This window comes from Rhodococcus sp. NPDC060176 (genome assembly GCF_042728675.1).
Taxonomy (GTDB): Bacteria; Actinomycetota; Actinomycetes; order Mycobacteriales; family Mycobacteriaceae; genus Rhodococcus_F.
Map to the genome: position 1 here is coordinate 1 of NZ_JBHWYS010000009.1, position 57,671 is coordinate 57,671.

Genomic DNA, 57,671 nt, shown 5'->3' on the forward strand with positions numbered 1-57,671 from the left:
ACTCACCCTCGCAGGTGGGAGTCGGTGTCCGTGTCGCTCTGACCTGGACAAAGTTACGCGAAGATCAACACAACACCAAATCGCCAGGTCAGAGCACTGCTGGGGGTTAACAACCGACAATTTCCGCGAATTTTCTCCGACCGCGATGATTTTCTGTTGCCGTTGCAGTCTGTATGAGCAGGAACCAACAGGAACCGAAGCGATCAGTAACCAGTCCACCGAATTCAAGGAGCACCCCATGTCTCGTCTTCTCTTCGTCAACATGCCGGTCAAGGACGTCGCTGCCACGCGGGCATTCTTCAGCGGCCTCGGCTTCGAGTTCAACGACATGTTCAGTGACGAGAACACCGTCTCGATGATCGTCAGCGATTCCGCCACGGTCATGTTCCTGAACGAACCGCGTTTCGGGGACTTCATCGCCGACGACATCTGTGACACGTCGAAAGCTCGCGAGGCCCTGATGTGTGTGTCGGCCGACAGCAGGGAGGAAGTCGACACCTTCGTCGACGCGGCTATTGCTGCCGGTGGTAGCAAGTGGATGGAGCCCCAGGATCACGGCTTCATGTACGGACGCGCATTCCGCGACCTCGACAACCACGTCTGGGAGGTGATGTGGATGGACCCGGCCGCGACGGTTCCCCAGCAGTAACGCACAGCGACAGCAGTAACGAGCAGCTGCGCGGGTCCTCCAAACCGGAGGGCTCGCGCATCTCCTTGCCCCTACAGTTCTGCGGGCAATCCGAACCGTGCGAACAGGCTCAGATCGAAGAAACACGTCACGTGCGAGATCCCTGACTCGGTGACATCGAGAACGTGCAGCTGAAACGCTCGGTGAACGCCGTCGGGCTCGCGCATATAGAGGCCGAACGCCGGCTGTCCGTTGGCAGCGGTCGGAAGTAGACGCATCGCCCCTGGTCCGTCGGCCGGGCATTTGGTTCCGATGAGCTGCCCGATTGCCTCGGGACCCTGGTACCAACCCTCGAACGGCGGCATCTCCCAGATGGCCTCGCGCGTGAACAACTCAACGATGGCCTCGACGTCGTAGCTCTCGAAGCTGTGCACGTAGTCGCGAAGCAATTTCCGGGCAGCCTCGGTAGTCGGTTCCACGAGGTCGTCCTCAGTGGGCGCGATGTGATTGATCTGTGCGCGAGCCCGCTGCAGCAGGCTGTTCACCGCAGTGGTTGTGGTGTCCAGGGCCTCCGCAACTTCCGATGCCTTCCACTGCAGAACGTCACGCAAAACCAGAACCGCACGTTGGCGCGCGGACAAGTGTTGCAAAGCGGCGACAAGCGCGAGCCTCACCGAGTCGCGATTGACGACCATGACGGCCGGATCATTGACGTCGCCCAACGCAGAATCGGCGATCGGTTCCAACCAGGCGATCTCGTTGCGCTCGATCAAATCGTCGGCCGGGTCCGAACTAGGTGCGCCGAGACCGGTCGGGAGGGGACGCCTCGATCTCCCCTCCAGCGCGGTCAGGCACGTATTCGTCGCGATGCGGTAGAGCCAGGTCCTGAGCGACGACTGGCCTTTGTAACCGTCGAACCCGCGCCAAGCCCGGATGAACGTCTCCTGGACCTGGTCTTCGGCGTCGTGAATCGACCCCATCATGCGATAGCAGTGCGCCAGCAACTCGCGGCGGTACGGATCGGCAAGGGTGAGGAAATCACTGTCCAACGCCTGATCGACTGTCATTTGTTCAGACTAGTGGCCGAGCGCCCGAAACACAGGCGTCGGCGAGAATTCGATCAGGCAGGCGCCTGCACCGCGGTCAACCGGGACTTCTTCCGCAGCACGAATCCCAGCGACTCGTAGAGTCTGATCGCATTCGTATTCGATTGCACTGCATGGAGAAACGGCAGCTCGTCGCGCTCGCGAATCCCGGCGGCGACGGCTCGGATCAGGGTCGTGCCCAGTCCTCGACCTCGAAAATCGCTGTCAGTGCACACCGCGCTGATTTCCGTCCATCCCGGAGGGTGCAGCCGCTCCCCCGCCATGGCTACAAGTCTTCCGTCGACGCGAATGCCGTAGTAGCTCCCCATCTCGACGGTGCGAGCGAGAAAAGGCCCGGGTTTGGTGCGCGCGATCAACGCGAGAATTTCGGGAACATCGCTCGTTCCGAGAAGTTCGACCGACGGATCAACAGAGACTTCGAGTGCGGAGCCGTCCATCTGCACCGAGCCGAACTGATCCACAACGCGCCACCCTACCGGCGGATGATGGTCGAATCCTCGCAAACCTACTGTGCCGCCCGGACCTACGAGTGTGCGCAGGTTCTCCCAGTCTTCGGCGTCCAATTCGGGCGGATGACCGACAAACGGCGCGACCGACGGGTCGTATCGTGCAACCCTCCCTGCCCAGTGAGCGAAATGTGCATGTTGTCCGCGAAGACCTTGTCGCACAGGGTCGTCCAGTGGATGGATGTCGACATCCGTGTGAACTGTCTCGACAAACGACGCCAGGGTCGCCTCCGTGGTCATCGAACCTCTTCCTGCCCTAGTCTGCTTGTGATGGACGCGGACGAAACTCCCCGCCGACCTCGATGACAACGCTAGGAATACTTGCTGTCGCAGTCGCCGGATAGAATCAAGATGATTCTGACCTCGGCCCGTATTTCCGGCGTCAACCAGGGCTCGATCGCAGATCCGCACCAGGACATTCGTCCCGACGCCTCACCAACCGGAAGGCTATTCGGCATGAGCAACTCCGACCCGATCAGATCTGCATTCGATCAGTTGCCCCTGAAAGAGATGGACGCTGCGACGCTGGTCTTCGCCATCGAGAGCGCCGTCGACGAACTGGCGATCCCGGGTGAAACCCTGCGGCTCGCCATGGAGGTCGCGACCCTCGCGCACCTCGATCAGTTCAGAAAGAACGGGATAAAGTCCGACGAGGATCCCTACATCGTTCATCCCCTACGAAATGTATTGCGCCTGCTTCGGTACGGGTGCTCCGATGTCGAGATCCTGAGCGCAACCGCGCTTCACGACACGGTCGAGGACCGACCACACGCCGTCATCGCGCTCCTCGGTGGTCAGACTGCAGACGATATGTCCCCTTCCGATGCGCAAGAACGTGCGTCAACACTCATCGCCTCGCGCTTCGGCCACAGAATCTCCGAACTTGTTGAGGCAGTGACCAATCCGATCGAATACCCGCACGACAACACCACCGCCGGATACCAGGATCACGTCATCCGCGCGATCGCGGATCCCGCAGTGTTCCTCGTGAAGTTCAGCGACTTCGTCGACAACGCGGGAAGCGTGAAGTACCTGAACGAGACCGACAGACTGAGACTGGTCACGAAATACGAACCACTTGTCGAGCACTTCAAGCGGACTTCACTTGCCCTCGGCGACGCATTGCAACTCCCTTCCGGAGGACTCGATGCGATCGCAAAGCACATCGCAACCATCGAAAGCGATTTCTCGAAAACGGTCCGACAGGACATAAAAAATACTCGCCAGTAGTACCGATCAGTAATAATCGAGCAATCGGGAGAATTCTCCGAATATGCGATTTTGTTACCAGTGAGTATTCACTTTCTTGCCGATTTCATTACCATCGTGATCCCTGTCACAAGAGCGAATCCTGTTGCACTGCAATGGTTTAACACCATATATGTAACCGTGGTTCACGTTGACTAATATTCTTCAATTCGCCCAGGTGACATGAGCGTCGACATACTGCATCCTTAGATAAACCAGGGATTCCCTGGAAGCAGACACAATATGTTGCTGATTCGTGATTGGAGCGGTTCTGAGTCCACGCCTGCAGGGTGGCGCACAAGGCACACGTGGTGCATCAGCGCACACGGTGCTTCGGCGCAAGGGACTCGACGAACCGGAAGGGCAATCACCTGCCGACGCGCAACCGGGGGAAACACAGCGCATCGCGGCGTAGTTCACGAACCGGACAATCCGGGTATGTGGGACACGGTCGGCTCATATCGCAACGTACGTGACGAAGAATCTCATCAAGGGACGGTGGCAGTGACAATGTTCAAACGAATCGCAGTGGTCAATCGAGGTGAGGCCGCGGTCCGCCTGATCAGGGCTGTACGCGAACTGAACGCCGAACACGACCACGGCATTCGCGTCATTGCACTGCACACGGAGGCCGAGCGTCGGGCCATGTTCGTCCGCCAGGCCGACGAAGGTGTCACTCTCCGCAGCACCGGCACGGGCAGCCCGTACCTCGACTACGCCGAACTCGAGCGAGCACTTCTCGCAGCCAAGGCCGACGCCGTCTGGGTCGGCTGGGGCTTCGTGGCCGAGGACCCCACGTTCGCCGAGATCGTCGCGAAGCTGGGCATCACGTTCATCGGTCCGAGCGCCGACGCGATGCGCCTGCTCGGCGACAAGGTTGCCGCCAAGATCCTCGCCGAAAAGGTCGGCGTACCGGTCGCCCCGTGGAGCGGCGGGCCGGTCGAGACTCGCGCCGACGCACGCCGTCACGCGCAGGCGATCGGCTACCCGCTGATCATCAAGGCTCGCAGCGGCGGCGGCGGACGCGGCATCCGCAAGGTGTGGGCCGAGGACGAGCTCGAAGTTGCGCTCGAGCGCACCCAGGGTGAGGCCGAGCGCTCGTTCGGCGACCCCGTCGTCTTCCTCGAACGCCTTGTCACCGATGCGCGCCACGTCGAGGTACAGATCATCGCCGACAACCACGGCAACGTCTGGGCTCCGGGCGTTCGTGACTGCTCGATTCAGCGTCGCAACCAGAAGGTCATCGAAGAATCCGCTTCCCCCGTCCTCACCGAAGAACAGTCGGACCACCTCAAGGAGGTCTCGGCCGAACTCGTCAAGGCAGCCGGATACCACGGCGCCGGCACGGTCGAATACCTCTACCAGCCCGAGAACAAGCTCTTCACCTTCCTCGAGGTCAACACGCGCCTTCAGGTCGAGCATCCGATCACCGAGGTCACGACCGGCATCGACCTCGTCAAACTGCAGATTCTCGTGGCCAGCGGTGAAGAGTTGGTCGGCGACTGCCCGCCCGCGTTCGGTCATGCCGTCGAGGCTCGCCTCAACGCCGAAGACGCCGACAACGATTTCGCTCCCGCGCCCGGCACCGTTCAGCTGCTGAAGTTCCCCCTCGGCTCGGGCATCCGCGTCGACACCGGGATCGCGGCCGGCGACGTCATTCCGCCTGACTACGACTCGATGGTCGCGAAGGTCATCGCGTGGGGCCGCAACCGCTCGGAGGCACTCGCGCGTCTACGCACCGCCCTCCGTGAAACCACCGTCGTACTCGACGGCGGCACCACAACCAAGTCGTTCCTCCTCGATCTCCTGGATCGCGACGAGGTCATCTCGGCATCCGCAGATACCGGCTGGCTCGACCGCACGGGCGCCCTCACCGGCGCCACACGCCGCGCCGACGTCGCACTGATCGCCACCGCCATCGATGCCTACGACGCCGAAGAGTCCCTCGAGCGTGCGGCCTTCCTCGCCTCGGCACGTGGCGGTCGCCCCCGCGCGAATCACGCGATCGGACGTAGTGTCGAGCTCAACTACCAAGGTCAGGCATACAAACTGACCGTCGGGCGCATCGGCCCGCACCGCTACCGCGTCGACGGAGACGCAGGCGACATCGAGGTCGACGTCGATCGTCTCGGTGACTTCGAGTCACGTCTGGTGATCGGTGATCGCCGCTTCCACGTCGTTTCCGTTGTGAGCCCGGCTCGTTATCTCGTCGAGGTCGACGGCATCAGCCACCAGATCAGCCAGGACGACGCCGGAGTGGTCCGCGCGCCGGCTCCTGCCGTCGTGGTGGCCGTACCGGTCGCGGTCGGCGACGACGTCGAAGCCGGCTCCACTCTGGTCGTGCTCGAATCCATGAAGATGGAGACCGCAGTTCGCGCTCCCTACGCGGGCAAGGTGCGAGAAGTTCTCGCCACCGTCAACTCGCAGGTCGATGCCGGCGCGCCGCTCCTGCGCGTCGACCAGGTCAGTGAGGAAGCTGTCGCGGAAAAGGCTCCGCGCGTCGAATTCGACCTTCCTGCTGCGACTTCCGGTACCGACGCCCGCGACGACGCGCTGGCACAGCTCGAAGCGCTGACCGCGATGCTCAGTGGCTACGACGTCAGCGGCAAGCACGCCAACGCTGTTCTGGCCGAGTACGACGCACTTCGCAGCGCACTCGAATCCGAGGACCGCGAACTGGTACAGGCCGAACTCGCCGTGCTGACCACGTTCGCCGACATCTGCGAACTCTCGCGCAACAAGCCCACCTCGGGTGAGTCGGCGAAGGACGAATCCGTCCACAGCCCCCGCGAGCACTTCCACACCTTCCTGCACTCGCTCGACGCCGAGCGTGAAGGTTTGCCCGCGTCGTTCCGCACGAGACTCGAACGCGCACTTCGCCACTACGACGTCACCGACCTGGAAGATCGCCAGGCAGTCGAGGAAGCGGTCTACCGACTCTTCCTGGCTCTGCAGCGCATGGAAGCCCAGATCCCGGTCATTGCAGCACTTCTCGAAGGCTGGCTGGTCGGTGACAAGGCTCCCGGTTGCTCGGCTCAGGAGCTGAACGAGGTTCTCGATCGACTAATCGTCGCGACGCAGGTCCGCTACCCCGTCATCGGCGACGTCGCCCGCAACCTTCGCTTCCGGTTCTTCGACGAGCCGCGAATCCGTAAGGTCCGCGAAGACGTCTACGACGGAGTACGCGGCAACCTCGCCTACCTCGAAGAGCAGCCGGACGCTGCTGATTTCAACGAGCGGATCGCCAACCTCGTCGCCACCCCTGAACCGCTCCTGGACCTGCTGGGTCGAAAGATCGGCCTCGGCAACCGCGACGGCGGACCGCTGCTCGAGGTCATCACACGTCGCTACTACAAGATTCACTCCTTCGAGGACGTCCGCGTTTTCGAGCACGTCGACCGCCGTTTCGTAACCGGCAACTTCGATCTGAAGGGCGACGGTCTGCACCTGGTCTCGACGGTGGCCGAATTCGATGCTCTCGGAACCGCTCTCGACGATGTCGCCACGATCGCGCAGGATGCTCCGTCGGGTCGCGGCCTGGTGGTCGACATCTACCTCGACTGGCCGAATCAGCCCGCTGACGGCGACACGCTCGTCGAGACGCTGCGTACCGAACTCTCGCGCAACGAGACGATCACCCGTTCACGGCGCGCCACGGTGATCATCTGCAACCCCAACGGGGATCCGGTCCGATGGGTCACCTTCCGTCCGGTCGACGGTGAACTGGTCGAGGACCACATCATTCGCGACATGCACCCGCTCACGGGTCAGCGTCTGGACATGTGGCGCCTGAAGAACTTCAACGGAAAGCGTCTCCCGGCTCCGGAGAACACCTACCTGTTCCACCTCTCCGCCAAGGAGAACCCGAAGGACGAGCGTCTGATCGCTCTGGCCGAAATCCGCGACGTGACACCGCAACTCGACGACGAAGGTCAGATGGTTGCGCTGCCGGCCATCGAGCGCACTCTTGCCGCCTGCCTCGACGGCATCCGCCGTGCGCAGTCCCAGCGCGGGGACAAGCGTCGACTCGCGGCCAACCGCGTCGTGCTCTACGTGTGGCCGGTCGCCGACGTTCCCAGCGAACGCTTCTCGGTGATCGCTCAGAACGCAGCCCGACTGACCGTCGGTGCCGGGATCGAAGAGATCACGCTCATCACCCGCTTGAAGGACCGGAAGGGTGGCGCACCCAAGGAAGTTGCGCTGCGCTTCTCCTACCGCGCGGGTGCCGGTGTGGTCATCAACAAGACCACTCCCCCCACCGAACCTCTGCTCCCCCTCGACGCCTATGCGCAGAAGGTTCAGAGTTCGCGGGCACGTGGCACGGTGTACCCGTACGAGCTGATTCCGCTCCTGACCGGTACCAAGGGCACCTTCGTCGAGCACGACTTCGACGAAGCGGGCATCCTGTCCCCCGTCGAGCGTCCGTACGGACTCAACAAGGCCGGAATCGTCGTCGGCCTCGTGAACACTCCGACGCCGCGTTATCCCGAGGGAATGACCCGCGTAGCGCTTTTCGGTGATCCGACCAAGGCGCTCGGCACTGTCGCCGAGGCCGAGTGCTCACGCGTGGTAGCCGCCATCGACCTGGCCGAGAAGTTGAACGCTCCGGTCGAGTGGTTCGCACTGTCCTCGGGTGCCACCATCTCGATGGAGAGCGGCACCGAGAACATGGACTGGGTCTCGCGTGGTCTGCGCCGGATCATCACGTTCACCCAGAACGGCGGCGAGATCAACATCGTCGTCACGGGAATCAACGTCGGCGCTCAACCCTACTGGAACGCCGAAGCCACCATGTTGATGCACACCAAGGGCATTCTGGTGATGACCCCGGACAGCGCAATGGTGCTGACCGGCAAGCAGTCTCTCGACTACTCCGGCGGTGTGTCGGCCGAAGACAACTTCGGTATCGGTGGTTACGACCGCGTCATGGGCCCCAACGGCCAGGCCCAGTACTGGGCCCCCGACCTCACCGCGGCGTGCGAGATCCTGTTCCGTCACTACGCACACTCGTACCTCGCTCCCGGCGAACGGTTCCCGAGGCGCGCGGCGACCACGGACCCCGTCGATCGCGACGTGCGTAGCTTCCCGCACACCCACCCGTCGAGCGACTTCGAGACGGTCGGCGACATCTTCTCCTCGGCGAAGAACCCGGATCGCAAGAAGCCCTTCGACATTCGCACCGTCATGCGTTCGGTGGTCGACCAGGACCACTCGGTACTCGAGCGTTGGGCCGACATGGCCGGCGCCGACACCTCGGTCGTTCTGGACGCGCACCTCGCCGGACATCCGGTCACGGTGGTGGGCATCGAGTCCCGCGCGATCCCGCGTAAGGGTCGATTCCCCGCCGACGGACCCGACACCTGGACATCGGGAACGCTGTTCCCGAACTCGTCGAAGAAGACGGCCCGCGCGATCAACGCTGCGAGCGGCAACCGTCCGATCGTGGTGCTGGCCAACCTGTCCGGCTTCGACGGTTCGCCGGAGTCGCTGCGCAACATCCAGCTCGAGTACGGCGCCGAAATCGGCCGCGCCATCGTCAACTTCGACGGACCGATCGTGTTCTGCGTCGTTTCCCGCTACCACGGCGGCGCGTTCGTCGTGTTCTCCGGCGCGCTCAACGACAACATGGAAGTTCTTGCTGTCGAAGGTTCCTTCGCCTCGGTACTCGGCGGCGCCCCGGCCGCCGCAGTGGTCTTCACCCGCGAGGTGAACACCCGCACCAACAACGATCCGAAGGTGCAGCAACTCGAAGCAGACTTGGCAGCAGCCAAGGACGACACGGAGAAAGCACATCTGCGCGTCGAACTGAACGCTCAGCGCATCGCCGTCCGCTCCGACAAGCTCGGCGAAGTGGCATCCGAATTCGAAGCGATCCACAACATCCAGCGGGCCCGAGAGGTCGGCTCGGTGGATGAGATCGTCCCTGCCGCAGAACTGCGTCCGCAGATCATCGCAGCAGTCGAACGCGGCATGAAGCGCGCACTCGCGCAATAGGTTTCTCCGCACGTCGAGCGGTCCCGCGAAATGCGGGGCCGCTCGATCTGTCTTTAGGCAGCGCTGGCTTCAGACGCCCTCGAGCGCCTCTCCGATCTCTTCGAGGACGTGATTGTGCTGCTCTGTCGCGAGCAGATGCCCCGCCGCGATGGTCACCGCCACGGGCCACTCGATAATTTCGAAGGCCACCATCAGTCCCATCACCGCAAAGTAGGCGATCTGTTCAGGGCGCGACACCGGAATGGCGCCGACGATCGGCAACTCCAACTCGAAGCTTCGAGCCGAACGGACGGATTCCACCACTGCACGGTGATCCACGGTGTTCGGCTGGTCGACGGCGTTCTGGGACATGTCACGATTCCTCAGGATTCATCTCGGGTCGCCCGGGAGTTCGGCGACGTGTCACTTCCAGCAGCGACGCTGACAAGCGTGTCCGATTCACTGGTTTCCGCTTCTTTGATCTCAACGTTGTCGCGAGCGCTGACTCCACCGGTCCGGGAGGTGTACGCGGTGCTCGTCCGCGTCGGGGTCTTGCGAATCGTCGACTGACCTTCCTTGTTCTCCTCCGGTTCTGCGATCCGTTCCAACACCCGCGGAGCCAACGCCGCGAGAAGCGTCGCTGCCGACGCACACCCCACCGCCTGGCCCCACGCGATAGGGCCGAGCGGCGTACAACCGAGGAATTGGCTGACCACGGGCGTACTGACAAGCGTCACCAGCGCCGCAGCGGATCCGGCAACGGTTGCGACCACCAACGGACTGCGCGATTCGAGCAGCGTCTGCCCCAGTTGGGTGCCCACCAGGGCAACCAACGCCACCGTCGACGCTCGCCGCCGCCTGCCACTCGTCCGGGCCAACAGCCACGCTGCCAGCGCGCCGATTGCCGTGGCACCGCCGCGCACAGCGATCGTCTGCCACAACGCGTGAGTGTCCATGTGTCCAGACTTCTCGGATCCGTTTTCCGACGGGGTACTCACCGCAAGCGCGGCAGCAGGCAGCGCGTCCGTCATCAGATTGACCAGCAGCAACTGCCTTGCATTGAGCGGTGATTCGCCGGACAACGCAGAACCGATCAGCGCGAATGCCACTTCGCCCGCGTTGCCCCCGAGTAGCACCCCCACCGCTGATCTGACCCGCCGCCACAATTGACTGCCCTCGTCCAATGCGTCGGTCAATCCGCCGACTCGGCCGTCGAGGAGCACGATGTCCGCGGCGCCGCGCGCCGGATCACTGTCGGTCGACGCCACGCCGATCCCCACGCTGGAGACTCGGATCGCCGCGGCGTCGTTCGCGCCGTCACCGACCATGGCGCACACCCGCCCGTCCGTCTCCAACGCTTGCACGATCTCGACCTTCTGTTCGGGGGTCACTCGTGCGAAGACGCTGCTACAGCGGACGGCGTCCCGTCGTTCGGCGCGAGAGAAGTTCTCCCAGTCCGGACCTGTGACAACGTCCTCGCGTGCGACGTCCATCCCCAGTTCGGTGGCGACTGCAGCAGCTGTTGTCGGATGATCGCCGGTCAGCACGCGCACTTGCTGCCCCTTGCCTTGAAGTGCTCGAACAAGTTGCGTGGCTTCGGGTCTCAACGTGTCCGAGAGCCCGAGAAGGCCGACCGCCTCGAGTCCCTCGGAACAACACCGTTCGAGAAACTCCGAGTCCCTCCCAGCACGTCGCGCGTCGTGTTCCGACAGCTCTCGCTGTGCGACGGCAACCACCCGTAGTCCGCGTCCGGCCATGCTTTGAACATGCCTCGCCGACACAGCATTCGGATCTCGCCCTGCTTCCGTCACGAATTCCGGTGAACCCTTGAGCGCAATCCGTCTTCCCAGCAAGGCCGCGGAGTACGGCCGCCCAGATCTGAACGGAACAAGGTTGAGGGCGTCGGCATCACCGAAAACCGAAGCCTCGTCCAGTGCTTGCTGGGCTGCATCGACGACGGCGGCATCCGTCGAATGAAACACGCGATCGTCGCGACTTCCCAAGGCACTGCGCGCCGCAACTTCCAAAATCTCGCTTTCGTTCCAACCGTCGACGCGTTCGACCGTGGCCACCCGTAGCTTGTTCTCACTGAGGGTTCCGGTCTTGTCGAAACAGACCACGTCGACACGGCCGAGCGCCTCGATCGAACGGGGAGCACGAACCAGAACGCCTGCTGCAGTGAGCCTTCGGGCCGCAGCCTGTTGAGCCAGAGTCGCGACCAGCGGCAGCCCCTCCGGGACGGCGGCAACCGCCACTGCCACACCACCGGTGACAGCGTGGCGCAGACCGGTACCACGAACCAGACCCGCGACTGTCACCATCGCCCCACCGCCGATACTGGCCGGCAGGGTCGCCCTGGTGAGTTCGCGCAGTCTGTTGGTCAGGCCCACCGCAGGTCCGGATCGGGACACACCGACATCGGCGCGCCTGGTCACTGTTCGGGCTCCGGTGGCTGTGACCACGCCTCGACCGGAACCGGCAAGCACAGTTGTCCCCGCATAGGCCATGCACGTTCGCTCGGCCAGTGGCATCCCAGGGGTCGGGTCGGTCTGCTTGTCGACGGGCAGGGACTCCCCCGTCAACGACGACTCGTCGACTTCCAACGATTCGGCGCTCAACAGGCGACAATCGGCGGGCACGATGTCTCCGGACTCGAGCGCCACGACGTCACCGAGTTCGAGCGCGTCTGCCGTTACCTCGACCTCACCAGCGTTGGTCACTCGCCGAGCGACCGGTTCCTGAGTCCGCAACAAGCGCTGCACCGCCCGTTCCGAATGCAGACGTTGAAAAGCGGACATCGCGGCATTGCCGACCAAGACCGAGCCGACGAGGATCGCATCTACCGGTGAACCGAGGACGGCGCTGGCAGCCGAGCCGGTCGCCAACACAGGCGTCAGTGGGTCCGCCAATTCTGTTCGCAACGCCGACAATCCGTCCCGCACCAAGGTAAACCGCGCAGGCAGGCGCACACGAGCGCCGACACGCTGCGGTGCATGTCGGACGGATTCGGACAGTTCGTCAAGTACAGCATCACCGTCCATCTCGTGCCAGGTATCGCTGGGCGTACCGACTGGGACGGGAGTCCGAATCACCGATCGGGACAAGGTGTATCCGGTCCACAGGCCCGCAGCGGACCCAGCCGTGACCGGTCCCGGCCCAACGCCTCGAACTCCTGGAAGCATGACTAACCCACCCAATGCCGAAGAGCCAGAAGAGAGTTCGACTCCACGCCTGGTCGCTGTTCGGGCAGCCGGGAGCGCATGGACAACCCGCCACGCCCCAGCCAAGTCGGTGTGGATGTCTGCACTCACGTGCTCGCCGCTCGGTGGTGAAATCCCGATGCGTAGAACTGTCTGTCCCGATATCGCCCTGCTCGACACGATCGCAACTGTCCGACCATCGGCGGCCAACGCCGAGAGCGCTTCGCGTAGGCCGGCTTCGGGAGTCGCCTGCGCCGGATAGAGCTCGTCGAATCCACTTCGCAGTGATCCGAGCCCGTCGTCGTCGATCGTGACGGCTGCGACCCCGGCCGCACGTATTTCACCTATCAGTGTTTCCGCCAGCCCTTTTCGCACGGGTCGCACGACCACTTCGGCGCCGCCGATGCGGTGCCTTCCCACTCCGACAGTTCCGTCAGACAGAGCCTTCCTGGCTTGTGACCACACCGCGAGGCGGTCCGACTCCGACACTCCTCGTAGGTCGGAAACCCGGAGCGCATCTTCGAACAGAACGGTGGGATCGACGAGGACGGTATCGACCCGATCGAGCATGCGTAGAGCCGCCGGGTCCGAAACGGCGACGCGGTGCGTCCGCCACAGACCGTATGACAAACCAGCAGCGAACGATTCGCGCGACATCCGCAGCGGTCGCGGTGCCGAAACCTTGATGCTCGTCGCGACGGTGTCACCGCCGGCGAACACGGACGCCAGTGCAGCCCCGGCAACCAACTGAACCCCAGCGATCCTGTCGGCGTAACGCTCCCCCGGACCACTCGGCTCACGCCACACGGAAAAACCGCGCCCACCAGTGTCGAGCGACCACACACGCCGCGAGTTTCGCGCTGCAATCGCTTCGCTCAGCAGCATCGTCCTCAGCCCGAAGTCCACGCCCAGCGACGCAGGCGCATAGGTCAGAACGTCCGCGAACGACGTCGCCGACTCCAAAGCGAAGTCGGTCAACGAACGGCCAACTGCCTGTTCGATTCGCCGACGCACCCGGGGTTGATAATTGATCGCCGACGCCGCCGCCGAGACATAGGCGGAACCCGGCACTCGAGGGGCGCGAAGTATCGAACCCGCTGCTGCAGGAATCATCCCGACGCCCGCCAACGCAAGCGTGCCGGTCCGCAGCACCACATCACTGACTGAGGTTCGCGAAATCGCGGATCCGCCGACCAACGCGAGGCCCGACAACGCCAGGCGCGGTGGCAGAGTTGCCAACGCCACCACACGCCGGGCCATCGCGGTGAACATCAGGAAGTGGATCGAGTATGCGAAGAACTGTGGGTTCGATCCTGCGACCGACTGGCCACCTTGTGGGAGTTTCCGCCTGACACCTTCTTCGCCGCCTCCATCTTCGCCGCCTCCATTTTTGTCGAGGGGCCAACCGCCTTGACCTCGCGATGAGACCGACCGCTCTTGCGATCCCATTCGTGAAGCACCAGGGCCGTGCCGCCGACTGCCAACAGCACCGGCCATTCCACCAACCCTGCCGCTCCGACGGCGGCCATCGTCAGAACCGCGGTCGGCGTCGAGGAACTACCCGAACGAATTCCGTCTCGGACGCCCTCCGCCGTTCCGCGTATCCCGCCTGCCACTCCGCCGATCACACCACCACCAACGGCTCCAGCCACTGTCGTCGTTGCGTCTGCCACACCACGGACGACGCGGGTGGCTTCGTCCACAATCATCATCGGACGCTCCTATCAGCAGTCCATCGAAGAATTCAGTATTTGAGGCCATACCCAACACCGACGGCGGCAATCACGATCCGATACATTTTTCGGCGAACCTGGCGAGGGCGCGCCATCGTCAGGGTCGTGAGAGGGTACGGTGCGGGATGCAGCGACCACCTTCATCGACGGGAGTTCCACACAGTGGCGATCATCGGAAATTCGGACATCGACATCTTCCGACTTAGCTTGGGCGGCAACCCTTTCGGTTGGACCGCAGACGAGAAGACGTCCTTCCAGATCCTCGACTCGTTCGCCGAAGCCGGTGCAAACTTCATCGACACCTCCGACTCGTACACGGCGTCGGCTCCCGGAAATTCCGGTGGGGAATCCGAAACGATCATCGGGAAATGGATCACCGATCGGGGACTGCAGAACGACATCGTCGTCGCCACCAAGGTGGGTAGCCATCCCGATTTCAAAGGGCTGAAGGCAGACAACATCGCAGCCGCTGCAGAGGCGTCGCTGCGCCGTCTGCAGACGGACTGCATCGATCTGTACTACGCGCATTTCGACGACCCGCAGACTCCACTCGAAGAAACGCTCGAAGCCTTCAATGCCTTGGTCGTCGCGGGCAAAGTTCGCTACCTCGGAATCTCCAACTACAGCCCCGACCGCATCCGGGAGTGGTTGCGGATCACCGAAGAGAACGGTTACGCCGCGCCGATCGCGCTGCAACCGCATTACAACCTGGTGCACCGTAAGTCGTACGAACCTGAACTCGCCGAGATCGCCACCGACAACAACATCAGCGTCTTCCCCTACTTCGCTCTCGCCTCCGGCTTCCTGACCGGAAAGTACAAGACCCGCGCAGACATCGAAGGCAGCTCCCGCGAACGACTGACCGCTGGATACTTCAGCGACGCCGGACTCGACGTCGTCGCAGAACTGGCGACAATCGCACAGGCACACGACAGCGAGATCTCGACAGTCGCCCTGGCCTGGCTGCTGACTCGACCGGGCATCACCGCACCGATCGCGAGCGTCAGCCGGCCGGAGCAGCTCCCCGCGCTACTGGACGCCCCGAACCTCGTGCTGTCGTCGAATGAACTGGACACGCTCGAACGGGTGTCGGCGGCAGTCGGCGCCTAGATCAGGCAGTTTTGAGATGGGCACCGAGAGCAGTGTTATTGATCGTCCAGAACGACCAGCCGTCATGGCTCTCGGTGTCGCCTGAAATGTGACCGGTGACGGCATTGGCGGCCGCGGTCGGATCGGGGAATCGGCGGCCTTCCATCGGTCCGCGCATGATCTCGACCACCTCGGTGGTTTCGTCGAAGCGTCCGACCCAGCGGTATCCGTGGCAATCAGCCGTCATCTCGAGGCGATTGTCGACAACTTCGATCTCCTCGACTCCGCTGGCGCGCCGCTTCTTCGCCGCGACCGGCGAAGCCTTGCGCTTGGCTGCGACCGGTGTCTCGACGTGAATGCTCGGATCCTTGACGGCAGCGAGGCCCAGAGCGTCCCAACGATCATGGCCGTGCACGACGCGTCCGCGCGGGATCGCATGATGACCGGTGCGATTGCGTCCGGGGCTGTCCATGATCCACAGGTCGACCTCGGCACGGATGTCGTCTGCGACCTCGTTGGAGGGCAGCATGAAGAACTCGTGCGGATCTGCTGCCAGGTCCACGAACACCCAGAACTCGGAGCGCGTGTCGTCACTCTCGAGCGACTCGTCTTGACGCCTGGCCTGCCAGTCGCCTTCGAGCTTCGAACGCACTCGGACGATACGACTGGTGCCGTCTGCACCCGTCACCTCGACGGGATTACGACGCGAGTGCGTGAGCCGGACGGCTTTGCCCCCACGCTGCGTAGCTTCGGAAATGAACGCATTGATGCCGCGGCTTGCGGTGTCTTCCATGATCGACCTGTCTTGAAGCGGATACGCCCGCATCACCGGATCGGCACGGGGTCGAGCAAGGAGCGAATTCTCGGCCTGTTCTTCGATCGTACGGCCGGTCAGTACCTCCGACCTTACAGCTCCGACGTCGGCCTGACTACGGCGCCCGACGCTCGTTCCCAGAGGTCAGCAGTGCAATGTCCCCGTAAAGAGCAGCGCGGTGAGCGAACATCAGCTCTTCCACACCGTCGAATTGATCCCCGACGTAGTGCGTGTTTGCGGCCGAAAGTTCACGTGAACCGGAGCGCGCAAGTAGGTCGTCGATCCGGCTGTCGAGGCTCGCTGCATGCGCAACCGCGCGCTGCGAACTCAACTGATCCTCGGCCCGTGCGACCAGGTCACCGATCCGCGCGAGCGCCGCGACGCGTTCGACCAACTGGTCCCAGACCGCGCCGAGCGCTTCCTTGCGCGAAGCGATCCCGGCTCGGGTTCCCTCGTCGCGTGCCAACGCAGCCGCGTCGTCCAACTCCGCGAGAATCGAACGCAGCGCTACGGTATCGACCGCGATCTGGGTGATCTCGTCGGCCAGGTCGAGTTGATTGCGTTGAATGACAAAGTGGTCGGAATGCCATGCGCTGGAGCTTTCGATCCGGTCGAACAGATTTCCGGCGAGGTAAAGCAGAGCGTCGTACTCCCCTGCACGCCCTTCGGGCTCGGAATCGACCAGTCCGTCGAGGACCTCCGCGATCCGCCTACCCGCGTCGGCGATGACACCGGTTCCCTGGACCTTCCCCAGCTGGGCGGCGAGTTTGTCGAGCGCAGCGTTTCCGCCACTTGCCACGACCCCCAACCCCACCGGCAGCTTGGCTGGAACCGGGGTGCGGGTGAGCCCGGCAAAAAGTGCCTCACGTTGCTCGACGTCGAGATGAAGGCCGTCGCGGCGGTCCTTGCGAATGGCACGGACGCTGCTCGCGAAGTGGCGATTGGAATGCACTATCGCCGAACGCATCGACTGCACGCGCTTGTCGAGCGTCTGCACCCGCCGTTCGAGGACTACCTGAACAGGACCGATGCGGGTCGCGAGCAGTCTGCGTCTGGTGCGGGCCAGTTCGTCGGTGAGGTAGCGCAACTCCGAGAAGCCGCCGATCTCCGGGAACGAGCGCCCGACACTGCGCCGGTTCGCCAGGATCGATCGCGTCGACTCGTCCGCATAGCCACCGGCAATCAGCAGTGCGACGTCGTCGGACAACTCCGGCCGGTTCGACTCGACGGTCCCCGCCGCACACCACTCCCTCACTCGGGTGGAGATGAGCGTTCGCCGTTCGGTCACCGACGCCACGACAAAGACGTCGTCAGTTCCGTCTGTCATCTCACGCCTCCTGGTGGTCGCCGGTTACCACTGTTCCAGAATCTGCCCGAACGCGCGTCGACCCTCCGTTACGCGACCAACACCATCTCGAACCGTGTCAGGAACTCGTCGACATCCGAGGCCGATATCGGGAGCGGTGGCCGAATCTTCAGAACGTTGCCGTGTCTGCCTGTCGCCGAGATCAACACACCGTGTGCACGCAACCCGTTGACAATGTCGAGCGCACCGGACGGATCTGGTTCGCCCGAATCCGCATCGACCACGTCTACCCCGACGAACAACCCGGCTCCACGGATCGCACCCACGCGCGGGTCGCGGTGTGCAGACGTCCGCAACCCATCGGTCAGACGAGCCCCCATCACTGCTGCATTCTCGATCAGCTCTTCTCCCCGAATCACGTCGAGCACCGCCTGCGCCGCAGCAATCGACACGGCATTCCCACCGAACGTGTTGAAGTACCGAAGCTCGCCCGCCGTCAGCTCGACCAAATTGTCACCAAGCACCACCCCGGCGAGAGGTACGCCACCGGCCATCGGTTTTCCGAGAGTAACGATATCTGCGACGACCCCATGCCTCGCGAACCCCCACATACCGGACCCCAGCCGACCAAAGCCCGGCTGCACCTCGTCCGCGATGAACAGACCACCCGCTTGGTGCACCTGATCGACAGCCGTTGAAAGGAACGAGTCGGTCAATACTCCGTCGGAAGCAAATATCGTGTCGACTAGTAGTGCGGCTACACCGATGCCGTCGCGGTTCAGTCCGTCGATGCACTCTCTGACACGGTCAGCGAACCAGGATTCTCGGTCGATGTCCGCTACGACACGAGGATCAGGCAAAGGCACGACACGGACCCATGGTTCATCGCCCGAATCAGCGGAACCCATCGACGGCGAGCACGCGGCAATGTTGATCGTGCCTCCGTGATAAGCATTTTCGGTGACGATGACACCGGTATTACCCGTGGCTTCCCTCGCGATGCGCAGGGCAAGATCGTTTGCCTCCGATCCCGTACAGGTGAACATCACAGTGGAGAGCTGACTCGGAAACGTGGACACCAGATCTTCGGCGTACCGGACAATTTCCTCGTTCAAATATCTTGTGTGAGTGTTGAGTTCGGCGATCTGTCTACGCACGGCGTCGACGACCTTGGGGTGCGAGTGTCCCACGCTCGCGACATTGTTGTACATGTCGAGGTACGACGTGCCGTCACGATCGTAGAGCCGAAGTCCCTGTGCTCGAACGATTTCCACCGGATTTCGATACATCAGCGGCGATGCCGGGCCGAGAACATCCGCTCTACGCCTGATGAGATCTCGCGTCCGCGCGTCGAGTCCTGCAGCGTTTTCGGGCACGTAACCGTTTGCGTCGAGTGGCGAGACACGTGATGTTCTCGCATCGTGAAAGTGAGCCGTCATCAATTCCTCCGAAGTGGGTGTACGAAATAGGCTGGCCAACCGCACCGTTCACACCGAGTCGAGCCACAAGGCCCATCTCGGATCGGACATCTTCGCGCGGGCACGCATCAGTTTCCACACTCCGTACTTGTGATAGTCGAAATCCCAACCCGAATTGAGTCGATTGTTGATGCATCCCCACAGGCCCCATTTGACATCTGCCAACGCCCCGAACAAGTGAACACGCGACACGACGGACCACTCGCTGCTTCCGTAAAAGGCGTCTATCAGTTCCAACGTCCGGCGCTCGTCGAAGAACATTTCGGTGACGAAAATCGCCAGCTCATACGCTCTGTCGTTGTTGGCTGCGAATTCGTAGTCGACAAGTTTGAGCGGACGCCCTTCCGAATACAGGAAGTTTCCCGGCATCGGATCGTTATGGCACGGAACCAGATCCAGACCGGAAGCCAACAAGGCAGACTTTGCGGTGTGATACTCACGCTCGATCAGGGCGAAGTCCCGAGGAAGCATCACGCCGTGTTCGCGCGCTTGATCGAGATGCTCGTCGATCATGTCGAAAATCGTCTTCGTCAGGGACATCAGCGGGGCCGAGTGCAGTGTCCGATACAGGTCGACGATCTGCAACGCGATCTCCGGACGCTTGAGATCTCCGTTGGTGCAGCCGCGATACCCTTCCATGTACTCGATCACCTCGATTCCCGTCCGATGATCGAACAGGATCATCTCCGGAGCTATTCCCAGCGAACCCGCCAGCATCGCGGCCTCGTTCGCCGCAACGCGATCGACAAACGACTCGCTTCCGGCACCGGGAATCTTCAAGAAGTACCGGCGGTCGACGCCCTCGACGGCGATTCGCCAATTACTGTTCTGCAGGCCACCGTGCACCGGCGCGTATCGGATCTCGCGTCCGCGCCAGTCGGCGATCGAAGCCAAGGCCTCTTCGACGCCCCTCTCGAAATCCGTTCGAGCAGTGCCACACACACGCTCGTCGGCCATGCAGTGCGTAAGGTCAGGTTGCTGAGTATTCTCGGTCATGGTCATCCTTGCCTCACAGGTTTCGGACTCGGTCGTCGAAATGCGGATCGCGCAAACCGATTCGCGCACGTAGGAATTGCCAGTCTGCGAACTTCGAGTACTCCAATGTTCCCGGTCGAATCACATCGACAAAGGAGCCGATGAGACCCCACTTCAGCGAGTCCGCAATCCCGTATATGCGGCTACGATCGAACAGGCTTGAATCCCATGCTCCCCAGTACATTTCGAAGACGGGGCGCGCATCGAGATCGGAAGGAGCCAACTCCGCGAGCAATACGCCGAGATCCTGCAGCGGATCCATCATCGCCGCGCAATCCCAATCGACCAATCTCAACGATGCGTCTTCTTCCACGACCATCACATTCGACACATTGCCGTCGCCGTGGCACGGAACAACGTCGAATCCACTGCTCGCTATTCGTGATCGGGCAGGATCCAAGGCCCGAAGCATCCAGTCGAGGTCAACTGGCAGTGACGAACCGGCGTGCTGCGCGATGAGCAAGGCAGCATCGAGATCGTCGAAGACCGTTGATGTTCGCGTGAACGGAGGCAGCGCGTGGACTGCCCGTCGCAGATGCACCAGACGTTCGATCGCCTCGACGTCATCGAAGAGATCAAGAGTCGCCGTCGATGCCATCTGCCCTAGATCGTCCATCACCAGCACTCCTGTTGCGGCATTCGAGTGGCGGACTCGAGGACCGATACCCGCTAGTCCCGCTGCGACCGCAGCGCGGAATGACGCTCCGACATCGACGTATTCGAGCGAATGCTGCTGCATCACTTTGACGAAGACCCGGTCACTGCCAACCGAATTCGGCGTTGCGTCATCGACGATCCAATGATCGGAGTCCGCGCCCCACCAACTCGGGCTGGCCATGACCGGCGATCCAGCGTCCAGTCTTACTTCGGTGCCGAGAAACAGCCCACCTGCCGACAATTCTTGCTGAACAAGCTGTTTGGTGTCAGTCATCGGACACCTCCGGATACACGTAGCGTGACGTCAGGCCACGTCATGTCGAAAGGCCGCCTGTCCTCGAGCCACTTGGTCATCGCGAGAACATCAATGTCCGCAAAACGTGATCCGACGATCTGCACCCCGACTGGGCAACCGTCGACCATTCCGAAACACACCGTCGACGCCGGCTGCCCGGTCTGGTTGAACCACGCTGTGAAACTGCAATGCGCCAAGGGCCGTTCGGGGTCGAGACCGACCATGTCTGCGTCAAACCCCACCACCGGAATGACCGGGCTTATCACGAAGTCGTACGGCTCGAGATGCCGTTGGAGCCGTGCCTGTGCCGTGTTCACCGCGTCCAGATCGCGTGAATAGTCGGTAGCGCTCGCGAGCGACGCCGGTTCAGCCCACTCGGACACTGCAGCAATCACTTCCGCTCTCCGTTCCTCAGGTATCGACTCCCACTCCGCCCGGGCGCGAACCTGGAACAATCGATCCAGTGGTGCATAGGGATCGGAATCGAACGGCGGGGTCACCCTCGTCACCTTTGCCCCCGCCGCCGCGAGTACCTGCGCCGCAGCATCCACCACGGCAACGACCGCGGGTTCTGCTTCGTATCCGTAGCCCATTCCTGTCATCACGCCGATTCTCAGACCTCTCACCTCTGTCTCCCAGCGGGATTCGTCGATGGACTGCGCTGGGAGTGACCAGGCGTCACGGCTGTCAGGGCGCGCGATGGCCCGGTACATGTCGACCACCTCGTCCACCGTCCTGGCCATCGGACCCGGTGAGCGCATCATCGAAGACGGTAAGTGCGGAATCCTCCCCTGCGTTGGTTTGAGTGCGACCAACCCACAGTGTCCAGCCGGCAATCGCACCGAGCCGGCGATGTCCGTGCCCACCGCGGCATATCCGATGCCCGCCGCAAGGCTCGCACCTGCTCCGGCACTGGAGCCACCGGTGTTACGTGAGAGATCCCAGGGATTGCGCACGATGCCGTACAGCGAACTGACTCCGGCGGCCATCATGCCGAAGTCCGGCATCGTCGTTTTGCCCACGATGACGGCGCCTGCCTCCTTCAATCGCGCCGCGGGCGGTGAATCACTCTCGGCATCAGGAACATCCGAGTGCGCTGCGCTCCCGTGGCGCCACGGCATACCGACTGCATTGACGCTGTCCTTGATGGTGACCGGGACGCCGTCGAGACTGCTCAACGGGGTGCCGGCAGCCCATCGTGCCGCCGATTCTGCGGCCGCTGATCGGGCGCCGTCCACGTCGACCATCGCCATCGCATTGATCGACGGATTGACAGCGTCGATCAACGCGAGAGTTGCACTCAATGAATCCACGGGCGTGAACTCACCGGTTCGGTACCCCTCAACGAGCGACGACATGTTCTGCGGAAGTACCTTGTCCATCACGATTGCTCCTGTTCCGACGACAATCCTTCTACTACAAGCCGTTCGAGCACACCCGTCAACATGTTCAGTCCAGCCAACAGATCTTCGGGTTCGGTGTATTCGTTCTCCGCGTGCGAGATGCCGCCGACGCTCGGCACGAATAACATCACCGTCGGCACCAGGTCTTTGAGATTGATCGAATCGTGTCCTGCTCTGGTGAGCATTCTCCGAGCGCTCAGACCCAATCCGCCGGCAACCGATTCGGACAACTCGATACCGGCGAGATGGTAGGAGGTGCTGGGGCGCAGCGAACCCGATTCGATGTCGACGGAGACTTCGCCCAGCGCTTCGATATCGGCTTTCGCCTGCAGGAACAGCTCATGAGCCTTGTCGAGAGCCGCTTCCTCACTTGACCGGATGTCCACTGACATGACTACGTCGGACGCCACCACAACAGGTGAGTTCGGTTGGACGGTCAATCTACCGATCGACGTGAGAACAGCTCCCGCAGGGAACGCCGACGCCACCTCACGAACCGCGACGATCATCTGTGCTGCGCCGAGGAGCGCATCCCTACGGTCTTCGATCGACGTCGCGCCGGTGTGTGCCTGTTCGCCGCGAACTCGGACGAGATACTTGCGCACTGCCCAGTTGGCGGTGACCACGCCGATCGAGATCCCCTCCTCTTCCAGGACTCGCCCCTGCTCGATGTGGATCTCTGCGTATGCACTGCACTCCGGCGGCTCGTCCGAACCCAGGTAGCCGATATCCCTGAGTGCGCCGCGGACCGTCCGACCGTCCGAATCGACGGTGTCGAGGACCTCATCAGCCGCGAATTTCCCGGTGAAAACCCCACTGCCCATCAAGCTGGGGCTGAATCTGCATCCCTCCTCGTTGAACCAGTCGACGACGGTGAGGTTGAAGGACGGTGTGATACTTCCGGCAGCGACTCGTTCGGCGACAACGGCGGCAGCATGCGCCCCGGAAAGAACGCCGAAGGCTCCGTCGAAGCGACCTGCCTTCGGCTGACTGTCGAGGTGTGAGCCGACGAAGACGTGCGGAGCGCCTTCGATCCATTCGAGGGAGCCGAAAAGGTTGCCCACTGCGTCGACGCGGCAATGGAAACCATTCTCCGTCAACCAGATACGAAACCAGTCTCTGGTCTGCCCGTCCGCCGCGCTTCCGGCTTGACGTTCCACTCCACCTCCCTCGGTGGCGCCGAATCTCGACATCGCGTCGAAGTCTGCGAGGAAATCAGACATTCGTTACCCTCACCGAGGAATCCTCCACCTTGGAGACATGATTCGGAACAACCGAACGAGCGGCGATCTCGAACATCTCTTCCACCCGAGTTCGCTCGGCCGCCGAGATACCGGTCAGAGCGGAGACGACCAGGAACACGATGAGATTGACGGCCATTCCGACTACACCGCCGGTCAGTGAGCCAAGTCCGGCGATGTCATCCGGGTAGATGAAGGTCAACACCAACGCAATCCCGAAACCCGACAGCATGCCCGAAACTGCCCCGTACTTGTTGCCACCCCGCCAGAAGATTCCGAAGAAGAGCGGAACGGCCAACTGGACTACGCCCTGGTAGGAGATTTGTGCAAGGAGCTGCAACCGAGTCATGTCGTACGTTACATAGGCCACCACTCCGGCCAATGCCATGAACCCCACCATGCTGACTTTTGCGACCACGGTAAGCGCCGAATCCGAAAGTTTGCGCTTGTCGGAGTTGACGAGATCGTTCGCAATTTGCAGACCACACACCTGGACACTTCCGTCGATGTGGCCCATCGACGCCGCGAACACCATTGTCACACCCAGACCGAGTAGCCAGGTTCCCCCGTACGACTCCATGATCGTGAACCATGCAGCCTGCGGGTTTGCGATGACCTCCGGCATCTGGGATGCGGCGATACCCAACAACATCAACAGCGTGTAGAACACACTCGAGATCAACACGGTACGTATAGTCCCCGCTTTTACTGCACGGACTCCCGACGCGGTGTAGATCCGTTGGAAACTCATCGGCCAGCACAACGATCCGACTACGCCGGTGAAGATCAGGCTGAAGAGGTAGAACGGACCGTAAGCGTCGCCGTCGCCGGGCACCCGCAGGAATTCGATCGGGACCTGCGCCAGCGCACTCATGCTGATCGGGCCGCCGGCGACGCCGGACAACAAGACCAGACATACAAGTGCTGCAATCACGTACGCGACGATCCCTTGGAACGCATCGGTCATGATCAACCCACGCATGCCCATCTTCACTGTCCAGTACTGACGGATCAGGATCAGCGCCAACCCGACAAGCAAGCAGGTGGTCACCGACCATCGACCCTCACTCGCGTATTGAAATACCTCCCCCAGTGCCTGCATTCCGAGAACCACCCACGGGAAGACCGAGACGATTCCGATGAGACTGGCGATCATCTTCACCGAACGTGAATTAAACCGCAAGCCAAGAAGATCCGGCTGTGATCGAAGGTTGTATCGGGCACCCCATCGCCACGCCCTTGTAGCCATGAAGTACATCATCGCGACACCGAGACTGGAGTAGGCGAGGCCGTAGAATCCGAAAACTCCTGCACCCGCAGCCATCCCGAAGAAAGCGATGAATACCGCGCCCGGCCACCAGGAGTTCACGTAGCACATGGCCACGTACCACGGGCCGTAGCTACGGCCGCCGACCGAGTATTCCTCGAACGTCGGCTTCGTCTTCTGCTGAGTCGCATAGAGAATGAAGAGCACTCCGGCGTAGAACAACGCCAGCATTCCGAGCATGATTGCCATGTCATTCTCCATTCGGACCGGCCGGCGTCAGCGCCAGCTCTTCGTCGAGTTCACCGCGAAGGTCTTCGACCCGGTACAAGCCCCACAGGCCCAACCCGAGAACCAACGCGTCGAGAATCCAGTACATGATGCTGAACGGGATTCCGAACACCAGCGTCGAAACCCCACTGCCCCAGAGATAAAGGGGCGGGAAAAGTGCAAACAGCAGCGCAATACCGTAAACGGACCCGAAGAACACCATGATCTTTCGGTGACTGAGCCCGCGGATGAAATCCTTCATCGGACCTTCCCTCAGTTGACGAGCTGGCGAATGGAGTCGTGCAGATGACCGTTCGATGCAATTCCGTTGCCACAGTCGAAGTTCCGACGACCGTCGAGACTCGAGAAGCGACCACCCGCCTCTTCGATGATCACCGGCATCGGCGCGAGGTCGTAGGCCTTGGTCGTATAATCGACGATCGCATCGGCGTGCCCGCAGGCGACCATCGCATAGCCGTACGCGTCACCCCAGGTGCGGAGAATGACGCCCCGCGAGTTGAGATCGCGGATCGTATCCGGCTTCCAGTCCTCGAGCCACGTGGCCATCAGATACGCGCCGTCGAGATCCGTCCGGTCGGAGACAGCGGCGGGCTCGTCGTTTCTCCAGCATCCACCGCCCTTTTCTGCTGACACGAGCACACCGGCGCTGGGCAGATTGATCGCCCCGAATGTGATTTCACCCGCCTCTTCGTATGCGAGGAGGTTCGCATAGAGCGGCACCGAGTGGACAAACGACTTCGTTCCGTCGATCGGGTCGATGATCCACCGATTTCCGCTCGAACCCACGACGTCGTCGAACTCCTCGCCCATGATGCCGTCATCGGGGAAGTTCTCGGACAAAGCATCGCGAATCATCTGTTCGATCTCTTGATCAGCCTGGGTGACTGGCGATCCATCCGACTTCGTGTCGACCCGAAGCGTCGACTTGTCGAACCAGTGCCTGGCAAGATCTCCTGCTTCTCGAGTAATCGCCAACGCAATCTCGGCACGGGTCGAAAGCATTCGATTCACTGCTGGTGCCCTCCATTCCCTGAATAGGAGTCCGAAACCGACGACTTCGGACTCCCCAGAGATTCGGGCTAGACCATTTCTGGTTCTCTCACCAATTGTTAACGGCGTGTTACAGATCACACTTCGTGTTGTGGTGGATCGGGTGCCTCACTAGTTTTGGGGTTCAACGAACTGCCGTATTGCGAGGTCACGCCATATGTCGATGATGGAGCAGACTCGATCTGCGCTGTTACGGCTCGCTCAGGAACTCGAAGGACGCTCCGTGGGCAAATTCCCGCCCGAGCGCGAACTGGCAGCACGACTGGGGACATCTCGCACGACAGTGCGCAGCGCACTCGACGCGCTGGAACGTGAAGGATTGGTACATCGGGTCAAAGGCCGAGCAGGCGGCGCCTTTCTCACCAGCGTCCACGCAGACGCCCCCACTCCGGAGAACGCACGATCCCTGTGTGCCAGCCGACGACTGTCCCGAAATCTGAATACAGTCATGGGCGTACCGCAAATGCTCCAGGAACAAGGATTCCAGGATGGCACGAGAGTGCTGTCAGCACGTCTGGAGCGGCCCAGCCCGCGAGCCGCCCAGATACTCGGAGTTTCCCCGGACCGCGATGTGATTTCCTTGTTGCGCTTACGATTTGCCGACGGTGACACGTTGTCGCTGGAACGGATGTATCTGGGCGACCCCGGATGCCGCGATCTGCTCCGAACACACATGGATTCCGTCTACGAAGCCCTGCGTTGCAAATTCGGAATCGACATCTCGGCCACCGACGAATCCATCGAACTGGCAGAAGTCAGCTCCTCGGTGTCGACGCTTCTCGGACAACCGATGCCGGCCCCGGTGCTCAAGCTGGAACGAATCGGCTACGACCAGCATGAGCGTCCCGTCGAGTACTCGGTAGACCTGTTCCGTGCCGACCGAACACGACTGAGCGTGAGCACGCGGCCGGGACACCGTGTGTGAGCCCAGGCCGACCCTGCCCCCAAAGTCGACGCACCCCTGCCATACCGTAGGCGAGTGACCTCCCTGCGATCAGACGCGCACGCAGGTCACTCGCGCGCATCGAAGACTGATCCAGCGGTTCAACCGCTGCTTCCCGACCTCGCGATCGAACAACTTCAGTCCTTGTTGCAGGTTCGTTCCTGGACTCTCACGGAATGGTTCGCAATGGCCGACCAACGCGGATTCCTCGCGCCCGCTGCCAGCGTTCCGCTCTTCATGGAAGCCGCGCTGAAGCATCCCGAGCACCGCGAAGCGCTACTACGCCTCGCCGGTCGACGCGGGCAGTATCTGGCGGAGCAGAATCCGGATTGGGCCCAGCTACGACGAATCGGATCACGCCGGGACGAGCTGTGGCTCTCGCCCGATCCGGACGACCGTACGGCCTGGTTCGATTACATACGTACGGTCGACCCGGAACTAGCGAGCGAAGAGCTCGAGATCGCTTGGGACGACGAGGCCACTTCAAGCCGCCTGCATTTTCTCGACCATCTCGACGTCGGGCTGGGTGAACACGACTACGCACTCCTCGAGCGCGCACTCGACGATTCAGCCGTGCGGGTCCGTGAGCGCGCAATTCAACTCCTGCGGCAACTCCCCCGATCTCCGTTTGCCTCTCGCATGGTCACTCGCGCTCAGTCGTGGGTGCGGCTCGAGACGAAGCCGTTGCGACCCCGCCTGGCCGTCCGATTGCCGGGATCGCTCGACGACCTCGCATTTCGAGACGGCATCGAAGACGTCCACTACAAGAACAAAGGCATCCGGCGCTGGTGGTTGCGGCAAGTCGTGACCGCTACTCCACTGGCGCTGTGGGAATCGATGGCCGGGTCGGCACGCGGCGCCCTCACCATCCCCATCGAGAAGCAGTGGCGCGACGTGATGATCGAATCATGGACTGCGGCAACCGTTCTCCAGAAGAATACAGCCTGGGCGTCGGCATTTCTGGAGCGCGACGGGCGCACGACGGACCGGAGAATCGTCGCCATCGCCGACCCGCGCGAGCGCGTCGAGTACATCGTCGCCGGACACGCGGACGAGTACCTTCTGGGAGTCGACGGCAGCGCGCTACTCGACGGCATCGACCGCCCCTGGCCACTGGCCGTCGCCGAAAAATTGTTGAATGCCTTGGAAAACGAAGCGTTGGAGCACGCTGCGACGGGCGAGGACTTGGGCATCCACTCGCGTCACAGTCACTTCTCCACCCTGCGAAGTGTGCAGGCGCGCTTCCCTTTCGACGCGATTCCGCTTCTGCACGACGCGGCGTCCCGAACGGGCGACCCCGGGTGGCAACAAGCATTCACCGACAGCGCCGTCAACATCGAGCAGCGCCGTCTCCGTTTGGATGTATTGCGCAATCACCGCTGAACGACGAAAGGGCCGCATCCTTGGAACGGAATGCGGCCCCTCTGTCGTTCGTGAAAGATCAGACCACGCTGACCATCTCGTGATCAGCCACACCGGCAGCCAACACCCGAAGGTGGTCTTCGGTACTACCGAGCGTGTGCTCGATGGCGACGAGTCGGCTCACGTAATGACCCACCGGATATTCGGCGGTCATACCGATACCACCGTGCATCTGGATTGCTTCTTGACCGATGAGCCGAGCCGAACGCCCGATCTGCAACTTCACCCGCGAAGCGATCACGGGATCGACGACGCCGTCGGCAAGGGACATCGTCGCGTAGAGACTCATACTGCGCGCCAACTCGAGCGAGACGTACAGGTCGGCAGCGCGGTGCGTCAGCGTCTGGAACTTCGCGAGCGGAACACCGAATTGCTTACGCGTCTTGAGGTATTCGGTGGTCAGTCGCAGCGCCTCTTCCATCGCTCCGACAGCCTCGGCACACAGAGCAGCCTGCTCACGGATCTGCGCTGATTGAATCAGAGCGGAAGCGTCGCCGCCCTCACCGAGCGCTTCGGCCGGAGTGTCCGTGAACTCGATCTGCGCACCGCGCAAACCGTCGTGAGTGGCGTAGGACTTGCGCACCAAACCGGAGGCATCGCTCTTGACGAGGAACAGTCCGACGCCACCGCCGGGGAGCGCAGCGCTCACGACGAGGATGTCCGCCGTCGCGCCGTGCCCGACGGGATTCTTGATCCCTGTCACGACCCAACCGCCGTCGACCTGCGCCGCGGCTGTCGCACGTTCGGTTGCCGGCCAACGGATTCCGGGTTCCTGATCGGCGAACGCCAGGAACGTGACGCCCTCGGCAACACCGGGAAGAATCGACGACCGCTGCTCTTGGCTGCCGCCTTCGGAGATCAGCCCGCCCGGCGTCACGACCGCGTCGAGTACCGGCTCGGGTGCCAAGCGTCGACCGATCTCGGTCATGACCGCGCCGATTTCCACCGGGCCGGCGTCCATGCCGCCGTCGTCCTCGGAGAACGTCAGGCCGAGCAAGCCGACCTCGGCCAACTGCTTCCAAACCTGCGGGCTCCACCCGGGATCGGAGTCGATGATCGCATTGCGCTTCTCGGCGTCGTAGCTGCGCGCGAGGAGATCCTTGGTGGTGTCGCGGAGAAGTTTTTGCTCGTCGTTGAGTTCGAAGTCCATGCCACGCCTCACAATCCGAGGATCGAGGAAGCGATGATGCTGCGCTGCACTTCGCTCGATCCGCTGTAGATGGATACCTTGCGGTAGTTCAAGTACGTCGGGGCAGTGTGCTGCGCCCAGCTCGCGGAGGCGATGTCGCTGCCCGCGTCGTACGGCAGTGAATCGGGGCCGGCCACGTCCATCAGCAGTTCGACACTCGCCTGCTGCAATTCGGAACCGCGAAGCTTCAGCAGCGACGAGGCCGGATTCGGCTGGCCGTCAGCGGAACTGGCGACCACCCGGAGCTGAGTGAGCTCGAGGGCAAGCAATTCGTTTTCGAGTTCGGCGAGGCGGGCAGCGAAGAGCGGATCTTCGAGCAGTGTTCCGTTACCGACCTTGACCTCGGCAGCGCGAGCCTTGGCCTGCGCGAGACGAACCTTCGAGAAACCGACGCGTGTGACACCAGTGCGCTCGTTGCCGAGCAGGAACTTGGCGTAACCCCAGCCCTGGTTCTCTTCACCGACCAGGTTCTCCCCCGGGACGCGGACGTCCTCGAAGAACACTTCGTTGACCTCGTAGCCGCCGTCGATCAGCTTGATCGGGCGGACCGTGACGCCAGGCGTCTTCAGGTCGACGAGGATGAACGAGATGCCCGCCTGGCGCTTGGGCGCATCGGGGTTGGTACGCACGAGGCAGAAGATCCAGTCGGCGTACTGTCCCAGCGTCGTCCACGTCTTCTGGCCGTTGATGACCCAGTCGTCTCCGTCGCGGACCGCGCGAGTCTTGAGCGAAGCGAGATCGGAACCGGCCTCGGGTTCGGAAAATCCCTGGCACCACCAGATGTCGAGGTTCGCGGTCGCCGGAAGGAACTTCTCCTTCTGCTCTTGCGAGCCGAAGGCCGCGATGACCGGACCGACCATGTTGGCGTTGAACGCCAACGGTTCGGGGACAGACGCGAGCTGGAGTTCGTCGAGCCAGATGTTGTGCTGGACCGGGGTCCAGTCCTTACCGCCCCACTCGACCGGCCAGTGCGGCACCGCCAGACCGTGAGCGTTGAGGATCTGCTGCGCCTCGACCATACGGTCGCGCCCCAACTCCTCGCCGTGGGCGTACGCCTCCCTGATGTCCGCGGGGATTTGCGTACGGAAGAACGTCCGCATCTCGTCGCGGAACGCTAGTTCCTCGTCGGTCAATGCCAGGTTCATCGGAATTCCTTCGCACTCGAAACCGGATTCATGTTCGGTTCGACCGTACCCCGACGACACTGGAGGCGGAACAGGTACCGCGAAAGACGGCCCCCGAACTGCGCTCCTACACGGTTTTGAGGACCAACAGGTAACCCCCACCCGCGGCGTCGATGCTCGTTTCGACGTTCAACGCGGGAGCCAGACGCGACAACCGATCGATCAGCCAGTCGGAGGCTTCCTGGGCGTCGTCCTTGCCGGGGCAGCGAGCGACGGCGACGCGGCCACCCTTGCGCTCGAGCTGCTCCACGACCCCGATGATCGGAGCCGGATCGACGACGAACAGCCGATCCGGCCATTCCACAACAGGTTTGACCGCACCCTTTTTGGTGTTGCATGCGCGATGTGCCAAACGTTCGACGCCACCTTTGGTCTTGCCACCCTTTTTTGCGGTGTTGATGCTGTCGATGCTCGGGCCACGCGGATCGTTGACGGACATGTCGGGGTCGACCGGTTCGTCGCACAGCCAGCAGCGCCAGGATTCACGTTCGCCGACTTCTTGAAGGGTGCTCATGCGGCAACGGTACCGTGCGCACTTTCGGCTGTTACCGCTACCAAAAGTGCGCACGGGGCCGAAGGCCCTACATGTCCGCAATCGCCTCCAGCGGCTTTGTCTTGGCCGCTCGGTTGGCCGGCCACAGCGCCGCCAAGACACCCACCACACCCGAGCCGATCAGCATTCCGACCACCTGACCCCACGGGATCGTGATCTTGTCGAGGCCCTGATCCGCGAGAGTGCTCACGAAGGCCCAACCGAACGCGATGCCGAGAACAACTCCGACCGCCGCGCCGTACACCGCAATGAGCACCGATTCGAGGTAGATCGTGCGTCGCATCTGTCCTCGCTGCATGCCGACGGCTCGCAGCATTCCGATTTCTCGTCGCCGCTCGACCACCGAGAGTGCCAACGTGTTGATGATGCCGAGGATCGCGATCACGACCGCGAGCGCCAGGAGACCGTAGAGGATCGCCAACAACGTGTTGATCTGCTGACCCTGAGTTCCCTTGAACTCCTCACGATCCTGCACCTGGACGACAACGTACTTCTCCGTCGCCGTTTCGAGTTCGGATCGCAGCGTCGTCAGATCCGCCCCCGGCTTCGCCTTCACCAGAACCACGAAGTCCGGCAGGCTCTCCGCCGGCATCAGCTTCCGGTACGCCTCGTCCGAGACGATCCACGAACCGATCAGCTGGTTGTCCTCGAACACTCCCGCGACTACGGTCTGGTACTCGACGCCGCCGGGACCGGTCAGCGTCTGAGTCGAGCCGACAGTCCACCCCTTGTCGTCCGCAGTCGACTTCGAGACGAGCATGTTGTTGCCGGTCAGATCGACCGTGCCCTCGAGGATCTTGTACTCGAGCACGCCTTCGATCGGGCCGTCGAACGAAGCGCCCTGCTCGTCCTCACCGTCGACCTTCGCGCGCACTCCGTGCAAGGACGTCGCGCTCTGCACGTCGGGCACCTGCCGGACGGCGTCGGCCGCACCGCGCGGCACACCGATCGCGTTGGGACCGGTCAGGATGTAGTCGGCCGAGACACCCACGTCCACAAGAGCATTGATGCTCGCCTTGGCCGAAGATCCGAACACTCCGATGACGGTCACCAACATCAGGCCGAGAGTCAGTGCGAATGCCGTTGCGGCCGTGCGACGGGGATTGCGCACCGCGTTGGTACGAGCCAGCCGCCCGATGGCACCGAACGGCTTGGCGAACACGGCACCGAGCGCACCGACGATCGGCCGCGACAGCGCCGGAGCACCGAGAAGAACCGCGATGATCAACGAGAACGCGCCGAGTCCGACTATCAGAGCGGCGCCGCCGCCGGTACCGCGAGAGCCGAACACGAGCAGTGCCACACCGATCACGCCGAGGATCGCGCCGATCAGCGTCCGCACCCGCAGCGAGTCGCCAGTGGAGGCGAACTCCTCACGCATGGCCGCTACGGGCGGGATCTTCGACGCACGCCGAGCGGGAGCGTAGGCGCTGAGCGTCGTGACGACGACGCCCACCACCAACGCGACGATGATCGTGCGCGCGCCCACCTGGAGCGGGCCTTCCGGCAGACCGACGTCGAATGTGTTGAGCAGACTGCGCAATCCGTAGGCGAGACCGATACCACCGAGCAGACCGATGATGCTGCCGATGAGCCCGACCACCAACGCCTCGGTGACCACCGACCGACCGACCTGCGCTCGGCTCGCACCGATCGCACGCAGCAGCGCCAGCTCACGAAGACGCTGCGCCACGATCATCGAGAAGGTGTTGTAGATGATGAACGTGCCGACGAGCAGAGCGATCGCACCGAACGCCAGCAGGAAGTAGTTGATGAAGCTCAGCGCCGAGTCGACCTCGGCCTTGGTCTCCTCGCGAACCTGGTCACCGGTCTGCACCTTGAGATCGGGGAAAACCTGCTCGACGCGTTGCTGCAGTTCCGTCTGCGAGACCCCGTTGCCCGCGACGTCGATGTACTCGACATGCCGGCCGTCGGTGAAAAGTCCACGAGCCTGTTCGTCGGTGAAGAGCGCGCCGATGAATCCACCGGTGTCACTACCGGCCCCTTCGTAGATGCCGGACAACGTCACGTCCACGATTCCGCGGGCCGGTGCCAGAACCTTGGCAGTGTCCCCCACCTTCAGACCGGCTCGCTCGGCGGCGCTGGTGTTCAGCGCGACCTGACCGGTCTGCGTCGGAGGCGCGCCCTCGACGAAGGTGTCGGGTTCGGCAATCGCCTGGCCCGGAGGTAGGTAGGACTGCCCGATACTGGGCGCGCCGCCGGTCTGAACGGCACCACCGTCTGCGTTGATCAGGACGATCTGTCCGCTGACCGCCGGCGCGATCGCCCGGACGCCGTCGACCGCCGCAAGTTTGTCGACGTCCTCCACCGGAACGCCGCTGGTGTTGCGGTCTTCCATCGATACCCGAACGTCGACGCCCTGGGCAGTGTTCTCGAAGATCGAATCGAAAGTCTTCTGGAGGGTGTCGGTGAAAACGAAGGACCCCGCGACAAAAGCCGTGCCGAGCACGACGGACAGAACCGTCAGCGCAAGTCGCACCTTGTGTGCCGCCAAATTGCGCAGGGAGACCTTGCGCATCGGCGAGTTGCTTACCGAAGCCATGTGCTCAAGCCCCGGCTTCCGCGTTCACGACCGCCTGCGGAGCGTCGAGGCGCTTCATACGATCGAGGACCGAATCTGCCGTCGGCTCGCGCAATTCGTCGACGATCTTGCCGTCCGCGAGGAACACGACCCGATCGGCGTACGCCGCTGCCCGCGGATCGTGCGTCACGATCACCACGGTTTGGTTGAACTCGTCGACCGCTGCGCGCAGGATCGAGAGCACCTCCCCGGAGGACTTCGAATCGAGGTTTCCGGTCGGCTCGTCGCCGAAGATGATCTCCGGCTGACCCGCCAGCGCACGCGCGCACGCCACACGCTGCTGCTGACCACCCGACAACTCTCCCGGCCGGTGATCGAGCCGATCCCCGAGCCCCAGCTTGGTCAGGACGCTGTTCAGCCAGGTCTGATCCGCTTTGCGTCCGGCGATGTCGAGGGGCAACGTGATGTTCTCGAGCGCCGTCAGCGTCGGCACCAGGTTGAACGCCTGAAAGACGAATCCGATGCGATCGCGTCGTAGTTGCGTCATCTGTTTGTCGGAGAGCGTCGTGAGTTCCGTGTCGCCGATGAGGACAGAACCCGAACTGGCGGAATCCAGACCGGCGAGGCAATGCATCAGCGTCGACTTGCCGGAACCGGACGGCCCCATGATCGCCGTGAACTCACCGCGGGCAAAATCTGCGGACACCGAACTGAGGGCGTGCACCTGGGTATCTCCGGTGCCGTAGGTCTTGGACAGGCCGACTGCGCGGGCCGCGACATCCTGGGCGTGCGAACTCATGATCGCCTTTCCTGTTCACTTCGGTGCTACTTTGCGGGCGTGACGGGCGCCCGTGAAAACACGGACGCCCGCAATGGTTGGTTCCATCCTGTCGGGTGTGGGGCCCGCCCGCCATCGGGGACCACCCTGATATCCACGACCGAGCCGATCAGGGTCTGAGAATTCACGGCCCTCCAAGGGCGTGCATTGGCGAGAAACAGCGGTATGAATGGCGGGCGCGCACTAACCTTGTGACACCAATCACACGAGAGAGGCGGCCGAATGTCCGACGCCACCGCTGGAATCATTTTCGATCGGCTAGAGCACTGGGCGACGGTCAAGCCTGATCAAGCAGCGATGACCTTCCAAGGGACCGAGTACACGTGGGCCCAGTGGCGGGACCGCATCCTGCGTATCGCCGCCGCCCTCGCCGAATCAGGCATCGGTGCCGGCGACACTGTCGCTTTCGTCGACAAGAATCATCTGTCCTGTCTCGAAGTCACGTACGCCGCCTCACTGCTCGGGGCCGCGAATGTCATTCCCAACTGGCGACTTTCGGGCGAAGAGCTGGATTACGTTCTCGCGGACTGTGGCGCACGCATCCTGTTCGTCGGCAGCGACCTCCTGCCCCAGATCGTCGCCATGCGCGATCGATTGACGGCCGTCGAGTCGATCTTCGCCGTCGGCGGTGAACACGACGAGTTCGAACCCTGGATCGACGAGGTCACCCCGCTCAGTTCCCGACCCGAGGTGAGCCCCGATGTCACCGCTCTGGTTCTTTACAGTTCCGGAACGACCGGTCGACCCAAAGGTGTCCAACTCACGCATCGAAACCTGTTCGCGCACAGCAACAATGTTCTCGAAATCCTGCCGGCTCACGAGGATCATCGATTCCTGATCGCGATGCCGATGTTCCACGTCGGCGGAACCTGCTACGCCATCATGGCAATTCACACCGGTGGTCGCTGTCACTTCACCAGAGAAGCCGACGGGCCGTCGATCTTCGCCGGTCTCGCCGCCGGTGCGAACATCGCTTTCCTCGTCCCACCGGTCATTGCCGGGGTCCTGGCCGCCGGCGAGCAGGCAGTCGCCGCCTTCAAAGCACTCAAACGCATCACCTACGGCGCCGCCCCCATGCCCCTCCCATTGTTGCGAGCGGCACTCGCAGCCTGGCCGGACACCGAATTCGTCCAGGTCTACGGCATGACCGAAATGGCAGGTGTCGTTACCGCGTTGATGCCGGACGTTCACCGCGACGAGTCGCAGGTCGAGCGCATGGCATCAGCAGGTACAGCGATCCCCGGCGTCGAGATGCGCGTGGTGGACCCCGTCACGCTCGAGGACGTGCCCACCGGTACGACCGGCGAACTGTGGTGGCGATCCGAACAGTGCACACCCGGATATCTGGGCAAGCCCGAGGCGACGGCCGAAACCATCACCGCCGACGGATGGTTGCGCAGCGGCGACATGGGCCGCGCCGACTCCGGCGGCTTCGTGTTCATCGAGGACCGTCTCAAGGACATGATCATCACCGGCGGCGAGAACGTCTACTCCCCCGAGATCGAACGCGTATTGGTGGAGCATCCGGCAATCGCGGAGGTCGCGGTCATCGGCGTTCCCGACGACCGCTGGGGTGAAACCGTCAAGGCCGTCGTGGTTCTCACCGCCGATGCGCAGATCGACGAAACCGAACTGATCACCTACACACAACAACGCCTCGCAAAGTTCAAGTGCCCGACCAGTATCGACGTCGTCGAGATCCTTCCTCGCAATCCCACCGGAAAGATCCTCAAACGCGACCTCCGCAAACCCTACTGGGAGAACCGCGAACACAAGCTGGTCTGAGAACCCGTGCTGTAATGGGGCGGTGACCCCGAGCCGCCCCACCACACCCCGACCGAACGATCCGTGCCCGTGCGGCAGCGGCAACGCGTTGGTCGAGTGCTGCGGCAAGTACCTCAGCGGGGCGGCACATGCCCCGACCGCCGAAACCCTGATGCGTTCGCGCTACACGGCTTTCACTGTAATGGACGACGAATACCTCACGCGGACTTGGCATCCCGACAATCTTCCCACCGAACTCGATCTCGATCCCAACCAGAAATGGCTCCGGTTGGAGATCCTGGACACCGAACGAGGCGGCCTGTTCGATTCCGACGGCGTCGTTGAATTTCGCGCTCACTACGCATTCGGGCGCGAGCGGGGAATGCTCCACGAACGCAGTCGATTTGCGCGAACGGACGGCAAGTGGCTCTACGTCGACGGCGATATCGGTTAGGTAACTCCGGGCACCGCCGCCGCGGAACCCGATCACGCGAGCCCTACGATCGAGTCATGACAACGAACCGGACGAGATCATTTGCCGCTGTCGCTGCCATCGCAGTGGGCGTGAGCCTGACTGCCTGTTCGCAGGACGCGGAGACCACTCCCACGGCAGCCACCTCGGCCGTCACCTCGACTTCGAGTGCCGCAGCGTCGACCACGGAACCAGTCCCGACGGACAGCTCCGACAAGACGTCGGCAGCGGGCACCGAATCCAAGCTCACCGTCGTCGACGTCCGCGTGGGCGAGCACGACGGATTCGATCGCGTCGTCTACGAGATGGGCGGCACCGGCACACCCGGATGGCGCGTCAAGTACGTCGACGCGGCCACCCAAGAAGGCAGCGGAAAGCCCGTGGACATCCAGGGCGCCGCAGTGATCCAGGTCCTGATCGACGGTTCCGCCTATCCCTTCGACAGCGGAGTCGAACAGTACTCCGGCCCCAACCCGGTTCCCGGCGTCGGCGGAGTCGTGACCGAGGTCAACGGGTCGAACGTGTTCGAAGGAGTCACGCAGTCGTTCATCGGGGTGACCGAGAAGCAGCCGTTCACGGTGACGACGCTCAGCGATCCTCCGCGAGTGGTGGTCGACGTCGCCCGCTGAGGCCGCACTTGACCTGAAGTTTGGTTTAGGTTCTACCTTCGTGTCGTACCGGCCGCGTAATCTTCGTGGCCGGCGACCGGAGGGGCGAAGTCATGAGTATGGAAGTCACCGCGTGGAACGCGATGTACAACGCGATGCACGCGCAAGAAGATCGGCGCCCGTTCTCGAAGGCGACACTGAAGCGGATCGCGACGTTCGCAGTCCCGCAGAAACGCAATCTCAGCTGGTACCTCGTGCTGAGCGTCGTCACGGCTGCGCTTGCCGTGGCAACACCCGTCCTCGCCGGGCGCGTGGTCAACGCGATAGTCGGCGGCGACGCCGTCGACGTGGTCGTCAAACTTGCCGCCCTGATCGCACTGGTCGCAATTCTCGAGGCCGCGCTGGGCCTGTTGACCCGGTGGCTCTCGGCCAGCATCGGTGAAGATCTGATCCTGCATCTGCGCACCACCGTCTTCGATCACGTCCAGAAGATGCCGATCGCGTTCTTCACCAGAACTCGAACCGGAGCGCTCGTCAGCCGTCTCAACAACGACGTCATCGGCGCTCAGCGCGCCTTCAGCGACACATTGTCCGGAGTGGTCAGCAATCTGGTCACGCTGGTGATCACGCTGATCGTCATGCTCGGGATCTCGTGGCAGATCACCGTGCTCGCGTTGGTACTTCTCCCCATCTTCGTGATCCCCGCACGGCGGATGGGCGCAAAACTCGCGGCACTCAATCGTGAAGCTGCCAACCATAATTCGATGATGAGCACCCAAATGACGGAACGGTTCTCCGCTCCCGGCGCGACTCTGGTCAAGCTGTTCGGTCGCCCTTCGCAAGAGTCGGCGGAGTTCGCGGTTCGTGCCAGGCGTGTGCGGAACATCGGAGTCCGGACCGCGATGCTGCAGTCCGTCTTCGTCACAGCACTGACGCTGGTCTCCGCGCTTGCCCTTGCCCTCGTCTACGGACTCGGCGGCTTCTACGCGCTGCGCGGTCAGTTGGATGCAGGCGCTGTCGTCGCGATGGCGCTGCTGCTCACGAGGCTGTACTCGCCGCTGACCGCACTGGCCAGCGCCCGGGTGGACGTCATGAGCGCTCTGGTCAGCTTCGAGCGGGTATTCGAGATTCTCGATCTGGCACCACTCATCACCGAGAAGCCCGATGCACGCACGGTGCCGCAGGGCCCGGTATCCGTCGAGTTCAAGAACGTCACTTTTGCCTACCCCTCTGCCGACAAGGTGTCACTCGCTTCGTTGGAGGAGGTCGCGATCCTCGACACCCGCGGCGGCGAGGACGTGTTGCACGACCTCTCGTTCCGCACCGAAGCGGGACAGATGGTCGCCCTGGTCGGCACGTCCGGTGCCGGAAAGTCGACCGTGGCGCAGATGATTCCGCGCCTCTACGACATCGACTCCGGATCGGTCGAGCTGGGCGGCGTCGACGTCCGAGACCTCAGTTCCGATTCCATCCGTGAGACCGTCGGCATGGTCACGCAGGACGGGCACCTGTTCCACGAGAGCCTTCGATCCAACCTGCTCCTCGCGCGACCGAATGCCACCGAAGAAGATCTGCGTGAGGTTCTGGAGCGAGCACGGCTCACCGACCTGGTTGCGTCGCTCCCCGACGGATTGGAGACAGTGGTGGGTGAACGCGGATACCGCCTCTCGGGCGGTGAGCGTCAACGCCTGACCATCGCACGACTGCTCCTGGCCCAGCCTCGCGTCGTCATCCTGGACGAGGCCACCGCGCATCTCGACTCGACGTCGGAAGCCGCGGTTCAGGAAGCCCTCGGCGAAGCACTCGCCGGGCGGACTGCTGTGGTGATCGCACACCGTTTGTCCACAATCCGGGCAGCCGACCTGATCCTTGTCGTCGAGGCAGGCCAGATCGTCGAGCGCGGCAACCATGAAGAACTGCTTGCACGCGGTGGTCGCTACGCCGAGTTGTACCGCACGCAGTTCGACACCAACGCGAGGAAGAACGGCGCCCTCGAACCGACGCCGATCTGATACTGCCCGCCCCTGCCACCGCCCCACAAAAAACAGGCGCTGACCTCCTCACGGAGGGCAGCGCCTGTTTCAGCCTTTACGTCAAGACGTTGAAGGCTGTGCGTCAGTCGTTGTAGCGATCGCGTCCGCCACCGCGGCGGTCGTCACGTCCACCGCGATCATCGCGGCCACCACGGTCGCCACGCCCACTCGGACGTCCCTGCGGCGGGCCGAAATCAGGCTGCAGCTGGATCAGAACGCCGGAGATGCGTGTGCGACGCAGAGCTTCCAGAGTCTCGTTGGAGAGGTCGGCCGGCAACTCGACAATGCTGTGATCCGGGCGAATGCTGATGTGCCCGAAGTCGCTTCGACGAAGCCCGCCCTCATTGGCGATTGCGCCGACGATGGCACCCGGCACGACGCGGTGACGCTTGCCGACTGCGATGCGGTACGCGGCCAATTCCTGACCCTCGGGTCCACGCGAGCGAGGAGCCGGGCCGTCGTCGAAACGGCGAGGGGGACGAGGTTCACGGGGCTCACGCTCACGACGCGGCGGTGCTGGCGGCTCGGGAGCGAGCAGGAATGCCTCACCGTCGCGCGACTGCAGCGCCAAGGCGGCAGCGATATCGATGAGCGGAACGTCATGTTCCTGGTCGTAGTCCTCGATCATCTTGCGGAACATCGCGAGATTCTCCGATGCCAAGCTCTCGGTGATGGAGTCACCGAACTTGGTCACACGCTGGGCGTTGACGTCGTCGACACTGGGAAGCTGCATCTCCGCAAGCGGCTGACGCGTCGCCTTCTCGATGGACTTGAGCAGATGACGCTCACGCGGAGCGACGAACAGCAACGCGTCACCCTGACGACCGGCGCGGCCGGTACGACCGATGCGGTGAACGTACGACTCCGTGTCATGGGGGATGTCGTAGTTGACGACGTGGGAGATTCGATCCACGTCGAGGCCTCGCGCAGCAACGTCGGTCGCGACGAGGATGTCGAGGGCGCCGTTCTTGAGCTGACCGATGGTCCGCTCACGCTGTGCCTGGACGATGTCGCCGTTGATCGCGGCAGCCGAGTGCCCGCGGGCGCGCAGCTTCTCCGCCAGGTCTTCGGTGGCCTGCTTGGTACGGACGAAGATGATCATCGCCTCGAAAGCCTCGACCTCGAGGACTCGGGTCAGTGCATCGAGCTTGCGCTGATGAGCAACCTGAATGTAGCGCTGCGTGATGTTCGAGGCGGTCGACGTCTTGGACTTGACGGTGATCTCGACCGGATTGTTCAGGTATTGCTTCGAGATCCGGCGAATCGAGCCGGGCATCGTTGCCGAGAACAGGGCAACCTGCTTGTCGCCGGGGGTGTCGCGGAGGATGCGCTCGACGTCCTCCTGGAAACCCATCTTGAGCATCTCGTCGGCCTCGTCGAGAACGAGGTACTTGAGATTGGTCAGGTCCAGGGTGCCCTTTTCGAGATGGTCGATGACACGACCCGGGGTGCCGACGACGACGTGCGCACCGCGGCGCAGGCCGGACAGCTGGACGCCGTAGCTCTGGCCGCCGTAGATCGGCAGGACGTTGAGTCCGGGGATGTGGGCGGAGTATTTGCCGAATGCCTCGGCAACCTGAAGCGCCAGCTCACGCGTGGGAGCAAGCACCAGCGCCTGGGTCTGCTTGATCGACGTGTCGATCCGCGACAGAACGGGAACTGCGAAGGCTGCGGTCTTGCCGGTACCGGTCTGTGCGAGACCGACAACGTCCTTGCCTTCGAGCAGCGGCGGAATGGTGGCAGCCTGAATGGGCGAGGGCGACTCGTAGCCCACGTCTGACAGTGCCTTCAGTACCCGATCATCGATGTCGAGGTCGGCAAATGTTGGGGGTTCGGGGTCACGCTCAATATCACTCATTTGACCAGCAGTTTAGCGGATAGAGTATAGACACGACGACATACCGGGGGTGCATTTACGACAGATCCACCCTCCCAGCGGGTTTCGCCTAGCGTAGGAAGCATGACCGCAGCCACCACAGCCACCCCCTCCCAGACCGTTGTCGCGATTGCCCAATTCGCTCCGGGGACGGACAAGAAAGCCAACCTCGAATCATTGCGATCACTGGCTTCCGACGCAGCAGCACGGGGCGCGAAAGTTGTCGTGGCGCCGGAGTACTCGATGTTCACCGCACCGAAGACGGACGAGCGACTGATCGAGTCCGCGGAGGACCTGGACGGCGAATTCGGTTCGGCACTGGCGGCGGTCGCCGCGGAGTTCGGAATCTTCCTCGTGGCAGGAATGAACGAGCGAATCGACGACGTGAGCAGAATCTCCAACACCCTCGTCGCGGTGGACCCCAACGGCGAACTGGTGGCGACCTACCGCAAACTGCATCTGTACGACGCCTTCGGCTACCAGGAATCGGCTGTGATCCGCGCGGGTGACATCACCGAACCGCAGACTTTCGGGTGCGACGGCCTGACCTTCGGCCTCCAGACCTGCTACGACCTGCGCTTCCCGGAGGTCACCCGACGCATCGTCGATGTCGGCGCGGACGTCTTGCTCCTGCCCGCCCAGTGGGTGCCCGGGCCGCTCAAGGAAGACCACTGGACCACTCTCGTGCGCGCCCGGGCCATCGAGAACACGATGTACATCGCAGCGGCAGATCAGAGCGCGCGCGGCGGCGCGGGTGCCAGCATGATCGTCGACCCGATGGGCGTCGTGATGTGCTCACTGGGCGAGCAGGTCGGGGTCGCCACCGCGACTGTCACGGCCGCTCGAATTGCCGAAGTACGCGAGAAGAATCCCGCTCTCGCACTGCGGAGGTTCACAGTCTCGTCGCGGTGATGTGCAGCGAGTAGCGTCGAATTGGTCGGGGTTCGAGCTTCTCGAGGACAAAGCAGTGACCCAGTATCGGGATCGATCTTCCGCCGGCAAATTTCTGGCCGGGCGGCTCGAGGCTCTGCGTATGGACAAGCCGGTCGTCCTCGGACTCCCGCGCGGCGGAGTACCCGTCGCAGCCGAGGTTGCTTCAGCACTGAATGCACCGCTGGACATCGTGGTGGTGCGCAAGCTCGGTAGTCCGTACAACCCGGAACTCGCGATGGGCGCTATCGGCGAGGGCGGGGTGCGAGTCCTCAACCACGACGTCATCGCAGCGGTTCGCGTCTCGAAAACAGAACTCGCCGCCGTCGAACACGACGAACGACTCGAGTTGGAGCGGCGAGCGCGCCTTCTGCGTGAAGGACGGACCCCGGTTTCCCTCCACGGACGCACCGCGGTGATCGTCGACGACGGAATGGCGACGGGAGCGAGTGCCGCAGTTGCCTGCCGGTGTGCGCGCACCGCGGGTGCTGCCTGCGTGATCGTCGCTGTACCCGTCGCCTCCCCCGAAGCCATGAGAGTGATCGCGTGCTCGGCCGATCGCGTCATCTGCCCCTTCGTTCCTGCCCTGTTGGGCGGCGTCGGTGCTGCATTCGAGGACTTTCATCAACTCAGCGACGACGAAGTTCTGACCTTCCTCGCCTGAGCCCTGACTCTTTCTCACCTGAGCGCAGTCCAAGAAAACTATGTGAATTTGTGATGTGTGCAACATTTCGCTCCTCGGTGCCGATAGCCCAAATGGAACAAAAAGAATCAGCTTTCTGGAGGAACCGTGACCATCTCGACCGATACCGTCGACGCCGTCGCAGCTGCGTGCCGTGACCGCCTGGGCGACCCGTCCGCATGGGTTGCGTCAGACGCTTATCGACAGAGCCTCGCCCTGTGCATCATCGAATCCGTGCAGTCCACGTCGGGCCACAGCGAAGTGACCGTCGTCGATCGCTACCTCGCCTACCGGAAAGCCCGCGAAGACAAACCCGTCACGGACGGCGCACGCGAACTCCTCCGCACGTTCGAGGAAGCCGGGAGCTCGGACCAGTGGGCAGGCAAGATCGGCTCGTACAAGCGCCGCTACACGGCGACGGGCGTCCCGATCGAAGCACGTCACATCCAACAGGTCGCCGAGAAACTCCATCACTTGCGGATCAACAGCGTCGAGGACCTGCTGTCCGCTGCTGATTCCGACAACGCTCTCGATGCCGTTCACCACGCCTGGGTCGACGCCTGCGGAGACGGTTCCGAAGTGACCTGGGCGCACCTGTTGATGTTGGCCGGAATCCCCCACACCGATCTGGGCACCGCCGCCGACACCTTCATCAGCGCAACACTCGGCACCACCGAACTGCCGGGAGACACCTCGGAGATCCTTGCAGCTACTGCAGAGCAACTCGGCGTGGATCCGGACCGATTGGACTACGCGATTCGCCGCTGGTTGTCCGTGCACGGCCGCACGCTCCAACACGTCGCCTGAGTACCTGTAAACAGCCGGTCACACTAAACTGCAGGTCAGCGCCCGACCAGTTCTACCGAATAGTAACGACAGTGCAAAATGACGACTAATGTGATGCAATGCACATCAGAAATGTCAGTAGTCACTGGAGGGGTCAATAGTGCGCGAGTTCTCAGTTCCACAGTCGTTCTCAATTCCGGAGAACGTTTCAATGGCCGACTCCGTGTTCCGTCATGCCGAAGAAGACCCCACATTCGTGCCGTTCAAGAGGCCGTCGAACGGTGGATGGGTCGACGTCACCGCAGCTGAATTCGCGAAGCAGGTCTCCGCAGTTGCCAAGGGCCTGATCGCTTCAGGTGTCGAGCTCGGCGACCGCGTCGCTATCCTGTCCGCGACTCGCTACGAGTGGGTCGTTCTCGACTACGCCATCTGGACAGCCGGCGGATGCACCGTCGCGATCTACGAGACCTCCTCCCCTGATCAGGCACAGTGGATCCTCGAGGATTCCGCGACGACGCTTCTGGTCGTCGAAACGGCCAAGCACGCGGAGACCCACAAGGAAGTCACCGACGGCGCAGAAGCCCTACGCGAAGTCCTGGTCATCGAGTCGGGTGCGATCGACGAGTTGTCCAGCCGCGGTTCCGCAATCACCGACGAAGAACTGCACACTCGTCGTCACCAGGTCACCGCAGCCTCGCCCGCGACCCTGATATACACCTCCGGAACCACCGGACGCCCCAAGGGTGTCCAGCTGACGCACTCGAACTTCTACGCCGAGTCCAACGCCTGCCGCCTAGCGATGCCGGAGTCGATGGTCCCCGGCAAGAAGACACTGATGTTCCTGCCGCTCGCCCACGTGTTCGCGCGAGCGATCTCGTTCGGCGCTTTCGACGCCAAGGTCACCGTCGCCCACACGTCGGATCTGACGACGCTCCTCGAGCAGTTCGCCGGCTTCAAGCCCAACTTCATCCTGTCGGTGCCCCGCGTGTTCGAGAAGGTCTACAACTCGGCTCGCCAGAAAGCCGTCGACGGCGGCAAGGGCAGCATCTTCGACAAGGCTGCGGCCACGGCCATCGAGTACAGCGAATCCCTCGAAAAGGGTGGCCCCGGACTGGCACTCAAGCTCAAGCACGCGGTATTCGACAAGCTCGTCTACTCGAAGCTACGCGCAGCACTGGGCGGCGAGTGCGAGCGTGCGGTCTCCGGCGGCGCAGCTCTCGGTGCGCGCCTCGGCCACTACTTCCGCGGCGTCGGCATCCCGATCTACGAGGGCTACGGACTCACCGAGACCAGCGCCGCAATCACCGTCAACACCTCGAGCGCGCAGCGCGTCGGCACCGTTGGCAAGCCGATCAACGGCCACGCCGCCCGGATCGCCGAAGACGGCGAACTCCTCCTGCAGGGCCCGGTCGTGTTCGCCGGTTACTGGCACAACGAGAAGGCCACTGCCGAATCCATCGTCGACGGCTGGTTCCACACCGGCGACCTCGGATCGATCGACAACGAGGGTTACGTCTCGATCACCGGCCGCAAGAAGGAAATCATCGTCACCGCCGGCGGTAAGAACGTCGCACCGGCAGGCCTCGAGGATTCCCTGCGTGCGCACGCTCTGATCAGCCAGTGCCTCGTGGTCGGTGACGGCCAGCCGTTCATCGGTGCACTGATCACCCTCGATCCGGAAACACTGCCCGGTTGGGTCGAGCGCAACGGCCTGCCCGCGAACACCGCGATTGCCGATCTGGTGAAGAACGCCGATCTGATCGCCGAGATCGACTCAGCCGTTGCCGACGCCAACAAGAAGGTCTCCAACCCCGAGCAGATCAAGAAGTACACGATCCTCGAGGTCGACTTCACCCAGGAGACCGGCGAATTGACGCCGACGCTCAAGCTCAAGCGCAACATCATTCACGAAGCTCACAAGACCAAGATCAGCGACTTGTACGCCTGATTCTCGTCTTTCACGCGTCTGGCCCGGTTCGAATGCGAACCGGGCCAGACGCATTTCAGTCTCCGGCGGAAAGAAGTTCTCTTTCGATCTCCGGAGGCAATCCGTGCACCGCACGATCCTCCCGCTGGGCCGGCAGGGTTTCCTGTTGCATCCACGCCCAGGTGTCTCGCACGGTGTCTTCGACCGGGCGGCATCGCAGTCCCGCCTGCCCTGCCTGTCCCGCTCGCGCTGCCTTGGCAGTGTCGGCTTCGAGGAAGCCTGCGAACTTGCCCTCTTGCGGCACCCAACACGGGAGTTGTGTCCACGGCTGCGCTCCAGCCGCCGCCAGCCTGTCCTCGTCGATCCACACCAATTCCGCGCCCGAACCGGTGGCGTCCACGCACGCCTGAAGGAGCCCGGAGGTTGTGGTGTGCCCGGACGGGCTGATGACGTCATATGCCCCGCCGATCCCTGCGGCCAGTCCGGACAGGACAAAGGATGCGATGTCACGGACATCGACGTATTGAAGTGGCCTGGTCGGCACCCCGGGAGCAACGACGCGGCCTCCTGCGCCGATGCGCCGCAGCCACCACGGCAATCGCCCGATGTCCTCGTGTGGTCCGAGGATCAGCCCTGCCCTCGCGAGCAGTGCATTCGGGAAGAATTCCAGGACAGCGAGTTCGGCGCCGCGTTTGGCGGACGCGTAATCGCTGCCGTCGTCGGACGTCGCGGAAGCGGCAACAACAGGTGAGCTCTCGTCGACGTGCAAGCCCCACTGGTAGACGGATCCGCTGGAAATGTATGCGTACCGTTCGACGTGACCGCGCAAGACGCGTGCATTCTCACCGACCACCCGGGGGCTACCCGACCACGTGTCGACGACGAAGTCCCATCGACGGTCACCGAGCGCCTCGGCCATCGCTCGCTGATCGGTGCGATCAGCGAACAGGACCTCCGCCGTAGACGGCGGCGCTCCGGTGAGCCCCCGATGGAGCACTGTCACTTCCCAGCCCCGTGCCAGAGCGTCGTCGACGAGGGCGCGGCCGAGGAACCGTGTTCCTCCGAGCATCAACAGCTTCATGACGGCCATCGTCACTCGAAAAGCGTCGTGCGGCAACACGTTCGTCTGGTAGCGCAATTTACGATGAGTACGACAGACGAATCGCTCAGATACCTCGTCCGGGATTGAGAATGTTCTTCGGATCGAATGCGGCCTTCACTGCGAGCATCATCTCGCGTTCGGTCTGACCGACCATGTCTGCCATGTACGGCGCTTTGAGCACGCCGATACCGTGTTCACCGCTGATCGTTCCGCCCAACGCCAGCGCCCCGGCGACGATGTCGTCGAACGCTCCGCGGGCACGATCCTGCGCCCCGGCTTCGGCGGCGTCGAACACGATGGTCGGGTGGAGATTTCCGTCGGCGGCGTGACCGAAGGTTCCGATCGTGACACCGTGACGCTCGGCCGCCTCTCGGATGCACCCCAGCATGGACGGTAACGCAGGCACGGGCACCGCGACATCGTCGAGTAGCACCGTGCCCATCGCCTCGAGAGCGGGTAATGCCATCCGGCGAGCCGCGGTGAACTCGTCACCTTCCACCGGATCATCGGTGTGGAAAACCTCTCTCGCCCCGACGCTTTCGCACGCTGCGGCACAGTCCGCAGCTTCGGCGGCAGCTGACCTACCGTCGCACTGGATGAGCAGCATCGCCCCGGCCGACTCGTCCAGCCCCATCTTCGTCAGGCGGTTGACCGCGCCGATGGTGACGTCGTCCATCAACTCCATCTGACACGGTTCGGCCACTGCCGACACCGCGAGGACCGCATCGATCGCGGACTCCGCGGAATCGAAAAATGCAACGACGGTGGTCGCTGCAGTGGGCGCCGTTCGCAATCGCATCGTGGCTTCGACGATGACGGCCAAAGTGCCCTCAGACCCCACGAGCAGATGTGTCAGGTCCAACCCCGCGACATTTTTGCGCGTCCGCGCACCGGTACGGATCAGACGCCCATCCGCCAGTACCGCCGTCAGGGCCGCGACGTGATCGCCGGTGACACCGTACTTTGCGCAACAGATGCCGCCCGCATTTGTCGCCAGGTTGCCGCCGATACTCGAGATCGCCCGGCTTCCCGGATCAGGAACGTACCAAAGGCCCTGCTGTGCAGCAGCTTCGGCCAGGTCATTATTGATCACTCCGGGCTCCACCGTGGCGGTGCGCGCGGCAGGATCGATCTCGAGAATGCGATCCATGCCCGCGACGCTCAGCACGATGCATCCGTCGAGCGCGTTGGCGGCGCCGGCCAACCCGGTTCCCGCCCCTCGCGTCACCACCGGAACGGAGAGTTCGTGGGCCACCGTCATGACGGCGACGACGTCGTCGACCGTCTGCGCTTTGACCAGTGCAGCAGGCTTTCCGGCCGCAGTGAGCAGTGATTGATCCCGGACGTACGCGCCCATTCGGTCGGGGTCGGTTGTGGCTCTGTCCCCCAGCGCTTTCTGCAAGCGTTCGCCCAACAGATCGATACTCGTGGTCATTCCGTTCGTCCTTCGTAGAATCCGCGCACGTGGCGCTCGACCAAATGGGCAGCCTCGTCGGAGGCGCCGCGCTCGATCGCGTCGGCGATACCCTCGTGTTCTTTCAGGAGTGCACCGAGTGTGGCTTCCGAGTTCTCGCGCGCGTCGAGTTCGCTCAGCAAGTAGCCGGCGATGCTGTCCCGAAGAACCGTCATGACCAACCCGAACGCCTTGTTCCCGCCCGCTCCGGCGAGTGCAACGTGAAAGTCGACGTCCGCGTCGTGGAAGGCGACCGAGTCGTCGGCAAGCGTCGCGACGCGCATCCGCTCGATCGCGTCCCTGGCCTCGCCTGGAACCGCACCGACTGTGCGCAGTGCGGCGGCTTCGAGCAGCACTCGTAATTCGACAAGATCGCCCAGCGGAACTGCACCCACCTGCAACGCCGTACTGAGGGCGGTGGCTGCGGAATCGGCCGTATGCTCGTGCGTCACCCGAGGTCTGGCAGTCGACGTAGTGTCCGCGCCAGTCAGCAATCCCTGCGCTTGCAGGACGCGAAGTGCCTCACGGACCGTCGATCGACCCACCGAGAACGTCTGTGCGAGTTCCTGTTCGGTCGGCAATGCCTCACCGACGGGAAGCGAGCCGTCGAGAATGGCAGCGCGGATTCTTCCCGACACGGCAAGGCTGAGCGGCATGCGCGACAACGGAGTCGTATCCATGCCGCGACGCTACCACCCCTTGCCTGCTTGTCTGACAAACTGTTTAATTGAGAAGATTCGTGACCCGGACCACAACAGAGAAGGTGCCGACCATGACCGACAAGCTCGAATTGGACCCCGCAACCACCGCCGTCGTGCTCATCGAGTACCAGAACGACTTCACCACCGAAGGCGGCGTCCTCCACGAGGCCGTCGCACCTGTCATGGAATCGAACGGACTCCTCGCGAACACCGCCGCGCTGGTCGATGCGGCCCGCGCGGCGGGTGTCACCGTGATGCACGCTCCGATCACCTTCGCCGAGGGGTACAACGAAATAACCTCGCATCCGTACGGAATCCTCAAGGGCGTCGTCGACGGCAAGGCTTTCGTGAAGGGCTCGTGGGGCGCCGCGATCGTCGACGACCTCACCCCGAAGGACGGCGACATCGTCATCGAGGGCAAGCGTGGACTCGACACATTTGCCAGTACCAACCTCGATTTCATTCTGCGCAGCAAAGGAATTCGAACGATCATTCTCGGCGGTTTCCTGACCAACTGCTGCGTCGAATCGACCATGCGCACCGGATACGAGAACGGCTACCGGGTCATCACTCTCACCGATTGTGTGGCCGGAACTTCGGTGGCCGAACACGAGAACGCGATCACCTTCGACTACCCGATGTTCTCGCATCCCGTCACGTCGAAAGAGGTCCTTGACGCACTCTCCTGAGAGGCCTATCTGGAATGCGCGAGAAGGAATTCACGGCTGACGTTGGTGACACTGGCGTGAACCTTCTCGTGCAGCAGGTCGTGACCGGCGTCCTCGAACTCGCGCATCTCGACGTTGCGCAGCGTCCGGGCCCAGTCTCGGACCGGATCGACCGGCGCGATCCGGTCGTCAGTGCCGTGGACGACCAACACCGGAATCCCGGCTTCGGAGAGTTCCCCCCAACCGTGTTGCTCGACCGCGCTGCGCGGAATGCCGCACAGCACCGCGGAGGCAAAATCGTGATCGCGATGAGCCAACATCGTCAGCGCCGTCACCGCACCCAAGGAATGGCCCATCACCGCCTGCGGGACTTCGGGCAGTTCCGCCAGAGCGATGTCAGCCAGCGCTGCTGCATCGGCAGCAAGATCGGACAGCGGAGCGCCTACCCCCGGATCCCCCTCCGACAAGCCGTGCCCCGTGTGATCGATCGCCCACACGTCTATCCCCGACGCCGTCATAGCGCCCGCGAAGCGGTGGTACTGACCGCTGTGCTGACCGAGACCGTGCAGAAAGACCAATGACACCGTGGGCACCACACCCCCTGCCGCCGGCCAATGCCGAAAGTGCACCTGACCGGTTCGTCCGTCGAAGAAAGGCATGATCGTCATTCTGCACTCCGCCACCGGTATCCGCGGCGCGTGGGTGATTACTGGTGGGTTGCCTTGTCGGTGAGCGATGGCACAATCGCCCTGTGTTCCTACTCGATGATCAGATCGTCTACAGCGCCAGCGACCTCTCGGCTGCGGCCTCGTGCGAGTTCGCACTGCTGCGGCAACTCGACGCCCGTACCGGTCTGATCGCGGCCGAGGCCGCCGAGGCGGATCCGATGCTCGAGCGAACGTCGAGCCTCGGCGACTCGCACGAGCGCGAACAGCTTCAGAAGTTCATCGATCAACACGGTGACGGCGTCGTCGTCATGCCGCGGCCGGAACACTCACGCGCGGGGTTGACCGCCGCCACCCTGGCCACCGTCGAGGCCGCCCGATCCGGTGCGCCCGTCATCTATCAGGGAACCTTCTTCGACGGCCGATTCCTCGGTTTCTGCGATTTCCTCGTCCGTGAGGGCGACACGTACGCCGTCTACGACAGCAAACTCTCCCGGCATGCCAAGGTGTCGGCGCTCCTCCAACTCGCCGCGTACGCAGACGCGTTGGAGCGCAATGCAATCGCCGCCTCCGATCAGGTTCATCTACTGCTCGGAGACGGCAGCACGTCGTCACACGACATCGGAGACATCGCACCGGTGTTCGCGGCGCGCAGAGCAGAACTCGAACGAGTCCTCGACGAGCACCGCGCCGAGGGAAAACCAACCCAGTGGCTCGACGATCGGTACCTGCGTTGCGGCCGCTGCGACACCTGCAGCGTCGAGGTCGAAAGCCATCGGGACCTCCTGCTGGTTGCGGGTGTCCGCGGCAATCAGCGCGAACAACTGATCGTCTCGGGGATCACGACAATCGACGAACTTGCCTCGAGCACTGGCGCAGTTGAGGGAATTCGCCGGGAAACCCTCGACAAACTCCGTGCGCAGGCAGCCGTTCAACTACGCCAGGATCAATCCGGCGACGCCGAATTCGAGGTCTACGAGCCCTCGGCGCTCGGCGGTCTACCCGTCCCCGACGACGGCGACATCTTCTTCGACTTCGAGGGCGATCCACTCTGGGCCGAGGACGGATCCACCGACTGGGGATTGGAGTACCTGTTCGGCGTGGTCGAAGGGCCGGCGGACAACTATGTGTTCAAGCCGTTCTGGGCACACGACCGCGAGGGTGAGCGCCAAGCGCTCCTCGACTTCCTCGACTACGTCACCGCGCGCCGTGAAGCCCACCCCGGCATGCACATCTACCACTACGCCGCGTACGAGAAATCGGCGCTGTTGCGCTTGGCCGCACGTCACGGTGTCGGTGAGCAGACAGTGGACACGCTGCTCAGCGAGAACGTGCTCGTCGACCTGTATCCGATCGTCCGCGCGTGCCTACGGATCGGACAACGCTCGTACAGCATCAAGAAACTCGAGCCGCTCTACATGGGTGAGCACGGCCGCGACGGTGACGTGACCAACGCCGCCGCCTCGGTCGTCGCTTATGCCGACTACTGCGAATTGCGCGACGGCGGACAAGCCGACCAGGCCAGGGATCTTCTTCAGGGCATCTCCGACTACAACGAGTACGACTGCGAATCCACTCTCCGCCTGCGTGATTGGCTCGCCGAGCGCGCCGCAGAACATGGTGTCGAACTTCGTGAGCCGACCGGACAGATCAAGATTCCACTCGAAGAACTCACCGAATCGGAAATCGCACTCCGCGACTTCGCCGGCCACAAGGCCGGTTCGACACGCACCCCCGATCAGCAGGCTGCTGCTCTATTGGCCGCAGCAGTCGGTTACCACAATCGCGAGCGGAAGCCGTACTGGTGGGCCCACTTCGACCGATTGGTCACACCGATCGAAGACCTCGTGGACATCCGCGACGTCATGGTGGTCGAGCAGTCCGAAATCGAAGCGGACTGGCACAAGAGCACCCCGCGGCAGAAGAAGTTTCGTCGCCACATCCAATTGACCGGAAGTTTCGGCACCGGAACGTCTTTGAGCCCGGGCAGTGATCTTTTCGCGCTCTACGCAACCCCCTCCCCGGATGCAGTTGCTAGCGAGAACCCCACCCAGCGCGGCACTAGCAGCGTCAAGGTCACCGCCGTCGTCAAGTCCGAAGGGCTCGACGTGGTCACCGTGGAAGAACTGCTCAGCGGTGACGAATACATCGATTCCCCGGTCGCGTTGGCACCTGGTCGTCCGATTCCCACCGGACGTATGGAGAAGTCCATCGCCGCTGCCGCGTCCGGCGCCAGTGAGAGCCTGCCCGAACTGCCACACATCGCGGCAGTCGACATTCTCAGGCGCAGCACCCCGAGAACGCTCTCGGGTTCACCGCTGCCACCTGTCGGCGCCGACAACAACTACGCCGACGCCATCACCGCCGCACTTCTCGACCTCGACGATTCCTACGTGGCGGTGCAAGGTCCTCCCGGTACGGGCAAAACCTACACGGGCGCTCGCGTCGTCAAGACACTGATCGAACAACACCATTGGCGAATCGGCGTGGTGGCACAATCACATTCGGTGGTCGAGAACATGCTCGGCGGCATTCTGAAGGCCGGCGTGGACCCCGCACTGGTCGCAAAGAAGGGTAGCCGCAGCAAGACCGCGGAATGGCAGGACATCGCGTCCGAGGAATACGCCGGTTTCATCGGCGAAGCGGAAGGCGTCGGCTGCGTCATCGGCGGCACTGCATGGGACTTCGCGAACACCGATCGTGTTCCCGCCGGCAGTTTGGACTTGCTCGTGGTCGACGAGGCAGGTCAATTCGCGCTGGCCAACACGATTGCCGTCGCGATCTCCGCGCGAAACCTGTTGCTACTGGGCGATCCACAGCAACTGCCGCAGGTCAGCCAAGGCACGCACCCCGAACCTGTCGACGAATCGGCACTCGGTTGGCTCGCCGAGGGACACGGTGCACTGCCACCCGAACTCGGCTACTTCCTCGAGAAAACGTGGCGAATGCACCCCGATCTGTGCGCCCCCGTGTCTGCACTGTCGTACGAGAGCAAACTCCACTCCCAGGAAACCGTCAGTGCAGCAAGGAAACTCGACGGACTCGCCGCCGGAGTGCACACGGTGTACGTCGATCACCGCGGCAATTCCACGTACTCGCCGGAAGAGTCGCAGGAGATCGTTCGCCAGATCCAGGAACTTCTCGGTACACCGTGGACCGACCCCAGCGAGTTCGAGGGAACCAGGCCGCTGGAGCAGTCGGACATTCTCGTGGTCGCGGCGTACAACGCCCAGGTGGGCACCGTCGAGCGCGATCTCACCGAGGCCGGTCTCACGGAGGTTGAGGTCGGCACCGTCGACAAGTTCCAAGGACGCGAGGCCGCGGTGGCAATCGTGTCGATGGCTGCCTCCGCCGTCGAGGACGTCCCGCGAGGAATGTCGTTCCTGCTGTCGCGGAACCGCCTCAACGTTGCTGTCTCACGCGGCAAGTGGTGCGCGATCATCGTCCGATCGCACGCATTGACGCAGTACATGCCGAGCACGCCCGCGGGATTGGTGGAACTGGGCGCGTTCATGAGGCTGACGAGCTAGCCGAAGCCTGCCTTACCCGAAGCCTGCCCTACCCGAAACACTGTCCTTCACCGCGGTAGGTGGGAACCGAGGTTCGGGTGCCGTCGGCTTCGACCACGTACACGCGGTCGAAACGCTCGCACAACTCGCCGGCCTTGGCGTGCCGGAACCACACGCGGTCGCCGATCGCGATGTTTCCGGCTTCCTTTCCCGTGACCGGGGTCTGAACTTCGCCTGCCCCTTCGTTGCGGAGCAGTTTGAGACCGGCAGGCCAAATCGGCGACGGAACGCGGGTGGCTCCCGCAGGTCCCGACGCGATGTATCCGCCGCCGAACAGGGTCGTGACGGACGGAGTCGGCTTGCGCACTGCCGACAGAGCGAAGAACAGCGCAGGATCGGGTCGGAAGGCGCGGTAGCGGTCGAACAGGGTCGGTACATACAACCCGGAGCCTGCTGTTACCTCGGTCACCACAGGATCGGCCGAGCTGACCTCCAGCGACCCCGTGCCGCCGCTGTTGACGATCTCGAGTGCACCAACGGCATCGGTGACGGCCGCGACCACAGCGCCCCTTCTGGACGCCAATTCGCGCGCAGAGGCTTTCTTGACCCAACCGATCGGAGCACTGGTGTCAGGAAGCCCGGCAATCTGAGCTTCGTAGAACATCACTCCTACAACGGAGAATCCGCGTTGGCGCGCACGCGCCGCGAGTGCGGCGACCGCGGCAGGTTCGCGCAGCGGTGAGCGTCGTACGCCCAGATGGATCGGGCCGATCCGCAGTGACGCGTCGACGTCGAGACACACCCGGACAGGCGCATCCCCCGTCGACGCCGAACGAATGAGATCCAACTGTGCATCGTCGTCGATCATCAAGGTGATCGATTCGAGAGCGGTGTCGTCGGAAGTGAGATCCGCGATGGCACCGCGATCGGCGGTCGGGTATCCCATCAGGATGTCCCGTGCGCCCAACCCGACCAGCCACAAAGCCTCGCGCAATGAGTACGCCATGATTCCGCGGAATCCGCCGGACGCGGTCAGTGTGTCGCCGAGAGTTTCAGCCAGAACCGTCCGACAACGAACCGATTTGCTCGCCACTCGCACCGGCGTTCCACCGGCGCGGCGCACCAGGTCGGCTGCATTACTGCGCAGTGTGGTCAGATCCAGAGCGGCCAGAGGCGGGTCGAGTTCTCGCGTGGCAGCAGTGAGTCGATCGAGGGTCCGGGTCACAGATGATCCAATCGTCGCGGCGTGCGACCAGTCAATCACCAATATTGGACGTATGTCCAGGATGGCACTTCTACTGGGGCGCGATCACTGCTTTGTTGGCAATTACCTGAACCATTTCTCCGAACTCCGCAATAGTCGCGTCGGAGTCACGATCGACCAGCCAACGCAGGACGAGGCCGTCGATAAGTGCAAGGCTCAGGCGCGCAATCGAACTCAACGGCTCGGTCCACACGGTGCCGGAAATCTTGGCGCACTCCTCGAGAAACGAAACCGCAAGCTCGTCCATGATTCGGTACTGCTCGAAAGCAACAGCCCCAGCGCGTTCGGCACCGAGATTACGACTGCGGAGAGCCTGCGCGGTGATTTCGTAGGTCAACAACTGCCTGTCCGGCGTTGCCTCGATGGTGGGCCACATTCCCGTCAACCCGATATGCAGCAATTCCTTGAGCCCCTGCACGCCACTGAGATCCGGTGCGTGTCGGACCTGCGCAAATGCGTACTGCATCGACGCACTGAGCTGCAGAATGAGCGTCTCACCCATTGCCGCGATCAGCGCTTCCTTGCTCTCGAAGCAGTAATGAACGACGCCGAGCGATACGCCGGCCTCCTCTGCCACCGCCCTTACCGTCACAGAACTGACACCGCGCTGTTCCGCAATGGACAAAGCGGACTCGACCAATTGTGTGCGGCGTTCGTCCGCCGGGAGCCTGTTCAGCATCCAATGATCGTAGAACGCAAATGACAAAATCTTCGCGCAATACTTGCCTGGACGACCGTCCAAGTACATTATTGCGTAATGGCTTCGGACACTTGGCAGAACTGGGCGGGCACTCAAAGCGCCGCGCCGCGTCGCTTTGCGACGCCGACAAATACCCGTGAACTTTCGTCGTTGGTCGCCGAGGCTGCGGCGCGTGGCCAACGTGTGAAGGCCGTCGGCGCAGGCCATTCGTTCACCGGTGTCGCGGTCACCGACGGAATCCTCGTCAGCCTGGACAACCTGAGCGGAATCGATTCGATCACGCCGACCGACGACGGCGCGCTGGTCACTGTTTTTGCAGGCACTCGCCTTCACGCCCTCAACGACGCCCTGTGGCAACGCGGATATGCGATGGCCAATCTCGGCGACATCGACGTCCAGTCACTGGCCGGCGCGACATCCACCGGCACGCACGGAACCGGCGCCCGATTCGGCGGTATCGCCACACAGATTCGCGGAATCGAGATCGTTCTCGCCGACGGATCCGTGGTTACCGCAAGTGCCGACGAAAATGTCGAATTGTTCGAAGCGGGGCGCCTCGGATTGGGTGCAATCGGCATCATTTCGAAGATCACTCTCGCCTGCGTACCGCGATTCACGCTCCGCGCAATCGAGGAACCCGACACGCTGTCTCACATACTGGACACCCTCGAGAGCGATCGTCTGGGCCTGGATCACTTCGAGTTCTATTGGTTTCCGCATACCGACCGTGTGCTCACGAAGAGCAACACCCGACTCCCCGGAGACACCGAACCCGATCCGGTGGGCAAGGTCCGCGCGTTCGTCGACGACGAACTCCTCTCGAACACACTCTTCGAAGGCGTCAATCGCGTCGCGACCCTGGCACCGGCCGCGATCCCGAGAATCAACAACGTGTCGTCTCGACTGCTCGGCGCCCGCGAGTTCACCGATCGCAGCTACCGAGTATTCGCGTCCTCGCGCCGGGTGAAGTTCAAGGAGATGGAATACGCGATTCCCCGCGAACACGTCACCGAGACGCTCCACGAAATCGATCGCTGGATGAAGAAGTCCGGAACGAACGTCGCTTTCCCCGTCGAAGTACGTTTTGCTGCCGCCGACGACCTCTGGCTTTCGACCGCTCACGGACGCGACACCGCCTACATCGCGGTCCATCAGTACCACCGCCGACCTGAAACCGAATACTTCGCCGCAGTGGAAGCCATCGCGCGCGCCGTCGACGGCCGGCCGCATTGGGGGAAAATGCACAACCGGACCGTCGACGACCTGCGTCCTACGTACGATCGACTCGACGATTTTGTCGCCGTTCGAGACAAGTACGACGCGAATCGAGTGTTCGACAACGAATACCTACGTCAGGTGCTCGGCGACTGACGGTCAGTGCCGCAGCAGTTAGTGCCGCAGCAGTTAGTGCCTCAGCAGTTCCGCTTTTCGCGCGTCACTGGCGAACGAGGCTTTGATCGAGTTCCGGGCGAGGGTGTCGCGCTCGGCCTCGGTCAGCCCCAAGGCTCGGCCCAGTTCGGTGAAATTGTCGTCGACGTATCCC

General features: G+C 62.8%; 45 protein-coding genes (1 of these 45 running past the window's edge). 17 read left to right on the forward strand and 28 right to left on the reverse strand.

What is annotated here, in order from left to right:
• Nucleotides 1-238: 238 nt before the first annotated feature.
• A complete protein-coding gene (locus tag ACFWEM_RS28605; protein WP_003945103.1) occupies nucleotides 239-649 on the forward strand; it encodes a VOC family protein in 411 nt (136 codons plus the stop codon).
• Nucleotides 650-720: 71 nt separating this feature from the next.
• On the opposite strand, the gene ACFWEM_RS28610 is transcribed toward ACFWEM_RS28605, so the two are convergent.
• Nucleotides 721-1,695, reverse strand: coding sequence for a sigma-70 family RNA polymerase sigma factor (locus ACFWEM_RS28610; RefSeq protein WP_378539148.1), 975 nt, complete (start codon nucleotides 1,693-1,695; stop codon nucleotides 721-723).
• Between the two features lie 53 nt (nucleotides 1,696-1,748).
• Entirely contained in the window at nucleotides 1,749-2,480 is a 732-nt protein-coding gene (locus ACFWEM_RS28615; protein ID WP_378539149.1) for a GNAT family N-acetyltransferase, read from the reverse strand.
• 216 nt (nucleotides 2,481-2,696) lie between these two features.
• On the opposite strand from ACFWEM_RS28615, the gene ACFWEM_RS28620 reads away from it, so the two are divergent.
• A complete protein-coding gene (locus ACFWEM_RS28620) occupies nucleotides 2,697-3,470 on the forward strand; it encodes a hypothetical protein (protein WP_378539150.1) in 774 nt (257 codons plus the stop codon).
• Nucleotides 3,471-3,998: 528 nt separating this feature from the next.
• Nucleotides 3,999-9,482, forward strand: a complete 5,484-nt coding sequence (locus ACFWEM_RS28625; protein WP_378539151.1) for a carboxyl transferase domain-containing protein — start codon at nucleotides 3,999-4,001, stop codon at nucleotides 9,480-9,482.
• A gap of 69 nt (nucleotides 9,483-9,551) precedes the next feature.
• Here the strand turns inward: ACFWEM_RS28625 and ACFWEM_RS28630 are convergent, their stop codons facing one another.
• The 3 genes from ACFWEM_RS28630 to ACFWEM_RS28640 are packed head-to-tail and all read right to left on the reverse strand — an operon-like array spanning nucleotide 9,552 to nucleotide 14,373.
• Nucleotides 9,552-9,833 (reverse strand): hypothetical protein, encoded by a 282-nt coding sequence (locus tag ACFWEM_RS28630; RefSeq protein WP_378539152.1) that lies wholly within the window; start codon nucleotides 9,831-9,833, stop codon nucleotides 9,552-9,554.
• 11 nt (nucleotides 9,834-9,844) lie between these two features.
• Nucleotides 9,845-13,933 carry an HAD-IC family P-type ATPase gene (locus ACFWEM_RS28635; RefSeq protein WP_378539153.1) on the reverse strand — a complete coding sequence of 1,363 codons (4,089 nt, stop codon included), beginning with the start codon at nucleotides 13,931-13,933 and terminating at the stop codon, nucleotides 9,845-9,847.
• Entirely contained in the window at nucleotides 13,933-14,373 is a 441-nt protein-coding gene (locus ACFWEM_RS28640; protein WP_378539154.1) for a hypothetical protein, read from the reverse strand. The genes ACFWEM_RS28635 and ACFWEM_RS28640 overlap by 1 nt, the downstream gene beginning before the upstream one ends.
• Before the next feature lie 183 nt (nucleotides 14,374-14,556).
• On the opposite strand from ACFWEM_RS28640, the gene ACFWEM_RS28645 reads away from it, so the two are divergent.
• Nucleotides 14,557-15,504, forward strand: a complete 948-nt coding sequence (locus ACFWEM_RS28645) for an aldo/keto reductase (protein ID WP_378539155.1) — start codon at nucleotides 14,557-14,559, stop codon at nucleotides 15,502-15,504.
• A 1-nt stretch (nucleotide 15,505) separates the two neighbouring features.
• On the opposite strand, the gene ACFWEM_RS28650 is transcribed toward ACFWEM_RS28645, so the two are convergent.
• The 10 genes from ACFWEM_RS28650 to ACFWEM_RS28695 all read right to left on the reverse strand — a co-directional run bounded on the left by ACFWEM_RS28650 (nucleotide 15,506) and on the right by ACFWEM_RS28695 (nucleotide 26,269).
• Nucleotides 15,506-16,276 carry a hypothetical protein gene (locus ACFWEM_RS28650; RefSeq protein WP_283302988.1) on the reverse strand — a complete coding sequence of 257 codons (771 nt, stop codon included), beginning with the start codon at nucleotides 16,274-16,276 and terminating at the stop codon, nucleotides 15,506-15,508.
• A 136-nt stretch (nucleotides 16,277-16,412) separates the two neighbouring features.
• Nucleotides 16,413-17,624, reverse strand: coding sequence for a hypothetical protein (locus tag ACFWEM_RS28655; RefSeq protein ID WP_378539156.1), 1,212 nt, complete (start codon nucleotides 17,622-17,624; stop codon nucleotides 16,413-16,415).
• Between the two features lie 68 nt (nucleotides 17,625-17,692).
• Entirely contained in the window at nucleotides 17,693-19,042 is a 1,350-nt protein-coding gene (locus tag ACFWEM_RS28660; RefSeq protein WP_378539157.1) for an aspartate aminotransferase family protein, read from the reverse strand.
• A gap of 48 nt (nucleotides 19,043-19,090) precedes the next feature.
• Nucleotides 19,091-20,077 carry a phosphotransferase gene (locus ACFWEM_RS28665; RefSeq protein WP_378539158.1) on the reverse strand — a complete coding sequence of 329 codons (987 nt, stop codon included), beginning with the start codon at nucleotides 20,075-20,077 and terminating at the stop codon, nucleotides 19,091-19,093.
• 13 nt (nucleotides 20,078-20,090) lie between these two features.
• The gene (locus tag ACFWEM_RS28670) at nucleotides 20,091-21,047 is read right to left on the reverse strand and encodes a phosphotransferase (protein WP_378539159.1); all 957 of its coding nucleotides are present in this window, start codon (nucleotides 21,045-21,047) and stop codon (nucleotides 20,091-20,093) included.
• Complete coding sequence (locus ACFWEM_RS28675) at nucleotides 21,044-22,450, reverse strand: amidase (RefSeq protein ID WP_378539160.1); 1,407 nt, start codon at nucleotides 22,448-22,450, stop codon at nucleotides 21,044-21,046. The genes ACFWEM_RS28670 and ACFWEM_RS28675 overlap by 4 nt, the downstream gene beginning before the upstream one ends.
• Nucleotides 22,450-23,694: a M20 family metallo-hydrolase gene (locus ACFWEM_RS28680; protein ID WP_378539161.1), complete on the reverse strand. Its 1,245-nt coding sequence runs from the start codon at nucleotides 23,692-23,694 to the stop codon at nucleotides 22,450-22,452. Before ACFWEM_RS28680 ends, ACFWEM_RS28675 begins: the two co-directional genes overlap by 1 nt.
• Nucleotides 23,687-25,228, reverse strand: coding sequence for a sodium:solute symporter (locus ACFWEM_RS28685; RefSeq protein ID WP_378539162.1), 1,542 nt, complete (start codon nucleotides 25,226-25,228; stop codon nucleotides 23,687-23,689). The genes ACFWEM_RS28680 and ACFWEM_RS28685 overlap by 8 nt, the downstream gene beginning before the upstream one ends.
• Nucleotide 25,229: 1 nt before the next feature.
• Nucleotides 25,230-25,508: a hypothetical protein gene (locus ACFWEM_RS28690; RefSeq protein ID WP_042450330.1), complete on the reverse strand. Its 279-nt coding sequence runs from the start codon at nucleotides 25,506-25,508 to the stop codon at nucleotides 25,230-25,232.
• 11 nt (nucleotides 25,509-25,519) lie between these two features.
• Nucleotides 25,520-26,269, reverse strand: coding sequence for an inositol monophosphatase family protein (locus ACFWEM_RS28695; RefSeq protein ID WP_378449106.1), 750 nt, complete (start codon nucleotides 26,267-26,269; stop codon nucleotides 25,520-25,522).
• A 214-nt stretch (nucleotides 26,270-26,483) separates the two neighbouring features.
• Between ACFWEM_RS28695 and ACFWEM_RS28700 the strand changes: the two genes are divergently transcribed.
• Both ACFWEM_RS28700 and ACFWEM_RS28705 read left to right on the forward strand, forming a co-directional pair.
• Nucleotides 26,484-27,242: a GntR family transcriptional regulator gene (locus ACFWEM_RS28700; RefSeq protein WP_257217671.1), complete on the forward strand. Its 759-nt coding sequence runs from the start codon at nucleotides 26,484-26,486 to the stop codon at nucleotides 27,240-27,242.
• A gap of 54 nt (nucleotides 27,243-27,296) precedes the next feature.
• Nucleotides 27,297-28,643: a DUF5691 domain-containing protein gene (locus ACFWEM_RS28705; protein WP_378539163.1), complete on the forward strand. Its 1,347-nt coding sequence runs from the start codon at nucleotides 27,297-27,299 to the stop codon at nucleotides 28,641-28,643.
• 58 nt (nucleotides 28,644-28,701) lie between these two features.
• Here the strand turns inward: ACFWEM_RS28705 and ACFWEM_RS28710 are convergent, their stop codons facing one another.
• The 5 genes from ACFWEM_RS28710 to ACFWEM_RS28730 form a co-directional block, all read right to left on the reverse strand.
• Complete coding sequence (locus ACFWEM_RS28710) at nucleotides 28,702-29,832, reverse strand: acyl-CoA dehydrogenase family protein (protein WP_378539164.1); 1,131 nt, start codon at nucleotides 29,830-29,832, stop codon at nucleotides 28,702-28,704.
• An 8-nt stretch (nucleotides 29,833-29,840) separates the two neighbouring features.
• Entirely contained in the window at nucleotides 29,841-31,016 is a 1,176-nt protein-coding gene (locus tag ACFWEM_RS28715; protein ID WP_007736177.1) for an acyl-CoA dehydrogenase family protein, read from the reverse strand.
• A 106-nt stretch (nucleotides 31,017-31,122) separates the two neighbouring features.
• Complete coding sequence (locus ACFWEM_RS28720; protein WP_007736175.1) at nucleotides 31,123-31,569, reverse strand: hypothetical protein; 447 nt, start codon at nucleotides 31,567-31,569, stop codon at nucleotides 31,123-31,125.
• A 67-nt stretch (nucleotides 31,570-31,636) separates the two neighbouring features.
• Nucleotides 31,637-34,171: an ABC transporter permease gene (locus tag ACFWEM_RS28725; protein WP_378539165.1), complete on the reverse strand. Its 2,535-nt coding sequence runs from the start codon at nucleotides 34,169-34,171 to the stop codon at nucleotides 31,637-31,639.
• Between the two features lie 4 nt (nucleotides 34,172-34,175).
• Nucleotides 34,176-34,949 carry an ABC transporter ATP-binding protein gene (locus ACFWEM_RS28730; protein ID WP_378539166.1) on the reverse strand — a complete coding sequence of 258 codons (774 nt, stop codon included), beginning with the start codon at nucleotides 34,947-34,949 and terminating at the stop codon, nucleotides 34,176-34,178.
• Nucleotides 34,950-35,210: 261 nt separating this feature from the next.
• On the opposite strand from ACFWEM_RS28730, the gene ACFWEM_RS28735 reads away from it, so the two are divergent.
• The 4 genes from ACFWEM_RS28735 to ACFWEM_RS28750 all read left to right on the forward strand — a co-directional run bounded on the left by ACFWEM_RS28735 (nucleotide 35,211) and on the right by ACFWEM_RS28750 (nucleotide 39,844).
• Nucleotides 35,211-36,773 carry a long-chain-fatty-acid--CoA ligase gene (locus ACFWEM_RS28735; RefSeq protein WP_378539167.1) on the forward strand — a complete coding sequence of 521 codons (1,563 nt, stop codon included), beginning with the start codon at nucleotides 35,211-35,213 and terminating at the stop codon, nucleotides 36,771-36,773.
• A gap of 22 nt (nucleotides 36,774-36,795) precedes the next feature.
• The gene (locus ACFWEM_RS28740) at nucleotides 36,796-37,206 is read left to right on the forward strand and encodes a YchJ family protein (RefSeq protein ID WP_378539168.1); all 411 of its coding nucleotides are present in this window, start codon (nucleotides 36,796-36,798) and stop codon (nucleotides 37,204-37,206) included.
• A 56-nt stretch (nucleotides 37,207-37,262) separates the two neighbouring features.
• Nucleotides 37,263-37,853, forward strand: coding sequence for a hypothetical protein (locus ACFWEM_RS28745; protein ID WP_230817452.1), 591 nt, complete (start codon nucleotides 37,263-37,265; stop codon nucleotides 37,851-37,853).
• Nucleotides 37,854-37,945: 92 nt separating this feature from the next.
• Nucleotides 37,946-39,844, forward strand: a complete 1,899-nt coding sequence (locus tag ACFWEM_RS28750; protein ID WP_378539169.1) for an ABC transporter ATP-binding protein — start codon at nucleotides 37,946-37,948, stop codon at nucleotides 39,842-39,844.
• Nucleotides 39,845-39,947: 103 nt separating this feature from the next.
• Here ACFWEM_RS28750 and ACFWEM_RS28755 read toward each other — a convergent pair whose 3' ends face one another.
• Nucleotides 39,948-41,723: a DEAD/DEAH box helicase gene (locus tag ACFWEM_RS28755; RefSeq protein ID WP_378539170.1), complete on the reverse strand. Its 1,776-nt coding sequence runs from the start codon at nucleotides 41,721-41,723 to the stop codon at nucleotides 39,948-39,950.
• A 102-nt stretch (nucleotides 41,724-41,825) separates the two neighbouring features.
• Between ACFWEM_RS28755 and ACFWEM_RS28760 the strand changes: the two genes are divergently transcribed.
• The 4 genes from ACFWEM_RS28760 (at nucleotide 41,826) to ACFWEM_RS28775 (ending at nucleotide 46,087) form a co-directional block, all read left to right on the forward strand.
• Entirely contained in the window at nucleotides 41,826-42,653 is an 828-nt protein-coding gene (locus ACFWEM_RS28760; protein ID WP_378449083.1) for a carbon-nitrogen hydrolase family protein, read from the forward strand.
• A gap of 55 nt (nucleotides 42,654-42,708) precedes the next feature.
• On the forward strand, nucleotides 42,709-43,335 hold the full coding sequence (locus ACFWEM_RS28765; protein ID WP_378539171.1) for a phosphoribosyltransferase: 627 nt from the start codon (nucleotides 42,709-42,711) through the stop codon (nucleotides 43,333-43,335).
• A 126-nt stretch (nucleotides 43,336-43,461) separates the two neighbouring features.
• Nucleotides 43,462-44,160 carry a hypothetical protein gene (locus tag ACFWEM_RS28770; protein WP_058228429.1) on the forward strand — a complete coding sequence of 233 codons (699 nt, stop codon included), beginning with the start codon at nucleotides 43,462-43,464 and terminating at the stop codon, nucleotides 44,158-44,160.
• A 139-nt stretch (nucleotides 44,161-44,299) separates the two neighbouring features.
• On the forward strand, nucleotides 44,300-46,087 hold the full coding sequence (locus ACFWEM_RS28775) for an AMP-dependent synthetase/ligase (RefSeq protein WP_378449081.1): 1,788 nt from the start codon (nucleotides 44,300-44,302) through the stop codon (nucleotides 46,085-46,087).
• 55 nt (nucleotides 46,088-46,142) lie between these two features.
• Here the strand turns inward: ACFWEM_RS28775 and ACFWEM_RS28780 are convergent, their stop codons facing one another.
• The 3 genes from ACFWEM_RS28780 to ACFWEM_RS28790 form a co-directional block, all read right to left on the reverse strand.
• The gene (locus ACFWEM_RS28780; protein ID WP_378539172.1) at nucleotides 46,143-47,147 is read right to left on the reverse strand and encodes an NAD-dependent epimerase/dehydratase family protein; all 1,005 of its coding nucleotides are present in this window, start codon (nucleotides 47,145-47,147) and stop codon (nucleotides 46,143-46,145) included.
• Nucleotides 47,148-47,232: 85 nt separating this feature from the next.
• Nucleotides 47,233-48,603, reverse strand: coding sequence for an FAD-binding oxidoreductase (locus ACFWEM_RS28785; RefSeq protein ID WP_378539173.1), 1,371 nt, complete (start codon nucleotides 48,601-48,603; stop codon nucleotides 47,233-47,235).
• On the reverse strand, nucleotides 48,600-49,301 hold the full coding sequence (locus ACFWEM_RS28790) for a FadR/GntR family transcriptional regulator (protein WP_378539174.1): 702 nt from the start codon (nucleotides 49,299-49,301) through the stop codon (nucleotides 48,600-48,602). The genes ACFWEM_RS28785 and ACFWEM_RS28790 overlap by 4 nt, the downstream gene beginning before the upstream one ends.
• A gap of 92 nt (nucleotides 49,302-49,393) precedes the next feature.
• Between ACFWEM_RS28790 and ACFWEM_RS28795 the strand changes: the two genes are divergently transcribed.
• Entirely contained in the window at nucleotides 49,394-50,011 is a 618-nt protein-coding gene (locus ACFWEM_RS28795; protein ID WP_378539175.1) for a cysteine hydrolase family protein, read from the forward strand.
• Between the two features lie 5 nt (nucleotides 50,012-50,016).
• Here ACFWEM_RS28795 and ACFWEM_RS28800 read toward each other — a convergent pair whose 3' ends face one another.
• Complete coding sequence (locus tag ACFWEM_RS28800; RefSeq protein ID WP_378539176.1) at nucleotides 50,017-50,658, reverse strand: alpha/beta hydrolase; 642 nt, start codon at nucleotides 50,656-50,658, stop codon at nucleotides 50,017-50,019.
• Between the two features lie 83 nt (nucleotides 50,659-50,741).
• Between ACFWEM_RS28800 and ACFWEM_RS28805 the strand changes: the two genes are divergently transcribed.
• Nucleotides 50,742-54,185 (forward strand): TM0106 family RecB-like putative nuclease, encoded by a 3,444-nt coding sequence (locus ACFWEM_RS28805; protein WP_378539177.1) that lies wholly within the window; start codon nucleotides 50,742-50,744, stop codon nucleotides 54,183-54,185.
• A gap of 28 nt (nucleotides 54,186-54,213) precedes the next feature.
• On the opposite strand, the gene ACFWEM_RS28810 is transcribed toward ACFWEM_RS28805, so the two are convergent.
• Nucleotides 54,214-55,389 carry an amino acid deaminase/aldolase gene (locus ACFWEM_RS28810; RefSeq protein WP_378539178.1) on the reverse strand — a complete coding sequence of 392 codons (1,176 nt, stop codon included), beginning with the start codon at nucleotides 55,387-55,389 and terminating at the stop codon, nucleotides 54,214-54,216.
• A gap of 70 nt (nucleotides 55,390-55,459) precedes the next feature.
• A complete protein-coding gene (locus ACFWEM_RS28815) occupies nucleotides 55,460-56,107 on the reverse strand; it encodes a TetR/AcrR family transcriptional regulator (RefSeq protein ID WP_230817438.1) in 648 nt (215 codons plus the stop codon).
• A gap of 78 nt (nucleotides 56,108-56,185) precedes the next feature.
• Between ACFWEM_RS28815 and ACFWEM_RS28820 the strand changes: the two genes are divergently transcribed.
• Nucleotides 56,186-57,499 (forward strand): D-arabinono-1,4-lactone oxidase, encoded by a 1,314-nt coding sequence (locus ACFWEM_RS28820; protein ID WP_029255793.1) that lies wholly within the window; start codon nucleotides 56,186-56,188, stop codon nucleotides 57,497-57,499.
• Nucleotides 57,500-57,532: 33 nt separating this feature from the next.
• On the opposite strand, the gene ACFWEM_RS28825 is transcribed toward ACFWEM_RS28820, so the two are convergent.
• Nucleotides 57,533-57,671: the end of an adenosine deaminase gene (locus tag ACFWEM_RS28825; protein ID WP_378539179.1), read on the reverse strand. 827 nt of this gene lie beyond the right edge of the window; only the last 139 of its 966 coding nucleotides appear in the window; the start codon falls outside the window, past its right edge; the stop codon is at nucleotides 57,533-57,535.

Excerpts from the sequence above, each read along its gene's own strand:
- ACFWEM_RS28735 (WP_378539167.1), top strand. The coding sequence starts at position 35,211 with ATGTCCGACGCCACCGCTGGAATCATTTTCGATCGGCTAGAGCACTGG.
- ACFWEM_RS28665 (WP_378539158.1), bottom strand. The coding sequence starts at position 20,077 with ATGACCGAGAATACTCAGCAACCTGACCTTACGCACTGCATGGCCGAC.
- ACFWEM_RS28710 (WP_378539164.1), bottom strand. The coding sequence starts at position 29,832 with ATGGACTTCGAACTCAACGACGAGCAAAAACTTCTCCGCGACACCACC.
- ACFWEM_RS28635 (WP_378539153.1), bottom strand. The coding sequence starts at position 13,933 with ATGTTCACCGCGATGGCCCGGCGTGTGGTGGCGTTGGCAACTCTGCCA.
- ACFWEM_RS28720 (WP_007736175.1), bottom strand. The coding sequence starts at position 31,569 with ATGAGCACCCTTCAAGAAGTCGGCGAACGTGAATCCTGGCGCTGCTGG.
- ACFWEM_RS28815 (WP_230817438.1), bottom strand. The coding sequence starts at position 56,107 with ATGCTGAACAGGCTCCCGGCGGACGAACGCCGCACACAATTGGTCGAG.
- ACFWEM_RS28785 (WP_378539173.1), bottom strand. The coding sequence starts at position 48,603 with ATGACCACGAGTATCGATCTGTTGGGCGAACGCTTGCAGAAAGCGCTG.
- ACFWEM_RS28660 (WP_378539157.1), bottom strand. The coding sequence starts at position 19,042 with ATGACGGCTCACTTTCACGATGCGAGAACATCACGTGTCTCGCCACTC.
- ACFWEM_RS28625 (WP_378539151.1), top strand. The coding sequence starts at position 3,999 with ATGTTCAAACGAATCGCAGTGGTCAATCGAGGTGAGGCCGCGGTCCGC.
- ACFWEM_RS28780 (WP_378539172.1), bottom strand. The coding sequence starts at position 47,147 with ATGAAGCTGTTGATGCTCGGAGGAACACGGTTCCTCGGCCGCGCCCTC.
- ACFWEM_RS28800 (WP_378539176.1), bottom strand. The coding sequence starts at position 50,658 with ATGACGATCATGCCTTTCTTCGACGGACGAACCGGTCAGGTGCACTTT.
- ACFWEM_RS28795 (WP_378539175.1), top strand. The coding sequence starts at position 49,394 with ATGACCGACAAGCTCGAATTGGACCCCGCAACCACCGCCGTCGTGCTC.
- ACFWEM_RS28655 (WP_378539156.1), bottom strand. The coding sequence starts at position 17,624 with ATGACAGACGGAACTGACGACGTCTTTGTCGTGGCGTCGGTGACCGAA.
- ACFWEM_RS28685 (WP_378539162.1), bottom strand. The coding sequence starts at position 25,228 with ATGGCAATCATGCTCGGAATGCTGGCGTTGTTCTACGCCGGAGTGCTC.
- ACFWEM_RS28820 (WP_029255793.1), top strand. The coding sequence starts at position 56,186 with ATGGCTTCGGACACTTGGCAGAACTGGGCGGGCACTCAAAGCGCCGCG.
- ACFWEM_RS28680 (WP_378539161.1), bottom strand. The coding sequence starts at position 23,694 with ATGTCTGATTTCCTCGCAGACTTCGACGCGATGTCGAGATTCGGCGCC.
- ACFWEM_RS28750 (WP_378539169.1), top strand. The coding sequence starts at position 37,946 with ATGAGTATGGAAGTCACCGCGTGGAACGCGATGTACAACGCGATGCAC.
- ACFWEM_RS28610 (WP_378539148.1), bottom strand. The coding sequence starts at position 1,695 with ATGACAGTCGATCAGGCGTTGGACAGTGATTTCCTCACCCTTGCCGAT.
- ACFWEM_RS28760 (WP_378449083.1), top strand. The coding sequence starts at position 41,826 with ATGACCGCAGCCACCACAGCCACCCCCTCCCAGACCGTTGTCGCGATT.
- ACFWEM_RS28730 (WP_378539166.1), bottom strand. The coding sequence starts at position 34,949 with ATGAGTTCGCACGCCCAGGATGTCGCGGCCCGCGCAGTCGGCCTGTCC.
- ACFWEM_RS28620 (WP_378539150.1), top strand. The coding sequence starts at position 2,697 with ATGAGCAACTCCGACCCGATCAGATCTGCATTCGATCAGTTGCCCCTG.
- ACFWEM_RS28650 (WP_283302988.1), bottom strand. The coding sequence starts at position 16,276 with ATGGAAGACACCGCAAGCCGCGGCATCAATGCGTTCATTTCCGAAGCT.
- ACFWEM_RS28700 (WP_257217671.1), top strand. The coding sequence starts at position 26,484 with ATGGAGCAGACTCGATCTGCGCTGTTACGGCTCGCTCAGGAACTCGAA.
- ACFWEM_RS28790 (WP_378539174.1), bottom strand. The coding sequence starts at position 49,301 with ATGGATACGACTCCGTTGTCGCGCATGCCGCTCAGCCTTGCCGTGTCG.
- ACFWEM_RS28605 (WP_003945103.1), top strand. The coding sequence starts at position 239 with ATGTCTCGTCTTCTCTTCGTCAACATGCCGGTCAAGGACGTCGCTGCC.
- ACFWEM_RS28615 (WP_378539149.1), bottom strand. The coding sequence starts at position 2,480 with ATGACCACGGAGGCGACCCTGGCGTCGTTTGTCGAGACAGTTCACACG.
- ACFWEM_RS28640 (WP_378539154.1), bottom strand. The coding sequence starts at position 14,373 with ATGATGATTGTGGACGAAGCCACCCGCGTCGTCCGTGGTGTGGCAGAC.
- ACFWEM_RS28755 (WP_378539170.1), bottom strand. The coding sequence starts at position 41,723 with ATGAGTGATATTGAGCGTGACCCCGAACCCCCAACATTTGCCGACCTC.
- ACFWEM_RS28695 (WP_378449106.1), bottom strand. The coding sequence starts at position 26,269 with ATGCTTTCGACCCGTGCCGAGATTGCGTTGGCGATTACTCGAGAAGCA.
- ACFWEM_RS28630 (WP_378539152.1), bottom strand. The coding sequence starts at position 9,833 with ATGTCCCAGAACGCCGTCGACCAGCCGAACACCGTGGATCACCGTGCA.
- ACFWEM_RS28715 (WP_007736177.1), bottom strand. The coding sequence starts at position 31,016 with ATGAACCTGGCATTGACCGACGAGGAACTAGCGTTCCGCGACGAGATG.
- ACFWEM_RS28690 (WP_042450330.1), bottom strand. The coding sequence starts at position 25,508 with ATGAAGGATTTCATCCGCGGGCTCAGTCACCGAAAGATCATGGTGTTC.
- ACFWEM_RS28745 (WP_230817452.1), top strand. The coding sequence starts at position 37,263 with ATGACAACGAACCGGACGAGATCATTTGCCGCTGTCGCTGCCATCGCA.
- ACFWEM_RS28725 (WP_378539165.1), bottom strand. The coding sequence starts at position 34,171 with ATGGCTTCGGTAAGCAACTCGCCGATGCGCAAGGTCTCCCTGCGCAAT.
- ACFWEM_RS28675 (WP_378539160.1), bottom strand. The coding sequence starts at position 22,450 with ATGGACAAGGTACTTCCGCAGAACATGTCGTCGCTCGTTGAGGGGTAC.
- ACFWEM_RS28670 (WP_378539159.1), bottom strand. The coding sequence starts at position 21,047 with ATGACTGACACCAAACAGCTTGTTCAGCAAGAATTGTCGGCAGGTGGG.